Source organism: Imperialibacter sp., assembly GCF_048007035.1.
Classification (GTDB): Bacteria; Bacteroidota; Bacteroidia; order Cytophagales; family Cyclobacteriaceae; genus Imperialibacter.
In genome coordinates this window covers 2219730-2277400 of sequence record NZ_CP180355.1, presented here as the reverse complement: position 1 = coordinate 2277400, position 57671 = coordinate 2219730, and the positions used below count along the sequence as shown (strand labels likewise).

Here is a 57671-nt window from a genome sequence, read left to right as displayed (position 1 = left end):
CAGGAACCACACTCACTAGTACTTATATTCAAAGAAAAACAAAAAGATAGTCGGGGAAATATATTCTCAGAAGTGCTATTTACACAGCAAAGGCAGGCCCGAAAGGAGATGTACAACGGCGCCAGATTAGGTGTGGAGGGAGCTAAGAAGGAGCTTGGCTTTGAGGCGGCCTACGACGCCACCGAGTTCAAAAATTTCAACATGGACTTCTCCGTGTTTGATAAGATCATGTTCCTCAATTTGCCCTCCGATGTGAGGGATGCACCTGGCGACGAAGCCGATCTCTACAGCCTCCTGCTACAGTTCAAAAACAAGGTTGACTATCCCGTAGATTTCAATGCCGACAAGTACAAAATGTATGACTATGTCAAGTCGGAGGAGTTCCTGAAGAACCCACAAGCGGCTCAGATTTTGAGACAGTTGGTGAACAGTTTCCCTGATTTTGCCTCCAATGAGGAAATCAAGGCTGTTTTGGAGGCGAAGTCTCCCGAACAACGGAAGCTGATGATTGAAAAGTTGCCCGAGCCGGAAACGAAGTTGGACGGCTCCTCTCTGGAGAAATACCTGACGGATCTTAGGGAGGTAAAGTCAGCTGAAGAGATAGCACTTCTCCGCATGGCTGTCGACGTAAGTTGCGTGGCGCAGGCAGAAGTGTACAAAGCTATGCGGCCCGGCATGTCGGAATCGGAGGTGCAGGGCATTCACGAGTTCGTTTTCAAGAAATATGGCGCCGAAGACCTGGGTTATCCGTCGATTGTCGGGGCCGGCAACAATGGCTGCACACTTCACTATATTAGCAACAACAAGATGGACATCAAGAGCGATTTGGTGCTGATGGATCTTGGGGCGCAGTACCGGGGCTACACAGCCGACATTACCCGCACGATTCCGGCCAGTGGTAAATTTACCAAAGAGCAGAGGGCTATCTACGAATTGGTTTTGAAGGCCCAGGAAGCCGCTTTTGCAAGGTCGAAACCGGGTAATAGGATATCAGACAACACCCTTGTCTGCAGGCAAGTGGTCAACCAGGGACTTGTGGAGCTGGGCATTATTGAGTCGGTTGATGCACCACACAATTACTTTCCTCACGGGGTGTCGCATCACATTGGCCTGGATGTGCACGACAGAGGAAACTACCAGGAGTTCAAGGAGAATATGGTGCTGACTGTCGAGCCTGGCATCTACATTCCGGAGGGTAGTCCCTGCGACAAAAAATGGTGGGGGATTGCAGTGCGAATTGAAGACGATATTTTGATCACGAAAGACGGGTACGAGCTGCTCAGCACCCGTGCGCCACGCACTCCCGACGAGATAGAAAAGCTAATGGCGGAGGAGAGTATTTTCTCTAATTATAAACTTCCTGATTTAAAGAAATAAAATCTAAAATATTTTTTCTCTGAGCCATGAAATAATATGTATTGACTCAGAGAAAAATATTGAAAGTGACTGTTTACTCACCCATCATCCACTGTGAAAGCAGGTAGCCTGCTCCCTTGGTCACTACCTTGTCAAAGCCACTTGGGGTTTTACCTTTTGGAAGTAAAATCCACCCATCCATTTCCGCCGCTTCGGTAACGTCGATAGCCATAAATGCAGTGCCATCACCTGAGGCTTTTTCCAGGAACACGTACCTGTTGTTGTCAGCAAATACAGCTGCAATGGCGGGCACTGCATAGCCGGTGGCCTCACCAGTTATAATTTTCCCTTCCACATACATGCCCATGATGAAAGGGATATTCTCCTCTTCGAAATGGCCATGCACTTTTACCGCCCTGGTGTTGTCGTCGAAGGCCTTGTCGATCAGGTAGATGTCAGCTTCCAGCACCTTGCCAGGCATCGACGGAAGCATGATTTCCATTTTTTGTCCCTCTTTTACATTCATTGCCTCCGATTCATAAACGCTGAGCTCGGCATGTATGTGGGTGAGGTCCACTATTTCCATAAGGGATTGCCCGGGCGTTATGTAGCTCCCGATTTTTGCGGATACTTCCGTCAGGTAGCCATCCATCGGCGCCCGGATGGTGAAGGACCTGGCAATAGTCCCTTTGTCAAGCGTGGCCATGTTTAGATGCAGAAAGCCGAGCTTCTGTTGCAATGCTTCAACTGAGGAGGCCGTTTGCTCATACACCGCCTGGGCGAGTTGCAGATTCTTCTTTGAGGTAATAGAGTCAGCCGCCAGGTTGCTTTGTCTTTCAAACTCGGACTTTAGCACCGCCAGTTGGCTCCTGTGCTCAAGATACTGCTGTTGCAGGTCAACGAATGCTGGCCCCTCCATAACGGCCAGCACTTCTCCTTTCTTTACCTTTTCACCGATGTGTTTGTCGGCTGATTTTACATAGCTACCCAAAAACGTGGTAACAGAAGCCATGTGTTGCGTTGGAACATCCAGCAAGCCATTTGCGGACACAGAGGTTGTGATCGTTCGCTGCTCTATTGTTTTGGACTGGAGACCGATTTTTGCAATCTGCTGAGCCGACAGTGTCAGGCCATCAGCAGTTTTTTGGGCTTGCTGACTCTCAGCAAGCGGCTCTGCCTGGTTGGTGCAGCCCTGGAGAGCAGCCAGAAGTGCAAGACCTAAAATATATATTTGATAAGTTTTCATGTGTATATAATTTGTTTTTCAGCGGCCACATGGAATAGCTTTTACCACTGGAGATTGAATATTTAGCTTTTCGATCCACTTATTCATTTCCGTTGGGTATGGCTCTCCTTATGGCTATTTCATCTGTATAAAATTTAATTTTTAGCGGCCAGATGGAATAGCCTTTACCATTACGGAATAGATCTTAGTCTGTTGACAGATTATCCATTCCGTTGGGTGGGGTATTCCTTATGGCTATTTCATGTGTCTGGATTAATCAATTAAAAAGAATGCAATGTTGACCTCCGCCAGCTTAAGCTGATGCAGTTGGTCGATATAGCTTAGCCTGATTTGTCTGGCAGTTTCGAAATTCAACAACAATTGGTATAAGTCTATTTCTCCTGCGGTGTATGACCTGTTGGCCACTGATATGAGCTCTTCGGCCATTTTCAGCCCCTCAGTTTGGTAATAGGCAACCATTTCCTCAAACTTCAGCCTGTTAGCTTGCAAGCCCGCCCATTCGGCCTCTCTTCGCCGCTCGTAGTTGTCTAGCTGCTCACCTGCGGCTTCCGCATACAGCTTACTGGCCTGCACTCGCCTCACTTGTGACAGCCCCAGCAATGGAATGCCAATCCCAAACTGGTAGCCATCAAAATTGGCAGCGTTTTCCCCCTGCCCAAAGCCTTTGAAATACTGGGCCTGAAAGGTAGGCGCCAACCTTGATTCTTCTACTTTTTTGAGTGAAAGGCTGCTGGCTTCTTTTTTTACCAACTCCTGATATTTTGGATCGTCCTGGGAAGCCTCAATAGAGGTGTTTTTTGCCAAAACATCGGTGTGGCTAAGAGCCCTGGAGGGGAGCACGATAGAATCTTCACTTTGCAGGATGCCTCTGAGCCGTTCCCGGTAATGTGCCACTTCCAATTGCGATTGTGCCAGCGCTGCATGCACTTCGCTGGCTTTCGACTTAGACTGTATAAGCTCAAGTTTGGTGGCGTCACCCACCTCTGCCCGCCGTATCACCACCTGGTTCATGGCAGCGTACAAGCTATCCAGCACCTCCCAATGCTCCAGCTTCTCCTTCGACTGGGCCATACCAAGATAGAGAATAGCAACATCTTTGCTGAGCTGCCGTTTGGCGATATCAACCTGGGAGGCAGCAATGTCAGTTTGGTTAACCAGGGCCTTTTTGGAGGCCGTATAGAGACCAGGCCAGGCGATTTGCTGCTGCACGCCGAGCACCCTCAACGGAAATCCGTTTGGCGCTATATTGTTTTGGTCGTAGCCGTAGTAGATATGGGTGGGGCCAGGATCAAAAGCAGTCTTCTCCAGCTTTTTCACACCTTGTAAGGTTGTTTGGGCGGCGTTGATCCCCTTGTTGTTTTCCAGCGCCATCTCAATGGCTTTGTCCAGCGTCAACGTAGATGGAGCATTTTGAGCGTTGATCGCAAGGCTACTGCTCACCAACAGCAACAGCATCGTGGCTTTTTTAACCGGCCACTTAAAAAAGCCAGTTTCCAATAGCGTATAAAGTACCGGAAGCACCACCAGCGTAAGAAAGGTAGCTGATACAAGTCCGCCGATCACTACCGTAGCCAGCGGCCGCTGCACCTCTGCTCCGGCCGAACCGGAGAACGCCATGGGAAAGAAGCCAAGAGCCGCCGCAGAGGCGGTGAGTAAAACAGGTCGCAGCCTCATTTTCGTGCCCGTCATCACTCGCTCCCGGATATCATCGACTCCTTTGTGTTTCAGTTCATTGAAAAACTCAATGAGCACGATACCATTCAATACAGCGATGCCAAACAAGGCAATAAACCCAACCCCGGCGGAGATACTGAATGGCATGTCCCGAACGGCCAGGGCAATGACGCCCCCAATGGCTGCCAGTGGAATGGCTGAAAAGACAAGCAAAGCTTCGCTGACCGCCCCAAAGGTAAAATAGAGCATAATGAATATAAGGAGCAGGGCCACCGGAACAGCCACCATCAGCCTTTCCTTGGCATTTTGCAAGTTCTCAAACTGACCACCGTAGGTAATATGATACCCGGCAGGTAGGTCCACACCCTGGCTAATGATGAGCTGCATTTCTTCCACTAGTGATTCCATGTCTCTGTTTCTCACATTGATGCTGACGACAATCCTTCTGCGGGTATCATCCCTGGAAATCTGCGCTGGCCCTGCTTCGTAGGTGATGCTGGCCACTTCCCGCAAAGGAACCTGCCCACCACCAGGAAGGGCTACAAACAGATTACTCAAATCCTGCATGTCTTTTCTGTTCTTCACGCCCGTTCTCACCACCAGGTCGAAGCGCTTCTCGCCTTCGAAAACAACCCCGGCGGCCTCCCCGGCAAAGGCCATCCTGATCACCCTGTTCACGTCTTTTACCATGAGTCCATAAGAGGCCAGCTTGTTTCGGTCGTACCGCACCGACATTTGCGGCAGTCCGGCAATTTGCTCCACGCTTACGTCAGCAGCACCTTCCACATTTTGAACCAGGGTCTTTATTCTGTTTCCCAGGTTGAAGAGTGTGTCCAGGTTCTCGCCAAAGATTTTAATGGCCACATCAGCCCTTACACCTGTAATCAGCTCATTGAACCGCATTTCGATGGGCTGAGTGAATTCAAAACCGATACCCGGCAGCACCAGCATGGCAGCCTTCATTTTGTCTGCAAGCTCATCTTTCGATGCTGCGGAAACCCACTCTGACTTGGGCTTCAATCGGATAATTACATCCGTCATTTCCATCGACATAGGGTCTGTAGGGACTTCGGCGGCACCTATTCTGGTAATCACCTGGCTGACTTCCGGGAAGTTCTGCAGCAGGATTCTTTCGAGCTTAGTGCTGATGTCGACAGTTTCGGACAAAGAGGTGCCCGGCTTAAGGATGGGCTGCACCACGTAGTCGCCTTCATCCAGTGTCGGGATGAATTCGCCACCCAGCCTCATGAACAAAACGATGCTGACAATCAGCATGGCTGCGGCTATCCCGATAACCAAAGCCTTGAAGCGCAAAGCGAATGATATTGTTGGCGTGTACACACGCTGCACGGCGTTGATGATGCTATTGGAGACGCCTCCTTCTTTGACTTTCGCCTTTTTCGGCTTCAGAAAGAAGGCCGACATGGCAGGCACATAGGTCAAACAAAGGATCATGGCACCTATGAGAGCAAAGCTGAACGACAATGCCATAGGTTTGAACATTTTTCCTTCAATGCCTGACAGCGAAAGAATAGGGATGAAAACGATGAGAATAATAATTTGCCCGAAAATGGCGGACCTCATCATCGTTGAAGCACTGTTAGCAGTGATTTCATTTGTTTCGGCAGTTTTTTCTGCGTTGTCGAGCGCAACGAGGCTGGTTGAGCGGGAGGTTATTTGAAGCACAGTATATTCCACAATAATCACTGCGCCGTCGATAATAATACCGAAGTCGATGGCACCAAGGCTCATGAGGTTGGCCGATACCCCGAAGTAGTTCATCAGCGTAATGCCGAACAAAAGGCTCAGCGGAATAACGGACGCTACGATCATTCCGGAGCGGAAGTTACCCAGCAAAAGGACGAGCACAAAAATGACAATCAGCGCACCGAGAATAAGGTTTTCAGCAACGGTTGCAGTCGTTTTGTCAATGAGCTCAGTTCGCTCAAGAAATGGGTTAATATAAACGCCCTCCGGAAGCAAATCCTGGACTTCGTGCACCCTGTCTTTTACGGCGCTGATCACCTGGCTGCTGTTGGCACCCTTGAGCATCATCACCTGGCCCATGACCTTTTCTCCCTGGCCGTTGGCGGTAATGGCACCAAAGCGAACGGCGGTACCAAACCTGACTTCCCCTACCTGCCTGATCAGGATGGGAATGCCATCCCGGTTGCCAATCACCACATTGCCAAGCTCCTCCAGCGACTTGATCTGACCCTCACCCCTGATGAAGTAGCTCTGGGAGGCTTTTTCTATATAGGCACCTCCAGTCACGTCATTGCTGGCTTCGAGCGCATCAAACACTTCTGTGATCGTAACGCCTGTAGCATTCAACAACGTTGGATCCACGGCGACTTCGTATTGCTTGAGAAAGCCACCCCAGGTATTTACTTCCACCACGCCCGGTATCCCCGACAAATAGCGTTTGACGATCCAGTCCTGAATTGTGCGAAGTTCTGTGGTGGAATATTTGCCTTCATAACCCGGTTTCACATCCAGGATATACTGGTAAATTTCGCCAAGGCCGGTAGTAATAGGGCCCATTTCCGGCGTGCCGAACCCCGCCGGGATGGACTCCTGGGCTTTCTTGATTTTTTCCGCAATAAGCTGACGAGGTAAGTAGGTGCCAAGGTCTTCGTCGAACACAATGGTAACGACAGAAAGCCCAAACTTGGAAATCGAGCGGATTTCCAGCACACCCGGAAGATTGGCCATTTCCAGCTCTACCGGGTAGGTAATGAATTGTTCCACGTCCTGGGTGGCGAGGTTTCTCGAAACCGTAATTACCTGCACCTGATTGTTTGTGATGTCAGGCACGGCCCCGAGGGGAATTTGACTTAGCGAAAACAGGCCAACGCCTATAATGGCTAATGAAAACAGCACAACGATCAGCTTATTGCGTATGCTGAATCGAATGATTGAATCGACCATTTATAAATAGATTTAAAGCGCCCTGTAAGGGCATGAGAAATCAGATAACCAATAAGATTATCAGGCGCTTTGGGGAGGCTGGAACCAGTTCGAGGCGTACTGAAACTGGTAATTGATAGAAAAAGGCTTAAAGTGTTTTACCGCATATTCCTGCACCGAAGCTTGTAAATCGGGTGCCTGAGGTATAGTAAAGAAAAAAGATGCCACCACACCATTATGTAAAGGCAGCTCTGTTTCGTGTGAAGGCTCGTTGTGGTCAGAACTGAGGCTGAAATGGAGCACGAGGAATTCAGGAAAAGTAAGATCCTTATCAAACACCTTCTTGTGGTGCTCAAAGTGCGCAATCATAGAGGGCACCTTCTCCAATTCTTTGAAATTGGAACGGGGCAGGATGCTTCCGATGATGAAGTACCCGACAAAAGCCAATGAAAGCAGACTTTTCACAATGCAAATGTATAATTTGATAAACTCTTACAATGGCCGCTCATCAATTTGGAATGTATCTAAAGAGTTCGTTGCCATTATTTCTAAAACAAATCGTCTCTCTTTTTGATTTACTAAGCAGGCAGTTTTTTTCAATAAAAATGAAAATAAGAATCAGGACCCTGGTAAAAGCTGATTTGCAGACAGTAAGAGCGGGATTTACCGACAAGCTTTTTTTAAAGCTAAATCCGCCTTTCCCGCCTGTGAAGCTCCGCCGCTTTGATGGTTGCAAAAAAGGAGATAAGGTCGGGCTTGAGCTGAACTTTGTCTTTTTTAAACTAACCTGGGAAAGCCTCGTCACGCATGATCTCACAAATGAGACTGTGTTTTCTTTTGTCGACGAAGGTGTGCGGCTGCCCTTTTTTCTGAAAAGCTGGAAGCACCACCACCTCAATGAAGCCAACGAGGCAGGAGGGACAAGCATCACCGATGATATCGAATTTACCACGCCTGCGTTGCTTACCAATTGGCTACTTTACCCAATTCTCTACTTGCAATTCCTCTACCGCAAACCCATTTACCGAAAAGTATTCAGTAAGTAAGTCTTCTCTTATTTTTATTCTAATTTTGGCCCATCGTGGCCAAAGTAAAATCAGCTTTTTTTTGTCAGAATTGTGGTGCGCAATCACCGAAGTGGACTGGTAAATGCCCCTCTTGCGGGGAGTGGAACACCTACGTTGAAGAGGTAATAGAAAAGGAGCATGCTTCGTCTCCATCGTGGAAAAAAGCCAGCGGCCCTGCCCGTGCCTCTAAGCCTCAGGCGATTGATCAGGTGGAGTCCGTGGCCATGCAGCGGATCAAAACTGCTGATGAAGAGCTCAACAGGGTGCTGGGAGGAGGCATTGTTCCGGGAAGCCTGGTGCTGATTGGCGGAGAACCGGGCATCGGCAAGTCGACGCTGCTGCTGCAAATTGCGCTACAGCTACCCAACCTAAAGGTGCTGTACGTTTCGGGCGAGGAAAGTGAGCAGCAGATCAAAATGCGGGCGGAGCGAATTGGCATCAAAAACAACAATTGTTTTGTGCTGTCTGAGGTAGGCATTGCCAATGTGTTCAGACAAATAGAAGAGCTGGAACCCCAGCTTTTGGTCATCGATTCCATCCAAACGCTTTACTCCGATAAGGTAGAATCAGCGGCTGGCAGTATTTCTCAGATAAGGGAATGCACAGCAGAACTGATGAAGTTCGCCAAAGAAACCAACACCCCCGTGTTTCTCATTGGCCACATTAACAAAGAGGGCGCTATTGCCGGCCCAAAAGTGTTGGAGCACATGGTTGACACGGTGCTACAGTTCGAAGGGGACAGGCATCTGGTTTACCGCATTTTGCGCACAACGAAAAACCGCTTCGGCGCAGCCTCCGAGCTTGGCATTTACGAAATGCAGGGAGAAGGCCTCAGAGAGGTAAAAAACCCATCCGAAATCCTTATTTCGCAAAAAGATGGGGATGTGAGTGGCGTGGCAATTGCCGCTACACTGGAAGGTAACCGCCCTTTGCTTATTGAAATACAGAGTTTGGTAAGCCCGGCCACCTACGGCAATCCGCAAAGAACATCTACCGGTTTCGACAACAAGAGGTTAAGCATGCTGCTGGCGGTGCTCGAGAAGAGAGGAGGCTTCAGGCTTGGGACGCAAGACGTTTTCCTGAATGTTGCCGGAGGCTTGAAGCTGGATGATCCGGCAGCGGATTTGGCCATCTGCATGGCAATGATTTCTTCTCTGGAAGAAATCCCTGTGTCCTCAAAAGTATGCTTTGCTGCAGAAGTCGGTTTGGGTGGTGAGATCAGAGCAGTGAACAGAATTGATGGGAGGATCATGGAAGCCGAAAAGCTGGGCTTTGAAGCCATTTATGTTTCTAAGTTTGCGCAACGGGCAATAGAGGGAAAGAAGTTTAAAATAGCCGTCAGACAGTTTGGAAGAATCCACGAGGTGATTTCCGATTTGTTTGGCTAACTAAAACAGGCAATGAAAGAATTTTTCGAAGGTTTGGGTATCAGTGAGTCGGTGTTCACCTACGTGGTGATCCCTGCGCTGATATTTCTCGCCAGAGTGTGCGACGTGTCCATTAACACCGTGCGGATTATCTTTGTGATGCATGGTAAGAAGCTACTCGCACCACTTCTGGGTTTTTTTGAAGCCTTTATCTGGTTGCTGGCCATCCGTCAAATCATCACCAATATCGACGCCTTCTATTCATATTTTGCCTATGCAGGAGGTTTTGCCACGGGTACCTTCCTGGGCATGGTGATCGAAGAAAAGCTTGCGCTGGGCAGGGTGGTAGTGAGGGTAATCACCCAAAATCCGGCTGAGCAGCTCACAGCCTTCCTGAAAGAGAAGGGCTACCGCTACTCTAACCTCGATGCGGAAAGCAACGATGGCAAGGTCAATGTGCTTTTTACCGTTGTAAAGAGAGACGAGCTACCAACCTACATCAACATCATCAAAAAATACAATCCCCAGGCTTACTACACCGTGGAGAGTGTGAAAAAGGTAAGCGACGATGATGTGTTCGACCAGCCTGCTGCCTACCAGGGAGTGCTGGGCCGACTCAGAGGGATCAACAGGAGCTAGGCGTTAGTTATCCTCCTTCTTCTTGAACCAGTTCTTCCAGGATTTTGGCTGCTTCTTTTTGGTGATGATGGTATAAATATCCTTTTTGCGGATCACAGTAGGCTTTTTCAGTCTTGGGTCGGTGGGGTAGTCCACTCCTTCATCGTTGCTTGAAAACTTTGGCTTGGACCTGTGTGCCGGCGGTAAATCAGTTTCATTCTTCGCTTTGCCACTTCCGATAATAAGGTTAACCCCCATTTTAAAGTCCAGTGTGTTCATGTTACCTACATTGGCAAACCCGATCAGATTGTCTGAACCGATATAATACTGAACAGGGCCGCCAGCCATCGACAAAGCGAGCCCTGGCCGGGGCCATTGCTGCGGAAGCTTCACCACGCTGCCCGATGCCACAATACCTGGGGTTAGCTGTTTGACATAAGACACGGCGAAGGCCGATTTTATTTTGCCTACGAGAAGTTGATTCATCATCGTAACGGTAACTCTATCCACAGGGCCAAGCAGCAGCGATCCGCTTACTATTGATTTGGCGCTCAACATCGCCGAATATGGGTTGGCCGTTTCCTTTGGTGTAAAGGCATTCTTTAGTGAGTCAATAGTGCTTTCTATATCACCATCAGCCGTGAAATTGACACCCTGAAAAGCAAATGAGGTGTCGCTAAGAATGAAATTCTGGCTAAACTCCTTCCAGCGGACATAGCCGAGGTCGGTGATGGAGGCCGACAGGCTGAATAGGTTTTGATGAGTCCAGGTGGCACCGAGGTCGATAGCCGCCCCCTTGTTTGGGTTCGAAAGCAGGTAGGCAACGGAGGGATCTTCACTTACTCCAGCGGCATTTAAGCCAGCCCTTTTGAATAGAAAACCATAGCTGTAGGTTTCCGGCTCAATATCCACTCTGGCGTCCATCCCCCATAGTGTTTTCACATTGTATATCCCCTGGATCAGCTTTACTCTGGCACCAATTTTCAGGTCATCATTCATCAGGGAAGTATTCACGCCAACACCATACTCTCTGAAGTAGGAAGCGCTGAACGCCGACTTGCCTATATCGAGCGGCTGGCCTACAAGCGAGTTGGTGCCTTCCCAGGCTGCCTTTATCAGATTTTTGGTATACTGGCCCCGCACATTAATTCGTTCGTTGACAAAGAAGCTGTAGCCAAAAGAAGACTTTTCCGGCTTGATGCCCACATAGAGCAGGGGGATACTAGTTTCAAATAGCAGAGCATTCCTCTTTTTTAGGTGAGAGACCACCTTGTCAACGTCCAGTTTCACAGAGTCATTTTCCAGTTTGGTGAACGCCTGGTTGTAACCGAATCTGTTGTTAACATGCAGTCCCATTTCGGAAATGACCGGCAAGCCCAACACCAGCTTGCCTTTTATTTCATTGGCAGGGTTCAACCGGCTGTTTTGGGGTACAGCATCACCCAGCGTGTATAGTCCCAGCCCATTTTGCCCCTTCACAGTTGCGAAGCAGCAAATAATAATCGATAGGGTTGTCAGCCAGCGCCTCATTGGGTTTTTATTTTCAAGCGGCCCAAAACAGAAATATTGATGTCAAGTTTGTAGTCGGCATACAGCTTAACGTACTCTTCGTCGGCGGCATTAAACGTATTGATTATAATGGCCACATTGAGGTGGTCAGCGCTCTTTAAGGCTTCGGTGCCCTCTGTTCCCAACTCAATTTCTGATAGCAGCTTTTTTGATTCGAGTGTGCGCCCCGATGCGTCAACTTGCGGGGCTGTTAGCACCAGCTCTTCTGGCACGGTGAAAAGGATGGTGTCATTTTCGTCAGCAAAGTTGACAGCGAGTCGCCCTTCAAAGGGCATTTCGTTTTCGGTGTAAAACCTCAAAGCTGCTTCCTGAAGATTTTTCAGGTCGATTTCGTCTGTTCCAAACTTAAGGTTGGTGGTGAACTCCTGCATCCTGACTTCGAAGGGTAATTCCACCACAGTGATGGTCCTGAACCTGCTGCTGTCTGTCATGAAATTGAGGTAGTCTTTTTCAAAAACATCGGGATTGGAGATGACCGTCAAAGGCAAGTTGAATTTGACGGGGGTGATGCCAAAAAGCTCCCTGATGTTTGAGTTTTGTGCGTTGATGACAAACTCTGAGTGGCTGGTTTTTCCGATGGAATCGAGCTTTGGGTAGTTCACAAATTGCAGCGACTCGGTTATTGTTCCGGTAAGCGCAACTGAAGTGCTGTCATTATTACTTGCGGAAAGGTTGTTCATCAAGAGGCCCGATGGAAACCCAAATGAGTTATCAACTTTGAGAATGATTTTGGGATCTTTGAAGTCGAGCCCGTAGTCCCCAAATGTTTCGAAAAACTTTAGCTCTATCGTTCTGTCCTGCAGGAGGCCCTCTTTCCGGTCGAAATAGCCATGTACATGAGAATAAGTTGCTTCCTGAAAGTCAATTGAAAAACGAAAGAAATCTGAAAAATCGACGGACTGACCAGGCTTCACAACCACTTTTCCTTTGATGATAACATCAAAATCGTTGGCCTCTTCCCGCCTTCGGAAAAGAAACTTTTTGCCTCCCAGCGGCATTCTTTTGATCGATGTGACCGGCACTGTTGTGCCAAAGCTTAAAGTATCCGAAATGCTAACCGATGAATTGTCGGCTGTCTCAAACATAGAAGGAAAGCCAAACTCCAGAATGACGTCACTCCGGAAGCGGGAGTTAATTTCCAGTGCCAGATTTCCGCTGTTAAAAAAAATAGAATCAACCTGCTCACCAAAAAAGGCATCGAAAGAGAAGGTGATCACCTTTTCAAATTCGATCACCTCGGTCTCTCCGGCAGGGGACGAAGACACGAAGGGAAAGACGATATCACTTTTATTAATAGGGGGGAAATAGAGAAAAGCTTCCCGTTCGTCATTGTAGGAGGTGTCCATATACACGATGGTCATGAACAAATCCTCACCTTCTTCAATGGTCAACGCATTGTCCTGAAGGTCGCCTACCAGCTCCCGCATGGTGTACCTCGACACGCCCAACGGAACAGCGAGCGTTGGCTCGTAGTCGGGGATATCCAGGTTGCCAAATTCCAGGTCATTTATCCCGCAGCCAGAAATCAGAATGGCCAAAGCCCCTTTCGTTAGCCAGGGGAACGGACTTTTCTCCAAAAAAGTCATTAAGGTCGATAGTATAAAAAAAATAATAACATGAAGAAGTCGTCACGCAGAAACGCATGTTGTTCCTTTACGCAAGTATTCTCCTAAAACCGGCCCTGCCTTGTAGCCCGCCGGTATGAATTGTATAAATGACAGAGCCATTACGAAAGTAAGCATTTTTAATCATCTCAAGCAGGCCAAACATCATTTTCCCAGTGTAGACGGGCTCTAAAGGGATGGCATATTGGTCTTCGAAGACCTTCATAAACACAATCAAATCATCTTTGACCTTTCCATATCCACCAAAATGGTAATGGTTTATCATGTTCCAATTGCCAAAAGCGCTCAGGCTGTATTGCTGTTGCAGCGCTACTATTTCTTCCGTAAGAAAGTTGCCTTTTAGCGCTGAAAAGCCAAGTATTTGCCCCCGTCCCCTGAGGCAGTCTATGCATCCGGCCATCGTGCCACCCGTTCCCACCGGTAAAGCCAGATAGTCAAAGGGAGTATCTATTCGGCTGACCATCTCTGAGGCGCCTTGAATGGCCAGGTTGTTGGTGCCACCCTCGGGAATGAGAAAGAAATCACCGAATAGCGTACTCATTTCATCGGCAAATGACGGCAATTCCTTCTCTTTGTATTTGGCTCTTGATATCCGGTGTATGACCATTCCATTTTTGACCGCTTGTGCCAGGGTAGGATTGTTCAGGTCGGCATCCTCGCCTCTGATGACACCAATCGACTTCAGCCCAACTGCCTTGCAAGCAGCGGCAGTAGCGGCAATGTGGTTAGAGAACCCCCCGCCAAAGGTCAGCACTGTGTGGTGGCCGAGCTTGCCGGCTTCCAGGAGGTTATATTTTAGTTTCCAGTACTTATTTCCCGAAATGTGAGGATGGTTTAAGTCTTCTCTTCGTACAATAAGTCTCACGCCAGCCTTTTCAATAAAAGGAGCCTTAATTTCAATCTCGGGAACAGGCTGCGCTGCTGGATAAATCATTGATTCAAAATTGGCAGAACTTCTGTGTATTTTTGCACCATGAGCGAAGAAATTGATTTGGGAGAAGATTTTTTGGACGAAGAAGAAGGCGAGCTTTTTGAACACCACCGGATTGTGGTGGATAAAAAGCAGAGCCCTGTGCGAATAGATAAGTTCTTGACTGACAGGCTTCCCAATACTACCCGCAACAGGGTACAAGATGCCATTCGGGATGAGTTTGTTCAGGTAAATGAAAAGGCTGTAAAGCCAAACTATAAGATTCACCCGGACGACGTGATCACGGTTTCATTGCCTGAACCGCCCAGAGACACTGAGGTGGTGCCCGAAAACATTCCGCTTAATATTGTTTATGAAGATGAGCACCTGCTTGTGGTTAATAAGCCCGCTGGCATGGTGGTTCATCCGGCTTTTAATAACTGGTCGGGCACGCTTGTAAATGCCCTTACCTACCATTTTCAGCAGTTGCCTGAAATGAAAGGCAATGAAGGCCGACCTGGGTTAGTACATAGGATCGATAAAGACACCAGCGGGCTGCTGGTAATTGCCAAAACAGAGCTTGCCATGAACTCGCTGGCCAAACAGTTTTTCGACCACTCCATCGAACGCACATACTATGCCCTGGTGTGGGGTGTGCCTGAGCAGGAAAAAGGTACTGTTGATGTCTTTCTCGGAAGAAGCCTGAAGGACCGCCGGGTTACTACAGCCTTCCCCGATGGTGACTTCGGCAGAAATGCTGTCACGCATTATGAGATGCTGAAGGATTTGAGGTATGTAGCGTTGATCAAGTGCAACCTGGAAACGGGACGCACTCACCAGATCAGGGCGCACATGAAGTACATCGGGCACCCGATATTCAACGATGCTACCTATGGAGGTGACAGGGTAGTGAAAGGCACCATTTTCACCAAGTACAAACAATTTGTGGACAATTGCTTCAAGCTGATACCCAGGCAGGCCCTTCATGCCAAGTCGCTGGGGTTCATACACCCTGCCACCAAAGAGTTTGTGCAATTTGAGTCCGAACTGCCGGAGGACTTCACTTCTGTAATCGACAAATGGGAGCACTACCTGCAGTATAATTAGACCCCAATTAAAACTTTTTCTGCTTCTATTGTGACTTTTCTGCCGATCTCCTGATTTTAATAGGAAAGTTGGTTCTTTTGAAAGAGGAGACTCACATAGAAAACGCACGATCGGACTACAACGAAGAAGAGCTCCTCCTTCTTTCGAAGAAAAATATTGACCATTTCGGCAAGATTTACAACCAACAATACGACTCGATTTTCCGGTTTGTGTTGCGCAAAACGGACGACGATGAATTGGCAGCCGACCTTGTTTCCGAAGTGTTTCTCAAGGCCATGCTGGCGATAAAAAGGTTTCAGTACAATGGTGTGCCCTATCAGGCCTACCTGATGAAAATAGCAAGAAACGAGGTGCTGGCCCACTATCAGCGAACAAAGAAGCGGATGGTGATCAGCATTGATGAGACGAACCTGAGAGAGATTCTGCAGAACGAGGTAGAAGTGAAAATGGAGGCTGAAAAAGTGATCAGCCTTATCGACCTGCTCGATGAGGACGAAGTGGCCATTCTGGAACTCAAGTTTTTTGAAGGGAAGGCATTTTATGAGATCGCTTTCATCCTTGAAAAGAATGAGAGCACAGTGAAGATGAGGTATTACAGGGCGTTGCAAAAGTTAAAAGAAAAGGTGTCGGGGCAATGAAGAAGTACGATATACGGATACGGAGGGGAGCTTTTCACGAAAAGCGGACGTCGAGGTACAAAAACTTTGACCAGCTGAGCCGTCGGTACAAGAAGGAACGGCTCAAACAGGTGATGACCAGATTATTCTACTTGCTATTTCTGGTGGCAGTAAGCGTAGCACTCTTTTTTCTATTTCGATAACCGTAAACTTTAAACACTACAAAAATGGAAGCAAAGAAAAACCCCCGGGCAGATGTACAGCGCCGTTACGGCCTCCACTTGTCCATCGGATTTATGGTAGCCCTGGCGCTGGTAGTCACGGCTTTTGAGTGGCGCACGGCGTATGAGCCGCCGATTACCTATGAAGATGTTGATAACCCGATACCCTTGCTTGATGAGGTAATTGCTACGGATATACCTGAACCTCCGAAGCCAAAAGTCCAACCTATTGTTACACCCGTTCCTGATGAAGTTGTAGTGGAGGAGGTCGCCAAAGTTATAGACATTGAGCTAGTGGAAGACTTGCCTGACCTGAGTTCGTTTATGGAGCCTGTGGTTGAAGAGGTTGCCCCGGAGTTTGTAGACTATGCCGAGGTAATGCCCGATCCGGTAGGAGGCATGGCTGACTTCATGGCATTCCTTGGTAAGAACATCAGGTACCCAAAAAGCGGCATTCGAAACGATATTCAGGGCAAGGTCTATGTGCAGTTCATTGTAGATGAGCAGGGCAATCTGACGGACTTAAAGGTGATTAAGGGCATCAGCGAAGACTTCGACAGCGAGTCGCTGAGGGTGCTTTCCAAAGCACCTGCGTGGAAGCCTGGCAGGCAGGGCGGGCGGCCCGTCAAAGTAAGGATGGTGCTGCCAATTATTTACAAGCTTCACTAGAGAACATAAGAAAGGCTGGCGATCCCAGCCTTTTTTATTATCGTCAGGTGCCGCTCCATTTAATTGTACAGCCAATGGCTTTGGTAAGCGTTACCGGAACCTTCTTGGCGGCAATCAGCGCATCTACGGCATCTTCCACATACTTTTTGTCGGCCTTATTCGAGTCCTGGTGGTTGTTGTCAATGGCGCCGATATAAGCGACCCTGAGCTTGCCACTTTCCTTGTTCAGCAAAAAAACATGAGGCGTTCGGGCAGCACCGTAAGCACGGGCTATTTCCTGGGTTTCATCGAGCAGGTAAGGGAAGCTAAACCCTTTCTTTTTGCTATTGGCCTGCATCGCTTCAAACGAATCGCCGGGCGACAGCGAGCCGTCGTTGGGTTGAATGGCAATGACCGGATACCCATCACCCTTGTATTTTTTGTCGAGTGCAATGATCCTTTGCTCATACAGCTTGGCATAGGGGCAGGTGTTACAAGTAAAAACCACAATAAAACCTTTGGCCTCTTTGTAGTCCGACAGGCTTATTGAGGCGCCATCTACATTTTTAAGCTGAAAGTCCCTGGCTATATCTCCTACCTCGTATCCCCCATCAAAAGGTGCGGCACTGACCTGAACGATGGCCAGCAACACTAGCAAACTGATTGTCTTTTTCATAGTAAGTAGGGTTTAGTTTATAAAAGCTTCAATAACCTCAGACAGTTCCCCTTCTTTAAAGGTCTTTTCATAGAACTGTTTTTTGCCGGTTTTTGAGTTCACAATGAGGGTCGCCGGAATGGCCCCCGACCACGAAGGAGAGACTTTATCTATGAACGAATTATAGTCGGTTTCGTCTAGCAACAGCACTCTTGAGTGAAGGTCATTTTTATCAACGAACTTTTGCACTTTCTTTTCAACATCCTTGCCGAAGTCGAAGCTGACCAGAATAACAGAAACCCCTTTGTCTCTGAATTGGCTGTTAGCAGCTTCAAAATAGCCGATTTCTTCTACGCAAGGTTTACACCAGGTAGCCCAAAAGTTAATGACTTTGATACCATCCTCTTTGGTATTGATAATAGCCCCCAACTGTGGATACTTTATTACCTCTACATCTTGCGCCATGGTAGCACCGGCACCGAAAAGAAAAAATATCAAAAGTACTGAGCGTAGCATACTACAATTTACGAATTATACGTCAGTAATGTTTTTGTCAACGAGGCGATGTGGATCTTAACACCACAGATATCCACAATTAACGGGAGTTATCCACAATAGATTATCAGGATCAATGCAAAATGTTGGTTTTCAATAGAATAGAAAATAGCTCCGAATGGAAACCCCGTGGATAAGTCTGCCCGTTTTCCACAAATGTGGTTACTCTTCCTGGTTTTGACGGATGAGTTTGCTGCGGTAAGCGCTGAAAATGCTGGATTTAGAGACGAAGCCGATGTACTTCCCGTTGTCGATAACCGGAAGGTTCCAGGCCTGCGAAATTTCGAACTTGTTCATCACGCTTTGCATTTTTTCGTTGGAAGAGACAAATGCCGGAGGCGCTGTCATCCAGGTTCTCACAATAATGCTTTTTCGGGCCTCTTCGTTGAACATGATCTCTCGCACATCGTCCAAAGTGATGATTCCTTCCAGCTCACCCAGGTCATTCACAACGGGGAAAATATTGCGCCTCGACTTCCTGACCAACTTCACCAGGTCATCCAGTGTGGCATTTGGGTGAATGGTTAAAAGGTCAGTTTCCACTATTTTCTCAAGCAGTATCTGGCTAAGCACCAGCCTGTCCTTGTCGTTGGGTATCAGGTCTCCCTTCTCCACAAGGTGCTTGGTGTAAATAGAATACTTTTCGAAGTAGGAGATAGTGCTATACGATATAGCGGAGACCAGCATCAATGGAACGAACAATGTGTAGCCGCTTGTGATTTCGGCGATAAGGAAGATGGCCGTAAGCGGAGCATGCAACACGCCGCTCATAACGCCACACATGCCCACCAGCGTAAAATTGCTCAGACTGAGGTTGGTAAATGGAAATACCTGCGTAATGGTGCGGGCGTAAAAGTAGCCGGTAACGCCACCCAGGAAGAGGGAAGGAGCGAAGATACCGCCGCTGCCGCCAGCTCCAATGGTGGTGGCTGATGCGATTGGCTTAAGGAGCATGACGGCAAACAAGAAGAAGATAATGATAAGCCCGTTCTCTCTGAGGCCATAAAATAAGCTCCTTTGCAGCACTTCATCTTCGTTGCCATTGAGAAGCGACTTGATAGTTTCATAGCCCTCACCATAAATTGGCGGAAGAATCAGAATGATAAGCGCAAGGGCGGCACCACCCATCAGGGCCCTGTTAAAGTCATTGTTGATGCTGGACAACTTTCCCTCAACAAAATAGGTGAGCCGGGTAAAGTATAAGGAGACTAAACCGCATGCGACACCAAGCAAAATGTAGTAGGGGGTATCGGCCGCCGTAAAGGAGTCTTTTAGCTGGAATGAGAAAAGAATGTCGTTTCCCAACAACGTTTTTGATACAAGAGAGCCAGTTACTGAGGCAATCAAAATTGGAATGAACAGCGAAATGGTAACATCGGCCAGGATTACCTCGATGGCGAATATAACACCAGCAACAGGCGAGTTGAATATAGCCGAGATGGCACCAGCTGTTCCGCAGCCTATTAAAAGCGTCCTCTTTTTGTAGTTGAGATGGACAAGCTGGGCAATATTGGAGCCGATAGCTGACCCTGTGACCACTATAGGGGCCTCCAGCCCCACAGAACCACCAAAGCCAACAGTAATGGCGCTGGTGATCATGCGGGAGTACATTTTCGACCTCTTGATGATACTCGAATTTTTGGATATCGAGTAGAGGACGTGGGTGATACCGTGGCCGAGCTTCTCTTTAAGGACGTATTTGGAAATGATCAGCGTGATCACAATTCCAATCAACGGATACACCAGATAGGAGAAATTGATATCATACAGATAAAAATTTCTCTCCAGCATTCGTTGAATGAAGTGGACGCTGCTCTTCAACACCACAGCAGCAATCCCTGCAATGGCCCCGACAATCCCCGCCAGGATCAGAATGAAGTTCTTATCGCTGATGTTTCTGAGCCTCCAAATGAGAAATTTCAGAAGCACATCATTTCCTCTCATATCGTCAAATGTACTACAAAATATAAGAGATGTCGACCTTCAATATCACTTACTTCGCCTGTTCGGCCATCTGCTTAAAGTGGATGTCGTAGAAACGATAGTGAACATAAAACTTATTGCTCGACAAAATCTTTAGGATATAACTCCAAAGGATTTCATAAGGAATCACCTCCAGGTCTACCTTGATCTCACAAGGGATTTTTGTTCTCTTCAGTTTCGAGAAGTATACCTTGCCCCGGTCTTTGATGGCGTCGTGACTAAACTCATTTTCAGTTACCATAGAGATCAGCCTGATGAAGATGCTGTTCCGGTAGTTTGTTCTCTTGTCCAAATGCTCGGAATTGTATTTCTCAAGCTCCTGTAGCACTGCTTTGAGCTTGATCACTTCCGCATCTCTCAACAGATATAGGAATTGAATAACCAATGTGCCCACGGCGTAGTTATTCATGTCCTTAGAGTAGTCAGGCACCTTGGTCAGGAACTCCTCAAGGTCAAAGCCCCATTTGAGTAGCTTTTCGTCGTTTACGAAAACAAGGAAGGCTCTGTAGATCAACCAGCGATCTTTGTCCACCTCGTCAAGATGCACGTAGTTCTTGTTGGTTCTGATGGCTCTGAAAGCTTTTCCGGCGTCTTTGTACATCTCCCCTTTCATTAGAAGCAGGAAGTAGTACTCCATGAAGTCAAACCACTCAGGGCTGCCGTTTTTGAAGAGGCTAAGCGCCTTGGTGGCATACGCCTTTCCGTTCTCGACATCGCCTGTATTGTAGTAGCAATAGATTTTGATCAGAGAAATTTGATTTTTGCTCAAATCGACCTCCACCTCATGGTTGTGCTTGTTGAGGTACTTTTTCTCTATCTCGGTACAAATGGTGAGGTTCTCTTTGAACTTCCAGGTAAGCTGGTTGTAAAGTAACTTTAGCTTGTACGACAGCACGTCCAATCGATTGCTTTTGAGCTGCTTGGCGGCCTCATCTATTTGCTTGATAGTTTTCGGAATAGCATCAATAACCCGCTGCTGAGCACTTACCGACTTATTAATGTTAACCAGGGTGCTAAAGTAGAGCTCCTCGCACTGCCGGGTTATTTTGAGGGCGTTCGTAACCACATCAATTTCGGCCTGAGTTTCAAGGTAGGGAGTCAGTTTTCCCATGTGCGCATATTCGTTCCTCAGAATAATGAGCGCCTCGATTTTTATCTCGTGGAATTCAAATTCGGTTGTAGCCCTTATTAATTGGGGGATAAGCCGAATGCCAATTTCTGAGGATCCTTCCATGAAAAGAATCTTCGTTTGATGCAGCGTATGAAGACATTCGTAGGACATCTTGTTGTGCAACGTGTAGATGTCCTTGTCGTAATCCAGAAAGTAAAGATGATTGAGAAGCCGCTGTTTTAACTTTGTCTTGGCGTTTCTGTAATTTCGGTTGCCAGGATCAGTGTCAAACATTTTTGTGGCTGCATCATCATCGTTGAGAAACTCTCCTGTTATAATCCCCTCATAAAGTTGATTGTCTTTTGAGATTTCCTTCTTTCGAAAATTCTGGTTAACGAGCTGTATGCTTCGCTGACCTTTCTTTTTTGCAATTTCAATGAGCTTAACTAGTTCTTCCATTATAATGTGCTAATACGTAAAGAGTACAATTTGTGAAAACAATAGAGTATACTGATTCAAGTGTCGAATTTTACCCCAAAGCAGCAAAATAGCCCTGGGATAAACCCTTCTAGAGATTAAATTAAATAAATTATAACGGATTCAAGGGTTTTATGCTAAGAATTAATTTACAGAGGGTTTGGTAAACGGGAGAACGGATATCCCAACACGGTTTTCTGCCAACTATCGGATGACCTGAACACATGGAATAGAGAAACAGCATATTGGAAAAGTACAAAAAATAAATGTTAACAATTATTGTAAGAAATGTAACAGCAAAACTGGAGATAAGCCTATATTTGCCCCCCAAATAAATAGCACGGTGTTGACTGATAAATTTAAAATTAGATTTGAGTGCGTTAAGGCGCCAAAACCATTTGTTGGTTTAAACGGATATGAACAGGGCTCGGTTTACCAGGGAAGAAAGTATAATGGAATGTACGAAATTTCCGTGAAATGGGGAAACGGCGAACAGACTAAACTTATTGAACGTAAACTCTTTAGCGAGTTTTTTCAAGAGATAGATGTAAATGAAGATAACAAGGATAAAAGAAACATGTCTTTATGTGTCTGACCTTGAGGCTACCCGGAAGTTCTACCACGAATGCCTGAGCCTGCCGGTCATTGCAATGGTGCCCGGTCGTCATGTTTTTTTTGAGGTCGGTGACACAGTGTTGCTATGTTTCGATGCATCGGCCACACGCAATGAAAAGGTGCTGCCGCCACATTATGCGGAGGGCAAGCAACACATAGCATTTGAAGTGCCAGCGCCGACGTATGACAGGTGGAAGGCTGCACTGCTAAAAAAGGGTGTCGAAATAACGCACGAGCAGAAGTGGAAAGAAGGAATTTACTCTTTCTACTTTGAAGACCCCGACGGGCATGTGATTGAGATTGTGCCCCCGGGGCTTTGGTAGTAGATACTAGTTGCTCTGGAGTACGCCGAGCGCTTCTTCCACGAAATCGAAGGTGGTAAGGACATCTGGTTTGCCGTCAACAATGGCTACATCATGTTCGTAATGGGCCGAAGGCCTGTTGTCGGCAGTGATAATCGTCCAGCCGTCCCGGAGCTGCTTCACCCTTCTTGTGCCCATGTTGATCATGGGTTCGATGGCTATTACGAGACCTTCTTTGATTTTTGGACCACTCCCTCTTCTTCCGTAATTGGGTACTTCGGGAGACTCATGCATTTTCTTGCCCAGGCCATGCCCTACAAGCTCTCTCACCACGCCATAACCATTGGCTTCGGCATGCGCTTGAATAGCAAAACTAATGTCACCAATCCTGTTGGAGGAGGTGGCCTGCTCAATGCCCAATGTGAGACATTCTTTGGTCACCCTAAGAAGCTTTTTAATCTCGTCTGACACCTCTCCCACCATAAAAGTATAGGCCTGGTCTCCGTAGTAGCCATTTTTTAGTACCCCGCAGTCAATTGAGATGATATCGCCCTCTGCAAGCGGCTTGCCCGAAGGAATGCCGTGCACAACCTGCTCGTTGAGCGACATACACAAGGAGTTGGGAAAATCGTATAGTCCAAGAAATCCCGGAATAGCGCCATGATCTCTTATAAATTCTTCAGCAAGTTTGTCGAGATGCAGAGGCGTGACACCCGGTTGTACTTCTTTTGCCAGCATACCCAGTGTGCGTGAAACCAGCTGGGCACTTATTCTCATTAGCTCAATTTCCTCTGCGGTCTTGTATTGAATCATATAAATCAGAATCTCTCAGTAATCAGTATCGGCCCGGCAATAGGGCCTGCCTTTCAAAAAGACCACAAAGATAAGCTAAATAATCCTCAAAAGGTAGCTCAACTCCTTGCGCCAGGCCAAAACAAAAAAGGCGACCTTGTAGCCGCCTTTTTAGTTAAGTAGAATTTTTTATATAATGCCTTCCAGCACATCTTTGATAGGCACTCTTTGTCCATCTTTGAAAGAGACAATCCAGGCATCCTTCACGCCCATTTCCCTGAGATACTTTTTGAAAGCATCAGCTTCATAGTAGTCTTTGAAAACGCCCAGTGTGTACTTGTTCACGTCGCCATCTGTTTCCGCACTGAAGTTCTCATTGTCTTTGGCAAACTTGGTGAGATCCTTGTTTTTGAAGGCACCCACCTGCACTTTGAAGACAACACCAACATTGGCGTTAATACCAGCTGGCTTTGCAGGTGCAGCATTAGCATCCTGAAGTTGCTTTCTGGTTGCTGACAAGTCGGAGCGAAGAGAGCTGATCGTTTCCTGATACTCGCTAATCTGCGAATCTTTGTCGGCCAGTTTGCTGTCAAAGTCAGCTGTTTGATTCTTTAATGTACTTACCTGGCTCTTCAGCGACTGGTTTTCCTCTAATAGGGTTTTATATTGTTCTGGCTCCAGGGACTTAGTCCTTTTCTTCCATTCCTTTTTTTCTTTCTTCGACATCTGTGCCTGAGTAGGCAGGGCTACAGCAAGACCAAAGATAATTGGTAAAAATTTGAAGAGTTTTTTCATCTTAAATTGAAATTTTAATATAACTCGTTAGCAATGTACAAAAATATGTTTGATAATGTCAAATTTCAATTTGCACTATTTCAAGCTGCCAACCATATTTTTAGGCACTACCCACTCATCGAATTGTTCATTGGTAAGAAGTCCTAGCTCAATAGCGGCTTGCCGGAGGGTGGTTCCTTCCTTGTGCGCCTTCTTGGCGATTTTAGCTGCATTTTCATATCCAATATGCGTATTCAGCGCTGTTACGAGCATTAATGACTTTTCCAGCTTGTCTTTTATTTCAGGATGATTAGGCTCGATGCCAATGGCGCAATGGTCGTTGAAAGACTCGCAGGCGTCGCCTAAAAGGCGGGCTGATTGAAGAAAGTTCGCAATCATAACCGGCTTGAATACATTCAGTTCAAAATGGCCGTTCATGCCTCCCACGGTGATGGCTGCGTCATTACCAATGGCTTGAGCACATACCATCGTCAGTGCTTCACACTGAGTAGGATTCACTTTGCCAGGCATGATGGACGAACCAGGTTCGTTTTCAGGTATGAGGATTTCCCCGATACCACTGCGGGGGCCTGAGGAAAGCATCCGGATGTCGTTGGCAATTTTCATCAGGCTCACGGCCAGCTGCTTGAGTGCGCCCGACGATTCAACGATAGCATCGTGAGCAGCCAGTGACTCAAACTTATTTTCGGCTGTAACAAAAGGATGGCCTGATATAGCAGCGATTTTTTTCGCCACCAGCACGTCATATCCTTTTGGTGTGTTGAGGCCCGTACCTACAGCGGTGCCCCCTAGTGCCAGCTCCGACAAATGAGGAAGGGTGTTTTTCAGTGCCTTGAGTGCGTGGTCCAGCTGCGATACATAACCCGAAAACTCCTGACCCAGCGTAAGCGGGGTAGCATCCATAAAATGCGTCCGGCCAATTTTTACCACATCTTTAAAGGTGGCAGCCTTGGCAGCGAGAGTATCACGAAGCTTCTGAACTTTGGGAATCGTGACCTCAACCACCATTTTGTAGCCGGCAATGTGCATGGCGGTGGGGAAGGTGTCGTTGGACGACTGCGACTTGTTAACGTCATCGTTGGGGTGGATGATTTTCTTTTCGTCGAGCAGCTTGCCGCCGTTTATAACGTGGGCCCTGTTGGCCACCACTTCATTCACATTCATGTTCGACTGGGTGCCTGAGCCGGTTTGCCAGATCACCAGCGGAAACTGATCATCTAATTTTCCTTCCAGCACCTCGTCGCAAGCCTTGGAAATGAGGTCGAGCTTGTCTTTTGGCAATACGCCAAGTTCATTGTTGGCCTGGGCAGCAGCTTTTTTGAGCACCGCAAACGCCCTGATTATTTCAATAGGCATACGGGCGCTGTCTCCACCGATTTTGAAATTGTCTCTTGATCGTTGTGTCTGAGCGCCCCAATATTTTTCAGCGGGCACCTCCACCGGGCCCATTGTATCCTTCTCTATTCTTATACTCATTGTACTGTTAGTTAATTCTCACGGCTAAATTAGTAAAAACCAAGCCGAATTGACACCTATTTTCTTACGGCTACTCTATTATATGTGGCAGGAGATGCAAAGAGAATCGCTTTCAGGTTTTTGCGCTTTGCGAATAGATTTTTGGCAAGAGTAAAATAACTTGCAACGTTCTCTCCCGGAATGGAGTCAACAGAATATAATGAGCAGTCAATGAAGAGTAAAATAAGGGTCTATTTTTTGGGAGCGGTTTTTTTGATCTCCTGTGTTTCGTGCTTTGAAAAGGGGCCTGATCCATCACTGGTGAGATTTTTTGATCAGAAGGGCTTTGTGGAAAATATTGGGAAGAATTTGATCATTCCGTCTTACAAAGACCTGACTGAAAAGAGCATGGCCCTCGACACGGCCCTGGCTCGCTTAATCGAACAGCCCAGCAAGAACAACTTGCTTGTGGCAAGGCAAAGCCTGAAAGATGCCTGGTTGTCATGGCAGTATTGCCTGCCGTTTGAATTCGGCCCCTCAGAACTCCGTGGCCTGAATGCTGACGTGAATTCGTTTCCGGCCGACACGGCACAAATCGAAGCGAACCTGAAAAGCACCAGCATTGACCTGGACCTACCCGAAAACAGCCATGCCAAAGGCTTTGCTGCTTTGGACTATCTTCTCAACAACAAATTGATCACTGATGAAAAGCTGCTTGCTACCATCCAAAAGAGGACTGTTTTGAATGGCTATCTGCTGGGAGTTGCCGGCCAGGTTTCGCTGTCGTCAAATTTAGTTTATCGCTCCTGGGACCCGGCCATAGGGGGTGTTTATTACGTCTTTTTTACTGATGACGACGCCCTGGGAGTGAAAGAAGGAAGTTCTGTTTCAGACCTGGTCAATGGCCTTGCCAAAAGCCTTGAACTGGTAGTAACCAAGGCCAAAGTTGGTATTCCAATAGGCGACTATAGCGGTGGGCTGGTTGCCCCTGAAGCAACAGAAGCCCACTATGGTGGCTATTCTCTTGAGCTGCTCCAAGCAAGCATCCAAGCATATCAATTGATTTTTACCGGCACTTCAAGAAGTGGAGTAGATGGGTTGGGCTTTGATGAATACCTTAACATCAAAGGCGCCAGACTTTCTGGCACAGACCAGCAGTTGTCGGAGGCGCTGGCTACAAGCCTCGACTCGGTTTTATCCACTGTAAAGTTAATGGCCGATCCCCTCTCAGATCAAATAGAGAACAACTTGCCAGCCGTGCAAAAGCTCAACAATCAATTGAAGGTTTTGTCGTATCTGCTCAAGGAAGAAATGGCTCCGGCGTTAAGAGTAGAGATTACATATTAACGGCCCTTCCTGCCCAACAATTATCCCTCATTTTTTCCAGCGCCTTTATTTGTATTAAATCTAAATAAAGATAATTTTGCCATTGTTTATAATTAATCTAAATAATTTGAAACAATGAGATTGCACGAAAGATTTAGGGTGTTGTTGCCGCTGACATTAATTGTATTGTTTTCTGCCTGCGGCAACGACGACGATGCCGGGGCGCCATCTGCTGAGGTGCCTGCATCGTATGCATTTGAGAGGAATGGGCTGAGTACGGTAGACTTTAGCGGGCAGACTGATAGGTTAAACATGTTAGCTGAGATAAAGACGTACATCGCTTCAGCAAATAACGGCGACAAGATCAGCGGTGAACGCATCATGGATATGTTTCAAAATCTGAACGCTCCTTTTGACGATGAGGCACTCAATAGTTCGACAAGGAAATTGGAGGATAAAACATTGATTTCAGAGGTTGGTGTTTTGAAAGACATGTTCGCAAAGGTGGCGGAAGTAAGTACTGACGTAGCCGATAATGGTACGCTGGCGGCACAGGGAATACCCGGAAAACTGCCAAGAGGATCAGGGTATATATTAGTAAATGAAAAAGGCTGGGAGTTTTCTCAGTTTGTCGAAAAGGGATTGATGGGTTCCTGTTTTTATCATCAGATATACAATGTGTACCTCACCGACGGACGGGTGGGAGACGGCGTTGATAACACCAATGTGGTTGAAGGGACAAACTATACTGCCATGGAGCACCATTGGGACGAGGCCTTCGGATACTTTGGTGTTCCACTCGATTTTCCTCAGGGAGACGTGGTGCTTGAAGACGACGAAGACCGATTTTGGGCTGAGTATACCCACAAGGCGAATCCTTTCCTGGGCACCAACAAGTTGCTCATGGATGCTTACCTGACCGGACGAACAGCGATAGTTAACAAAGACTACCAGGTGCGTGACGCACAGAGGGCTGTTTTGTATGCTGGCCATGAATTGGTGGCTGCCGCCAGCGCATTGCATTATATCAACGAGGCGATCAGCGACTTCAATAATGGCGATACTGGCAATGCGTTTCACCACCTTTCCGAAGGCTATCCATTTGTAAAGGCATTGCAGTACAGTCCCTATAAAAGGATATCCCAGGCGCAGGTCGAAAAAATCCTATCCGAAGACCTTGGAACTGATGGTGATTTTTGGACCGTGACTATTGCAGGACTCAATCAAGCAAAAAATACACTCGTACTCGTTTACGAGGAATTGGAGCCAGTGAAAGATCAATTATAAAAATGCAGAAATTAGTTACATGGAGTCTGCTAACAGCGCTGGGCCTGTTTATCTGGTCGTGTGGAGAGGATGACGATCCAAGGGTTGATGATAACTTCGATCAGAAAAGCTTTTTAGTAAATATTGGGACGAACTTGATTGTCCCGGCTTATGCTGAATTGAAAGATAGGTCTGACGAACTTTATGCCAGCTTGCAGGCATTTGTGGCAACTCCTAACCCATCAAACCTGGAAGCTGCCAGGGATGCATTGTTGGAGGCAAGAATGGCGTTCCAATACTGTGCTCCCTACCAGTTTGGTCCCGCAGAGCAGCTGGGCCTGGTAGCGGACCTAAACATATTTCCATCGGACAAAAACAGGATTGAATCGAATATCCTTAGCGGTAGTTATGACCTCAGGCTGTTGAGTAACAGTGCAGCGAAAGGCTTTCCGGCATTGGGGTATTTGCTTTATGGAAGCGAAAAGTCGGATGAGGAGATTGGCAACGATTTCCTAAACGACGATCAGAGGGCTGCCTATCTTTTGGATGTCGCCGAAACCATTAGCACATCGGCGGCGGCAGTCTTTACGGCCTGGGATCCATCCGGCGGGAATTATCTGGCGGAATTTACCAGCGACGGAGCCCTTGGGGCCGATGCCGGAAGCTCGTTGGGAATACTCGTGAATGCACTGAACCTAAGTTTGGAGCGAAATACTCGTGATGCAAAAATTGGAATTCCCGCAGGAATCAGGTCACTGGGCATTATTATTCCGGAAGCCACCGAAGCTTATTATGGAGGATATTCGAAACAATTGGCGGTGGCCAATTTAATGGCCTTTAAGAGGTTGTTTCTCGGGGAGAATCTTAATGGTGAGCCGGGAACGGGATTTAGTGACTATTTGCAAGCTCGCTCCAGCGTTAGCAGTAATAACAATGAATTATCGCTTGAAGCAGCAATTCTTGTAGAATTTGACGCATCTATCGCTTTGCTACAGGCGCTGGAGGATCCTCTTTCCACTTCCATCTCTATCGATCCGGCACCAGCCCAGCAAGTTTTTGCGCAGCTTCAAAAACTTTCGGTTTTACTAAAAACTGATATGGCATCCATTTTAGGCGTTGTAATTTCTTATCAGGATAACGACGGCGACTAGACGATGATATTCAGGGCTAATTCAGTTCTTTCCCGGCATGAGTCGATTGCGCCTCTGGTGATATTCAGAATGCTATTCGGCATCTTAATGGCCCTGAGTACCATCAGATTTGCAGCCAAAGGGTGGATCAGCGAACTGTATATTGAGCCCAGGTATTTTTTTACTTTTTATGGGTTTGAATGGGTCAAACCTCTGCCGGGAATGGGAATGTACTTCGTCTTTGCCCTGATCTTCGTCTCGGCAGTAACGATTGCATTGGGCTGGCGTTATCGATTGTCGGCTATCGTCTTTTTTTTATCCTTTACTTATGTCGAACTCATCGATAAAACAAATTATCTCAACCACTACTATGCGATTTCCCTGGTCAGCTTTTTGCTGATTTTTATGCCTGCGCATCGGCGATTTTCAATTGACAGCCAACGCAACCCAAAGCTTTTCTCAAGGCAAACGCCCTCTTGGGCGCCATTTCTTCTCAAGTTTCAATTGGGAGTGGTATATTTTTTTGCCGGAGTGGCCAAGCTCAATTCCGATTGGCTTTTTGAGGCTCAGCCTCTCAAAATCTGGCTACCAGCCAAGTCAAATCTTCCAGTTATAGGAAGCATCTTGGAGGAACCATGGGCGGCCTATTTGCTAAGCTGGGGGGGCGCTCTGTACGATCTGCTTATCGTGTTCTTTCTCCTGTGGGCAAAGTCCCGCCCAATTGCTTATGGCTTTGTAGTGGTTTTTCATGTGCTGACCTACCTTTTATTTCCAGGGATCGGCATGTTCCCATTTATCATGGTTGGCCTGACGCTCATTTATTTTTCGGGTGATTTTCATGAAAAGGTGCTGGGAAAGCTGGAGAACCTCTTTTCGATACAACCGCCCGTCCAGCAGCCAGACAGGTCTTCGCAGGAGTTGACAGGCGTTTGGCGGATGGCCCTGGTATTGTTTGTTAGCTGGCAGCTTCTCATGCCCATGCGATATGTTCTTTACCCCGGGCCATTGTTTTGGCGGGAGGAAGGCTACAGATTTAGCTGGCGGGTAATGCTGATGGAAAAGGCCGGCACCGTCACCTTCCACGTGCACGATCAGGCTTCTGGCCGCAAGGGCCAGGTGGCTGCGTACGAGTATTTGACGCCTCAGCAAGAAAAGATGATGGCGACACAGCCTGACATGATCCTACAGTTTACACATTTCCTGGCTGAAGAACTTAAAAGGAAGGGATTGATTGACCCAGAGATAAGGGCGGAGAGTGCTGTGAGTCTCAATGGAAGACGCAGCCGACCTTTGATAGACCCAACGGTTAACCTGGTGCGCCAACAAGAATCATTTTCCCCAAAGACCTGGATACTCCCTGCCGAATGAAAAAATGCCTTCTGATTGTGTTAATAGCATTACTCCCTACAGCTGTTGTTGTGGCACAGGAGACAGTGCAAGGCCGAATAGAAGACATGGCCGGGTCGTCGCTTCCTGGTGTGAGAATTTTTGTTGAGGGCACGTCGCTGTTTGTCGTCTCAGATGCTGATGGTTATTTTACGTTGTCAGGGTTACCGACGGGAACCCGGGAGCTGACAGCCTACCTTTATGGTTACGAAACACTGAGATATAAATTAGATGATCGGGGGCTATCGCCCATTGTGCTTCGCCTGAAAGAGCTCGAGAAAGAACTGCATGAATTGGTGATCGATGGATCATCAGATGAAATGTTCAGCATGAAAACGCTGAGGGGTGTGGAAGGGACCAGCATCTACGAAGCCAAGAAAACAGAGGTGATCCAGCTGGAGGAGATAGTGGCAAATAAGTCCGCCAATAATGCAAGGCAGGTTTTTAGCCGAATTCCCGGCGCCAATGTGTGGGAAAGTGACTGCGCCGGGTTGCAAATAGGGGTTGCCACGAGGGGTCTCAGTCCGAACAGGAACTCGAATTTTAATACACGCCAGAATGGATATGATATAGCAGCAGACGCTCTCGGCTACCCGGAAAGTTACTATTCGCCAGCTATTCAGGCCGTAGACCGCATAGAGATTGTGAGAGGAGCAGCTTCGCTTCAATATGGCACACAATTCGGTGGACTGGTGAATTTTGTCATGAAAAAGGGGCCTGTTGATCGAAAACTGGCCGTAAGCACCGAACAAACGTATAATAGTCTCAGGTTTTACAACAGCTTTTTGTCGGCTGGCGGGCAGGTTGGCAAGGTGAATTACTACGCCTATAACCGAACAGCTTCAGGCCAATGCTGGCGCTGCAATTCAGATTTCAATTCAACCACCACCTACGGAAGGATGGCTTACCAACTGTCGGCCAGCACCTCACTGGAAGCAGATTATACCCATTTATACTATCTGGCCCAACAACCCGGTGGCCGTACTGATAATGAATTTTATGCCGACCCGAGGCAGTCGAAAAGGGAGCGAAATTGGTTCAAGGTAAACTGGAACCTGATGTCTGCACAGCTTAATCATTCGTTTACGTCGACGTTGAGGTTGAATTCCAGATTTTTCGGGCTCGTGGCAGGCCGGGAGGCGCTGGGCAACCTTGGCCGGATCGACAGACCAGACGATGAGACGCAAAACAGGGACTTTTTAAGCGATTCTTTTCGAAATTTCGGTAACGAAACCCGCTTGATCTGGAATTATAAAGTAGGCAGGCAGTATTCAGCGCTACTCGTAGGTGGAAGAATTTACAATGGATTTACAGTGCGTAAGCAGGGTGCAGGACCCGCCGGAAAAGAAGCAGATTTCAGGTACCTGAACCCAGAACGACTGGAGGGCTCAGATTTTGACTTGCCCAGCTTCAATACAGCCGCATTTGCAGAAAACATTTTCACCATCTCGGAAAAATTCAGTGTGACGCCGGGCTTGCGCCTTGAGCACATCCGAACAGGCGCAGATGGCTATTACAGGGATACGAGAACAGACCTTGCAGGAAATGTGATTTATGATTCTACCGTATATGAGAATAAGACCAACGAAAGAACGTTCCTCTTTGGCGGGATTGGTCTAAGCATAAAGCCTACTGGCCAAATAGAAATCTATGGCAACTTCTCTCAGAATTACCGGGCAATTAACTTCAATGATATCAGGGTTAATAACCCCTCGCTCTCAGTTGACGAAAACCTGACGGATGAAACGGGGTATAACCTGGATGTGGGAGCCAGAGGTGTGTGGGGCGACCTGATAAGCTACGATGTAAGTGGATTCTACCTTGGCTACAATAATAGAATAGGCACGGTACTGCGCACTGAACCCGACCCACGATTCAATAACCTGATTGACAGAACTTTTCGTTACCGCACCAACATTGCAGATGCTGGTATTGTCGGACTTGAATCACTTGTCGAACTGAATATCGACAGGCTGATAGCCCCCGATCAGGACAGATGGCAGTTTGCCTTCTTCAATAACCTGGCGATCATCCACTCGGAGTACCTGAGAAGTGGCGAGCCTGGGATCGAAGGTAACCAGGTGGAGCTGGTGCCCAAAGTGAGCTACCGTACAGGGCTAACCTACCGGGGAGGGCCCCTACAGTTGTCGGTACAATATACCTATCTGTCCCGGCAGTTTTCCGACGCTTCCAATGCCGACAGTAACCCCCCTGTTCCCACTGCGGTGGAAGGCGTTATTCCTGCCTATTTTGTCGTCGATTTTTCGGCACGATATGCGCCGAATAGGTTCTATTTTGAATCGGGAGTAAACAACCTGACTGACAATATGTACTTTACCCGCCGAGCAGCTGGTTACCCGGGACCTGGTATTATCCCCTCCGATGGTCGCAGTATTTACTTTTCAATTGGGGTTAAGCTTTGAGCATTTTGCTCACCACATCCCAAACAACTACGCCAAGGCTAACAGTGATATTGAGCGAGTGCTTGGTGCCGAACTGAGGAATTTCTATGGCTGCATCGGCTAATGCTACTGCCTCATCTGACACGCCGAACACCTCATGCCCGAAGACAAAGGCGTATTTTTCGTCAGGGGCCGGCTGAAAGTCTTGAAGAAAGATTTTTTCGTCCGTTTGCTCAATCACAAAGACCTTGTAGCCATCTTTTTTGAGTGCCAGAATGGCCTCGACAGTGGTTGGAAAATACTTCCACTCAACAGTGTCAGTCGACCCCAGGGCCGTCTTGTGAATCTCTCTGTGAGGGGGCGTGCCGGTAATGCCACAAAGCAGTATTTTCTCGACTGCGAAGGCGTCGCCAGTTCGGAAAGCTGCGCCGACATTGTGCATGCTTCTAACGTTGTCAAGCACCACGGCTATCGGAAATTTTTTAGTAGTTTTGAAGTCATCTACTGACAGCCGATTGAGTTCGTCGTTACTGATTTTTCTCATGAAGAAGTATTTTTTCAGGGAAAAGATGTCCCCGGCGTATCGGCAAAAGTAAACTTTTTCAGGAAAGAGCACATGGCTAAAAAAGCAAGTACAAATGAGGTGGCGGAAACCCCGCTGATGAAGCAGTATAATGCTATCAAATCGAAATACCCAGGTGCGCTTTTGCTTTTCAGAGTGGGCGATTTCTACGAGACCTTTCGTGAAGATGCCGTTACTGCCAGCCAGATACTTGACATTGTGCTTACGAAAAGGGCGAACGGGTCGGCCTCTCATATTGAATTGGCGGGCTTTCCGCACCACTCGCTGGATAACTACCTTCCCAAGCTGGTAAGGGCAGGGCATAGGGTGGCCATTTGCGATCAGCTGGAAGACCCGAAAATGGTGAAGGGCATTGTGAAGCGGGGAGTAACTGAGTTGGTAACGCCCGGGCTTTCTTTCAACGACAATGTGCTTGACCGCCGGAGCAACAACTTTTTGGCTTCACTATATTTTGACAAAGAGAAAGCAGGGGTAGCGTTTCTTGACCTCTCTACCGGTGAGTTTATGGCCTCAGAGGGCACACACTTGCAGGTCGAGAAATTGATGCAGGGATTCGATCCTTCTGAGGTGATTTACCCCAAAAACCAAAAAGCGGTTTTCAAGGAAAAGTACAGAGACTACAACACCACCTTTGCGCTCGACGAATGGGTGTATGGGCCTGACTATTCCTTCGAGAAACTCACCAAACATTTCAAAACCAAAAATCTGAAGGGCTTCGGTATCGATGGTCTGGCACTGGCCGTTTCGGCTGCCGGCGCTGTGCTGCAATACCTGGAGGACACCGAGCACAGAGAGGTCAGCCATATTTCTTCCATCAGCCGGATTGAAGATGAGAAGTTTGTATGGCTCGACAAGTTCACCATCCGCAACCTGGAGCTGATCAACCCGCAGCAACCCGACGGCGTGGCTTTGTTTCATGTGATGGATCAGACGCTTACGCCCATGGGAGCCCGGCTTTTGCGAAAGTGGCTGGTGCTGCCTTTGAAAGACAAGAGCGAAATAGAGGCGAGGCTGCAGGTGGTGGAGGAGTTGTATGAAAACGAGGACTTACAACAGAAGACAAGAGACATACTAAAGAACATCGGCGACCTGGAAAGGCTTATTTCCAAGGTGGCTGTTGGCCGGGTGAATCCCAGGGAGTTCATGCAATTAAAGAAAGCCCTGAAGCACATAGGACCGCTGAAGGAGCTGTTGCTGGAATCGGAATCGCCTTCACTCAAAAGATTGGGGGATGTGCTCAACCCTTGTGAGTTGCTGCTTGAGAAGATTGAAAAGGAGCTGAAAGACGAGCCTCCGCTTTCCATCACCCAGGGGCAAGTGATAAAAGAAGGCGTGCATGAGGAACTGGACGAGCTGCGGAATATCGCTTTCCATGGAAAGGATGTGCTCCTGCAAATTCAGCAAAGAGAAGTGGAAGCGACAGGGATCAGCTCCTTAAAGATCGCTTTTAATAAGGTGTTTGGCTATTACCTGGAGGTGACGCATGCGCACAAAGACAAGGTGCCTGTGGAGTGGATTCGCAAGCAAACGCTGGTGAATGCAGAGCGCTATATTACTCCGGAGCTGAAGGAGTACGAAGACAAAATTTTGACGGCCGAAGAAAAAATGTCGGTGATAGAACAGCGGCTGTACCTTGAGCTGGTGCAGTTTGCCTGCGACTACGTGGAGGCCATTCAGCAGAATGCACGGGTGCTGGCCCGCATCGACTGCCTGGCGTCGTTCGCCACTATTTCAAAAAAGAACCGCTACGCCAAACCCGTCATTAGCGACGACAGGATTATTGACATCAAAGAGGGCCGCCACCCGGTGATTGAGAGCCAGCTACCGGTGGGGGAAATCTACGTGCCCAACGATGTGTACTTGGACGACCAGTCGCAGCAGGTGATGGTAATTACCGGGCCAAACATGGCTGGTAAGTCGGCCCTGCTGAGGCAAACGGCGCTGGTGGTGCTCATGGCGCAAATGGGCTGCTTTGTGCCAGCTACTTATGCCCACGTGGGCTTGGTCGACAAAGTCTTTACAAGGGTGGGTGCTTCTGACAACCTGAGCCGTGGGGAGTCTACCTTCATGGTGGAAATGACCGAAACAGCCAGCATCCTCAACAACCTGAGTGGCGACAGCCTGATACTGATGGACGAAATTGGCCGGGGCACCAGCACCTACGATGGTATTTCCATTGCCTGGTCGATTGTGGAGTATTTGCACAACCACCCCAAGTTCAAGGCAAAAACGCTGTTTGCCACGCACTACCACGAGCTAAACCAGCTGGCCAACGACTTGCCCAGGGTGAAGAACTTCAATGTGTCCGTAAAAGAGCTCGACAACAGGGTGATCTTCCTGAGGAAGCTGCAGGAGGGAGGCAGCCACCACAGCTTCGGTATCCACGTGGCGCAAATGGCAGGCATGCCCAACACTGTAGTGATCCGCTCCAACGAGATCATGCACAACCTGGAGAAAGACAAGATCAGGGATGAAACGGCCGACATCCTGGAATCCATGCCGAAGTCCAACTTTCAGCTGGCCCTGTTCGAAGCCGACCCCAAGTTTGAGAAAGTACGGGAGCTGCTAGGCAAGATCGACATCAACACCATTTCGCCGGTAGAGGCTTTGCTCAAGCTGAACGAGGTGATTATGACGCTGAAGGGGAAGTGAGGCCCACGAATCAGCCAATATGGTCTGCTTTTATTACTCATAAGAACGGCGACCTATCTTGAAAGAGCTTTATTCACCCTCTCCTCATTGATCAGCACATCCCTAAGTAGAAGATTATAGGGAAACTCTTTCTTCTTGAGTTCTTTAAAGCACCTGTATATGCTGTGGAGTGAAGAGGCTTTTATCAATGAAAGGTTGAGCTTGAAATCTAGTTCACATTCGTTGATGAAGTCATCTGTAAACTCATTGGCAACCAAAAGTGATTTGACGACCCTTAAATTCTTTTCTTCAAGCAAATCTTGATAAGCTTTGATTTGACGTGACACGGAGCTGAATTTAGAAAACTCCTTGTCCTTGCTTGTTTTGCATTCTACTAGTATAACCTCTCTATCAGAAAGTTGAATTAGTATGTCAATTTTATTCTTAGCGTTACTAATTTTTTTATTTAGATCGTCGTTTACGTTGAAACTCAGTCTGCTAAATATTTTTTTTGTGATCTCCTCGAATTTTACCCCTAAATCGGCGTCTTTTATGACGATTCCATTTTCTTTAAGCGCATTGTAATCACGATTGGCAATCAGCTCATAATTTTCAATGAGGATGTTTTCAACGTCCTTGTACCCGTCGAGAATGTTTTGCACCATGTCGCCTCTCGTTTTGATATTCAGTCTGGAACATAGTTCCTTCAATGCTGAGTCGGGAATCAACTCCAGTATATCGTTTGGTTTAATGTTATAGTCCATCAAAAACGCACTATTCATTATCTCACCACCTTGAAGCTCAAACTCAGACTTTACGATATCCTTTATTTTGGGTAATTCTCGAACTAGATCGCTTAGCAACGAGTCGTATCCTTCAAGAGAAATGCTAACTCTATTGTCCATATCTAGTGAGTCGAAATATAGTATTAGGTTCGCCACCTTATCCTCCATTGTACTCCCTTTAATAGGGGTTTCGAGGCCCAAATTCTTCTCTATAAAATCATTCAGGAACTTCTTCCTTTCAGTTTTTGTGGAGTCCTCCTTATAAATCCCGTCGGTTAGAATACCTTTAAAGTCTATTCCTTGGTTGATGATTTCTTTAATCTTTTCTTCGTTGGAGAGCTTTCGAGAGATATTATATCTTCTAGCAACTTGATTCAGTTGTGGATCTTTTAGCTTTCGGAGCACCCGCCTATAGTGCTTGTCGGCGATAACCTTTCCTCGAACATGACCTACTAGTTTTACTATCTCGTCGGGCATATACACTTCAAGGCTTTTTTTCGCATAGAAGACAATGCCTAAATCCTTCAAATTCTTTAAAACCTCTTCAATGTCATAGTCTGCATATGGGATAATCTGACACTGAATTAATCTGGTCTCTTCGTGTGAAAGGTTTAACGATTTAGAAAGACTGATTAAAATACTTCTTTCGTCATCAGTAATTTGAGGGGCTCTGTTATTTAGTTCATCATTGTAGTAAGCTGTGTGCACGCAATCTCTATAAATCCGATAATCTCTCGCCCTTAAGGGGTTTTCTTCGGACTCAAACAGCACATTAAACTCTTTAATATTTCGCCTAAGATCGGCATGCTCCTTTTCAAAAAGCTTCACAAACCAGTCTCTTGACATGATGCAATTTCCGTCTCTGATAAGAATGTCAATAGCTAGGTCTGTGCTCACATCTGCATATTTAAGGTCATAGCTAAGCTTGGCCTTGAAAGACTCCTCCACCAAACTAAACACTTGAGCAATGTTTTCATTGTCGGCATTTTTAAGCTGACCACTTTTGCCACTCAGGATTTTATTTGCCTCTTTACTGAGAGTAGATTTATCAGCAATTATTCCATCAATGATTTTAATGAAGGAATTCTTCTCCAGGCTATTGAGCTGATCCAATACTTTTATGAGCTTCATTTCTTGGGAAAATAGAGTTAGCTCGGAATATACTTAGTTTAAAATTGTAAGCAAAGAACTAGGTAGCAATCAAATGAGCGAGGGCCGAGGTTAAGGACTGCTTTTCAGTCAAGACGAAAACCTGTAGAATAAAGGCTGAGAAGGATAATTATTGACTAATTGACCGAGCTAATAAATGATTGTATCAAAGATGATTAGTTATCAAAAAGCAAAAGATCCAAGCATGTCCCGGTCGGCCGAGGCGCATTGAACCAGTTTTGGTCTTTTACTCAACCACACACCAAACATTCAAACTCAGGAGGACTGCGCTATTACTTTCTCAAACCATAATGCCAGCGCTTCTTCTGTCAGGCTGCCGTCGGCCAGTTGCATAATCACCAGCACCACATCGGCCTCAGAGGCATTGATATAAAACCCGTTCAACAGCAGAAAAGTGACGGCTGTGATAAAGCCTGTCCGTTTGTTGCCATCGTTGAAAGGATGATTGCGTACAATGCCGAACGCATTGGCTGCGGCGCATTGGCCGGGGCTGGGGTGCTCGTAGGCTGGCAGGTTTTGAGGGCGTGCCAAAGCAGAGGCTAAAAGGGCTTCGTCCCGCAAACCGCTCAGGCCACCATGTTGAGCGAGTTGCTCGCTGTGAATAGCCAGCACGGCCTTTCGGTTCACCCACCGGAAAGTCATTCGGCAAGCTTTTTCAGGGCATTGCGGTAGTCGCCCATCACTTTTCTGGCGTGTGTCATTTCTTCGTCAAACTCAGGATTGTATGCTGTGATCTCGATCCCGGTGGGCGTTTCGATAAACGTGACGGTATCGCCTTTTTCAACATGCAGTCGAGCCATAATTTCTTTTGGCAGGATGATCCCGGCAGAAGAGCCAACGGTGGTGACCTTTGATTTGACCATCATATAGTCTTCTCGATTGTTATAACATTCATTATAACATAAGATAGGAAATATCGACTTTTGTAAAAAGTTTCGAAACAAAAAACGCCGAGCTATAAAACTCGGCGTAATTGCTTGATGATCAAGTACCAGGAGCGGGGATCGAACCCGCACGACCTTTAAGGGTCACAGGATTTTAAGTCCTGCGTGTCTACCAGTTCCACCATCCCGGCAGGGCATTGAAAGATTTTAGTATTTATTGATTTTGTGATTTGTCCTGCCTCATCTTGCTTCTGGAAGCTGAAAAAATCTTTACCAGCTCGAGGCTTTCAGAAATATAAGGTGACAACAACTCTTTTTCCAGAATGCCACCCTCCCGGGCGTATTCCAGCCAAAAAAGACTTTCATGTGAATCAATTTACTTTCCAGCGGCCACATGGAATAGCCAAAATCATATCGAAAATGAAAGTCGCTTCTTTGATGAAGTATTTCGTTTTCGTTAAGGTTCAGCAACCATAGTGGCTATTTCATCAGCCTCTTCTAAAACAATATTAAGCTTGGCGTAAAATTCAGGTTTTGATCTTGCTCTACAGGCTGCCCGGTAGTTAGCAGCAACAGAGCTTGAAGAACGAAGAAGTTGTCTGCCAATGATCCTCCCTTCATCTGTGGATTTTAGCTGTCGGAAAACAGCCAAAATGGATAGAGAGAACTTAAATGTTCGATCCTTTAACTCTTCCGAGGTCATCGTGAAGGGAAATCAACAAATAACAAAATCAATAAATCAAAGAATGATTTGGAGCGAAAGACGGGATTCGAACCCGCGACCCCGACCTTGGCAAGGTCGTGCTCTACCAACTGAGCTACTTTCGCTTTTGACCCGGCTCCTTGCGGAAACGGATTGCAAAAATAATGAGCGGGAATGATTCTGCAATATTCTGAGTGAAATTTTTCACACATTTTATTCAACTGCTACCAGGCAACTTTTAAAATATTGCCTGCTGAGCTTGTAACCGCTTGACTTCCATGGCTATTAGCACACTGCCAATTAACAGCATGGCGGCTGCCACCACCAGTGTTTCAAAATAGGGAAATTGAGCAGAAAGCCCCACCAGCGAAAAAGACGGTAGCGCAACAAGTGCCAGCTCGGTGATGGCAAAACCTCCAAAGAAGACCAGCATTCCAGTTTTTGACACAGCAGTGAGGTGCAACCAGCCCCCTAAAATGTAGAATCCCAGCAGCATAAAGCTAACCACGCCAATAAAAATCAAATGGATGAAGGCAATGATGATCCCATTATTTGCCATCACCCAGCTATCGATACCGGGAATGCTGCCCGCCAGTTGCAAAAAGTATTTTACAGTCAGTAGCACAATTCCTAACTGAAGGCACCGCCTGGCCCACTGCACCCGCAATTTTACTTTAACGCTTTTCCAGACACACCTAAGCAAAAGCAAGGCGCCGGCTACTTGTAAAGTGCCCGTGACTATCGCCAGCACATATTTCCACTGGCCCATGTCAGTCCACAAGGCGCTCATGACATAAGCTGGCCCAACGGTGTACAACAGGGTGTATTTGAGCCATTTCCTCTCAGTGTCAGCAAGGCTCCATCCGCTTCTTTCCAGCAGCCTGAAGAGAATGGCCAGGCAGGCAAGCACAAACCAGCCATTGAACTGGAAGTGCATAAAAAAGTAGATGGATAACGAATACAATGGGCTGTCTTTTAAGCCCATGGCCGAAAGCGGGCCCAGCATCAGTGGCCCGACACCTGAAATGAGCTGATAAATGAGGGCCCAACGTAAGAAGGTAGCCGCTAAAGTGCTGTCGTCTCTCATGAGTTTGAATACTGACACGGCAATGGCGATGGTCACTGCCATGTGGAGCGTGCTGAAGGCAATTGCCACGGGGCCATAACCCTGAAAGGGAAAGCTGGCCAGCATGCCTACCACCCCTATTTGCAGGGCGATAAAGTAGCCCCGGAAAAGTTTGCCTTTGTTTTCTTTGGCTACAAAATGTTGGAGAATGAGAAGAAACAGCGCATTGTATACCCACCCCATGAAGGCAGTGTGGGAGTGGGCATGCACAAAGTACCTGTAGTTGATGGGCAGCGGGCTTACCATTTGCCAGCGCAGTAGTACCCCAAGGGCGGATAAGGCGACGAGATATAGTAAAGGGAAACGGGCAAACTTGGCAGGATCAAATCGGCTCATGAGCAGAACGATATTTTCTGATCAATGTAAGACTAATAAGGGTCAACAGAAAACCCAGTATGCTAATGGCATTGAGCAGACCACTCCATTTTTTTACGGTCGTGAGAAGCAGAATATCGGTGGCGAAGACCCTTAGCAACAGAGAGCCCGACAGGAGGATAAGCCATACAAAAAGCACTGGGTGAAAAGGAGGGGTGCCCAGGCCTGCAAGGTAGGAAGCCTTGGCCAGGGCATGAATAAATACCATAGAGAAAAGGAAGCCGACAAAGAACGAATGCGTAGTGGCATCGTAGCCGTAAATGTGCTCTTTCCACAGCATAACACCAAGGCCGGATGTAAGCAGCCAAAACCAGCCTAGCATGATGGCAATGAAAGAATACTTTTTGTAGCTCCAGGCCATCCCCTGATCTGTTTGGATCTCGATGTAAAACATGCCAGATGCTATTAAAATCAGACCTGCTCCCGTGAGATAGTAGCCTCCAAGGTGGAATGGAATCATCAGGCTCACAATAAACAGGATTAGTCCCAACTTGATCACGCTTCCCATGAACATGTTTTTTGCTGAGTTTTCCGAGAGCCGGGTGGCCAAGATGAAGCAAAGGACAAAGCCCATCCAGAAAGGGATGATGGCAGGCATAAGCGGATTGAACAACAGGCGAATATTGCCAGCAGCAAAGCACAGGGCACCGCAAAGCTGGACAATACTGACCCACGTGAGCCGGGACGACAGCAGGTGAATAGCCTGCAGCAAAACCAGCAGCGCTGAAGCAGCCACCAGGCAATAGGGAGCCACCTGTTGAAAGCCGAGGAGCCACGCAATGACAGCCGCACCCGAGAGTGCAGGAATGAGCCACCATTTACCATTGCCGGCCAGGAGACTTCTCTCTACCCCAATCAGGGTGCCCACAAAGCCACCCACCATGAGTGGCCCGTGTAGTGTCGCCAGGTCAACAGCAGGCAGATTGAAACCGATTCTTATCAAGCCGGCCCAAATTCCCGATAGCAGCCCGACAAGCGCCAACGCAAAGAAGGGAAGCTTTGATTTCATACTAAAAGTCTTTGCGGGCAGCCACTCTCAGAAAACCAAGCAAAGGGCCTGCTACCCACAGAACCAGTGCTGAGATGGATACCAGCATACCCATGGACGTGCCGAAAAACTTATTGAATACTGCTCCGGTATACCCCATCAGCGCTGCCATATCCAATTTCAGCAGCAGCGATGTTCGTGACAGGTCGATTGGATTGAGCACGGTAGCGATCAGGGAGAACTTTTCCAGCGGATAGTCTTCAAAAAAGAGCAGAAAGATAATAAACAGACCGTCGTACAGCACGGCCAGGAACAACCAGGTGAGGATGGCTATGGCAAATCCCTTCATGCGGTTGGTTTGCCTAAGGGCAATGAGAAAGGCGATGGCCGTAAATATGGCTGTGAGCAGCGTGCCGATGCCAAGCAGGTAGAACAAATCAAGCCAGAGCCTGACCTCAAAGTGGCCCAGCAATATGGCTGGAATCAAAATACCAAGCAGGAAGCTGGCGGCGAGCGACGTGAAGAGACCCAGGTATTGTCCCAGGAAAATCGAGCGTCGCCTTACAGGTTGGGCCAGCAGCAGCTCGGTAAATTCTGAGGAGTTATAAAAGTAGACGATACCGTACAACGTACTGATGAGTGGAATAAGCACCACCACAATATTGAGCAGGCTCGTAATGGCTGCTGCCACCTGCCCGCTTAAATGCAGGAGACCAGCGGTAACAATCATAAAAAACAGGAAATAGAAGTAGGTCCACCGGCTGCGCAGGAGGTCAAAAAAGCTGTATTTGAATATTTTCCACATGGCGGTTCTTGTTAAGCGTTGACGGACGTTCTATCCTTCCGTTGAATGAGAAAATGAGCGATGGCTTCCTCTAGTGTATTCTTTTCAGTAAGTGAAAACAGCTCGCTCAGGCTTCCCTGGAAGTACACCTTGCCATCTAGCAGGAACACGATTTCGTCAGCCAGCTCTTCCACGAGTGGCATGATATGCGTGGTGACCACGATGCACTTTCCTGCCTTGCGCATGTCCTGGATCAGTCTTTTCAGTTCCAGCAACGCTACGGGGTCAAGTCCCGCAGTGGGCTCGTCCATCAGCACGATGGGCGCATCGAACATGAGTGCCAGCACCAGGTTCACTTTTTGCCGGGTGCCACCACTGAGCGTCCCGAGCTTTTTGTCGAGAAACGGCTGAAGAGAAAGCCGGTCGACCAGGGGATCCTCGTTGGCGGGCTCCTGCCGCACTTCTTTGATCATTTGTAGCAGCTCCTGCACAGTGAGGTTGGAGGGAAACTGTGCTATTTGTGGCACATAGCTCAGGTGTTTCCTGTAGTTCCATGCATGGCGGGTAGGTTCACCTCTTACCTCGATAGTTCCCTGATCGGGTAGGGTCATACCCAGAATGCTTTTCATGAGGGTGGTTTTTCCAGAGCCATTGGGCCCTAAAACAGCCGTTACTTTTCCGGGAATAATTTCCAGTTGGATGTCCCTCAGCACTTCCAGTTTGCCAAAGGACTTATGAAGGTGTTGAATATTGATCATGGGGATGAGGTTTCATTAGTGGCTGATCGTCGAACAGGTCTTGCGGTGTGAACACCGGTGTCACTTTTTCAGTGAAGTTCATCAGATCAACAAAAAGACTTCGAAGGAGTACAATGGCTTGGGGCACTTTTTCTACTACAAAAGAGAAAAGCTTCACCGGCCGGTAGGGCACGTCGCCCAGGCCATTCTTGTCAAGGTCGTACCCAGTATACTCCGACCAGTAGTTTTTTGTGTACTGGTTGTACTGTTTCGTAGCATTGGTGCCTACGTCGAAGGTGTTGTCAATAAAATTGTTTTCGGTAATAATGTTGTCTCTGCAGCTCCCGAGTATTCGCAGCGCATATCCGTTCTCGGTAAAATCGTTTTGGCTGATGGTCATTCTGTCAGAGCTTTCTCCATAGATACCGATGGTGTTGCCCTGAAAAAGGTTGTTGCTGATCAGCCCGTCTTTAATTTCCTTGAGTAGTATGCCATAAGAAGCACTACCCCAATTGTCGATAAACCTGTTTCGCTTCATCACTATGTGAGCGGAAAACATAACCGCTACTCCGGCGCCGTTGGACTGAAAGGTGTTCTCGAAGTAATCATTGTAGTTTGAGAACATAAAGTGGAGGCCATATCGCAGATTGTCCTGGCTCACACTGCGCACTATGCGGATGCTGTCGGAAAACTCCAGATAGATACCATCCCTGTGGTGGCGGGCTTCGTTGTTACTTACCTCCACGTTTTTGCAATACCAAAGGTGGATGGCATTGCCGGAGCTGGCTTCAACCACTGCCTGCCCGATGATGGAGTTTCCGTCGACTTTTCCGTCCCGACTCTTTTGCAGGTAAATGCCAAAGAAGGTGTTTTCAAGTTTGTTGTCCTGAATGTTGAAGTGCCGGGCTTCTTCCACGTGAATGGCCGCCAGGTCTCTCACATAGTTGGTGGCCACGTTTCGGATATGCAAGCCAATGATGCTGACAGAATCCGCCCTGATAATGATCGCATCGTTTTTAAGACCGGCATCAAGAATGGGGTAGCCCACACCCAACAGGGTGCATGGCTTGTCTATGATCACCTCGTTTTCAAAGTATACACCAGGAAACACCTTTATTACGTCTCCTGATGCTGCTGTGGCCAGCGCCTGCTTGATTGAAGCGTATTTTTTTCCCACCTCCAGGGTGTCGGGTACTGCACCCAGGGCCTGAAAGGTGGCTGCAACAAAAAATGGGATGATGAAGCGAATACGAATCCTCATGGGAGCTGAGCGGTAAGGCCAGGCAGGTTGTCAATGCCTGATTGAAGTTTCTCCCAAGTATATATTTCTCCATCGTATCCGTCAATAATGGGCTCAATTTTGGACTCGGAGCTCAGGGCTGTGATGTACATGCCCATAGGGCTTGGTAGCTTGGCACTTCTGATAAATACACATTTGGCCGCATCCATAAGTGTGCCTGGCTGGTCGTAGGGCACCACCATTTCAAACGCTATTTTATCTGCGCTTATATTATTTTCATCTTTGTACTGCACGAAGCACTCCACAGCGTCGAAGGTATAAATCTTGCCGGTACTGGAGACCAGCTCAGCTCCATATTGCGGCTGCACGATCTTCATTTTGCAGTGGTGACAGTGGTCGCTGCCCAAAGCAAGCGGCCGGGGCGTTACCGAGCAAGAGGAGAGGCCAAAAACTGTGATCAAAGCGACCATTGCCATAGCCTTTTCCAGCACTGCTGTTTTGCGAGTTTTCTTCTTTTCCAGCCAAAATGCCAGCAGCGCAAGTGCTATGCCTGCTCCAAGGAAGTAGCCACCGGTTGATGGCCAGGAGTCAGCCTTAAAATTCAGCAGCATTTTTGAGCCAATTACTGGTGGCTGATAAGCCATGCCGGGTACTTTGATGGGTGCTTTGGGGTCGAGGTTGTGGCCGTAGTCGTATTCCCAGAGGTAGAAGTCGTAAACACCGAGGCCTCCAAGGACAATCATAATCATGGCCCAGGTGAGGTAGAGTGATTTCTTTTTTACCAGGAAGAACAGCAGCCCCAAAAGCGACATGCCACCTACAATCCAGGGGAAATATTTCAGCTCAGGAATTGAGTCAGGCACGATGAATTGCATGCCAACGTAGTGGTTGAGGATGTTAATATTTTGCAATGTGCTGGGTGAGTCCCCTGTTATCTGATTGATCCAGATATACATAGAAATACCATCAGGGTATTGCGGCGCTTCCAGCGTGATTTTCCATAATGGGAAAACAAACAGTGCAAGCGGCAAAAGAATAGCCAGCAAAAAAAGGTAATTGAATTTAGCTTTCATAGTTGAAAGGGGTTAACCCTCGCAGCCGCTCTTCCCGATTCAGGGGAAGAGCGGTCGAAAAGGTATGAGTTTATTCGTCTAAGCTCCATTTGAGCTCGGTGGTGGCGCCTTTAGCCGACACCCGGGCATAGCCCTGCATCTCCTGGTGAAGTGCGGAACAGAAGTCGGTGCAGTAGAAAGGATAAACCCCTTCCCGTTTTGGTTCCCAAAGCAGGGTTTCAGTTTGACCTGGCATAATTAGTAGCTCAGCATTATTCGCTCCCATCATGCTGAACCCGTGAGGGACGTCCCAGTCTTGCTCCAGGTTGGTGATGTGAAAGTACACCTTATCACCTACTTTGATACCTTCCAGGTTGTCGACAGTGAAGTGGCTTCTGATGGCTCCCATATAAACCCTGACAATATTACCATCTCTCTCGATCCTCGAGTCGTTGGGTGACTTGATAGCTTGCGGGTGGTTATTGTCTTCCAGCTTATAGTACTTAAGCGAATTGGGTGCAATGAGCTCGGCGGCGATGCCCTGCGCATAGTGCGGCTCGCCAATCGTTGGGAAATCAAGAATCAGTTTCATCTTTTCGCCCGAGATATCGTAAAGTTGAGCTGATTGTGTCAATTCAGGGCCCGTTGGCAGAAACCGGTCTTTCGTGATCTTGTTGAGTGCCACCACATACTTACCCCAGGGTTTTTTGGAGTCACCACCAGGGATCATCAGGTGACCGATAGAGTAGTAGGCAGGCACTCTGTCAAGCACTTCCTTTGTTTCCAGGTTCCACTTTACAATCTCCGATGAGATGAAAAACGATGTATAGGCGTTGCCTTTACCGTCGAACTCGGTGTGCAGTGGGCCGAGACCTGGTTGTGCCACGATGCCGCTCAACACTTCTTCGTATTGAAGGACGGGAATGCCTTCGATAGTAGTTTCGAATTTCTCACCTTCAATCGCCTTGATCATTTTATCAAAGGAGTGAATACTCATGTCGCTGGAAAGCTTGCCATTGCCTACGATGAATTCTCCGGTTGGGTCAACGTCTACACCGTGTGGTGATTTTGGCGTGGGGAGAAAATACACCAGGCCAGGGCACTCTGAAGGAATCAGCACTTTTACAGTGTTCCTCGTTTCTGAGAAGGCCATTTGCTTGCTTTCGTCATAGTGGTTATCCACATAGCTGGCAGGCATTTCTTTAAATTTGCCCTGAGCCATATACTCTTCAGCTTTTTTCCAGTTGATGGCGGCTATATAGTCCTTGTCTCTTTGTGAAGCGTTGACTTCCAAAAGTGTATGCTCCTCTTCCGTGTTATAGGAAGTGAAGAACATCCAGCCATGTGACTTGCCTTTGCCCGCATGGGCAAGGTCGTAGTCATAGCCTGGCAGCAGCACTTGAAAGGCCACGTCCATGTCACCATCTTCGGCAACGCTGATAAAGCTGAGGGTGCCTTTGAAGTTTTCTTTGTAGGTGTTAATGGCTACGTCTTTCTGGGGAAAAGGCACACTGAATCGGGTGCCAGCCACAATATACTCTGAGTTCTCCGTTGTGAATGGAGAACTGTGGTTACCACCGCTGTTCGGTATTTCTATGATCTCGGCAGTTTCGAACGTTTTAAGATCAATTCGTGCGATACGTGGTGTGTTGTTGCCGTTGATAAAGATCCACCGGCCGTCGGGAACACCGTTAGTTTGAGATAGCTCGGGGTGGTGGGCATCGTCCCAGGGCACAAAGCCAAACGAAGTTTCGAGCATAGGCTTGGTTTCCTCGTTGTAGCCATATCCTTTTTCAGGATCCTGCGAAAACACAGGGATCACCCTGAACAAACGGCCCGAAGGCAAGCCGTAAACAGATATTTGTCCACTGAACCCGCCTGACATAAAGGCGTAAAAGTCATCGTGTTCGCCTGGCGTGACATATGCCTGAGAGGCAACGTCGCTGCCCAGCGCTCCTTTGGAGTTCTCGCTGCTGCCACACGATGTAACAACCCCGGCCAAAACGACCAGAGCAAACAGCTTATTTATAAAATGTTGCTTTTTCATAGTTTTTACATTCATAGGTTATTTTGGCAGGATCACCTGATCCACCACATTGATTATTCCGTTTGACGTATTTATTGTTCCAATGATTTTACACCCGTTGATCAGCACGTCGTCTCCATCCATGGTTACTTCCAGATAATCTCCGGTGGCCATGTACAGCGTGCGGCCTTTCGCTACCATTTTTTTCAGCGCTTCCACATCGTAGGAACCTGGTGCTGCATGCCTCGTTAGAATCGTAGCCAACTGTGCTTTGTTCTCTGGTTTTAGCAGATTTTCGACTGTGCCGGATGGCAATTTTTCAAAGGCAGCATTATTGGGGGCAAAAACGGTAAGTGGACCTGCGTTAACCAGCACATGCTCTATTTGAGCAGCGGTGACAGCCGCCACAAGTGTGGTATGGTCGGGCGATGAAGCGGCTACTTGCAGGATGTTCTTGGCAGATTCATCGTCGACCACTGAAGCTTGTCCTTTTGGCGTTGCGTCCACCACTGCACCGGCCTCTTCGGTCTTATTGGTTGGCGTCGAGCAGCTCGCCACGGCGAGCGTGATCAGGCCAAAGGCTAGAAATTTCAAGGGTGTTTTCATATAGTGATTATTTAAGGGTTCGGAAGTACTCAAGTACCTGCCTGGCTTGTTCCTCTGTGAGGTTTTGGTTGGCCATCGGTGCTCCGTTGGCTTCTGCCAGCAATTGCTTAGCAATCGGATCCTCCTGAATCATCACCTCAGGGTTGAGAATCATGTTCATTACCCATTCGGGGGATCTTCGGCTAAGGATGTCTTTTGGGGATGGGCCAATGAATTTTTTGTCGACCTTGTGGCAGGCAGTACAGTTGGCGTCGAAAATGGCTTTGCCTGCATCAGCAAGTGCCTGGTCAACTTCTCCCAGGGTGATGCTTTTTACCGGCCCTATTCCTTTATTCTCCATAGGGTCTGAGGCTTTAGCGGTTTCCTGTTCTGTTGGCTTAGCCTGGAAATCTGAGATGTCTTTCTTTTTGGTTTCTCCGCAGCTAACGAGGATGATCGATAGGGGCAATGCGAATATGAACGCCTTCAAAAAATACTTTTTCATGATACACTATTTTGTTTGATAGTGTAAAGGTAGACTGAGCCTGCCCACCGGTTTTATGATCTAAATCATATAGTAGTATGATTTTCGATAAAATTTTAACTACCTGAAAAATTGATAGTTAGATGGGATTTCATTGAGGGATAAGGCCGGAAAAACGAGAGGTATTGGCCCTTGAGAAAGGCAAATGCAGTCCGCTGAACCTACTGCGGCAGTGGTTTTCAGTGCAAATGGTATTAGACAACAATTTTGTGGCTTTTGAGCTTAATTTTGCCCTCCTGCTCCATTTTTTTGATAGTGCGGATCACCGTTTCTACCCGCAGCCCTGTCATGTCGGCCAGCTGCTGCCTTGTGTACGGCACAGTGAAAAGGTTCTGGTTGGGCATCATCGCCTTCAAATAGTTGACGAGCGTAAGAATGCGATGCTCCGGCGGGTAGGAAGATACCTCTGATAAAATCATTCCCTTGTAGCGCAGCCTGTTGGAAAGCTCGTAGTTGAATTTGCGATGGATATCAAAATTGGCTTCCAAAAGCCTGAAGAAGTTGTCCTTGGGCAGCTTGCATATTTCACAATCTTCCACAGCCACAGCATTGGCCGGGTAGGGAAAGTGACCGAAAAGGGGAGGTTCGCCAAAGCTTTGCCCAGCCTTAAACATGCCTAGAATAAACTCCTGGCCATCGTAGTTGTAGTTAACCATTTTGACTGTGCCCATCGAAACCTGATAATAAAAATGTGCCTCGGTGTCTTTTGCAAACAGAAACTCGTCTTTGTTGAGCTTAATTTTTCTCGCACCAAACGTCGTAAGCAACTCTTCAGGAATCATTGACATGGCACCAATTTAGTAAGATTTGTGCTTTGTATTTTAAACACAACCTTACCAGCTGTGAATTATTGTCATGCTACAGCTTTGGCGACGAGCAGCGTATTTTCCAAATGAATATGCTGGAGAATATCCTGTTTGAACTCTCCCAGCTTTGAGTAGAGCAGCCGAAATGAGCTACATGCTTGCTGGGGAGGCTGGAAATTGTTGGTCAGCAGGGTGAGGTCCGTGAGTATGGCACCCACTTCGGCGTGCTCAACCTTCATCTTCTCGATTTCTTTGAGCAACTCAACACTTTTTGAGCCCTCTAGAATCATTGGAAAGAGCTCATTCTCTTCTTCAAAGAAGTGATCAATGATGGCGTATTTAAGGTGGCCGACTAACTCTTTTACCTTTTTTAGATTCGGAAAGTCCGCTCTATGGTGATCCGCCACTTTGATAGTGAGGTCTTCGATGTCGGAAAGTGTATGCCTTTCCCAGCTATGGTGATTTTCAAGAATGTACTGAATGAGTAAAGACACCGACCATTCCTCAAAATGTGGCTGCCAAAAAGCACCAGGGCCGCTCTTTTTTTTCATGGCCACCAGCACCTCATTGATATCCAATTTTTGGCGACGACAGGCCTCTTCGAGAGAAATATCGCCGTGGCAGCAAAAATCTATGCCATAGGCGTCGAAGACTTTACCCAGGCTGAGGTCTTCCATGACCAGGTCAGCCACTATTCTGTCGGTGATCGACTGCTGGCGGGTAATCAGTACCCGCCATTTTTCAGGCCCTTTATCAAGATAGTCCCAGCCAAAGCTTTTAGGATACTTGTGGCTGAATTCGTAAAAAAGTGGCTGAGGATCGTGGTCGACGGCAAGCACCAGCGACTGCCCTTCGTCAAGGCTTTCATAGGCTTTGAAAATGGTATCGTGGCGGGTTGCAGGGGGCAAAAGGGAAACATCGATGCGTATGGGAGATTCCATAAGTTTTTGGATTTTGACTATTGATGGTCAAATGTGGTGACATCAAAGGCTACTATTTTATGACCTGAGTCATACGGGAGCAAGATTGTCACTTTTTTTTGCAGTGATTTGCGAGGTGCATCATAATTTCTGACTGCGTGATCTAAGTCACTGACGGCGACCTTTGTTATTCAGACTTTTGTGTTCAGACAATGTCACAGTAAGAGTCACACAGTATGCCGGTTATCGAAATTTTGGGGTTTGCAGCGTCAATACTTATAGGGGTTAGCCTGGGGCTAATTGGCGGAGGAGGTTCTATTCTAACCGTGCCGGTGCTGGTTTACATGATTCACATCGACCCAGTGCTGGCGACAGCCTACTCTTTGTTTGTGGTCGGCAGCACTGCCCTGGTAGGATCCGTCAACTTTCTTAGAAAAGGGTTAGTAAGTCTTAAAACGGCTATCATATTCGCCATTCCTTCATTCATTTCTGTCTTTGTCACCAGAAAATTCGTCATTCCTGCCATCCCGGATCCGGTTTTCTCTTTGGGGGGATTTCCGGTAACAAAGGACTTGGCAATAATGGTGCTGTTTGCCGTCATTATGCTGGTGGCTGCCTGGTCGATGATCAGAGACAAGAAGGAAAACAAGATGATAGAGGAGGAGCTATCCTATAATTACCCGATGATTGCTTTGGAAGGCCTGGTGGTGGGGGCGTTAACGGGCCTGGTAGGGGCAGGCGGCGGCTTTCTTATCATTCCTGCACTTGTGCTGCTGGCCCATATCCCAATGAAGTTGGCAGTCGGCACTTCGTTGCTGATCATTGCTGCCAAATCGCTGATCGGATTCACTGGGGACCTGGGAACCCAGCCCATCGACTGGTCATTTATACTCATATTTACGAGCCTGTCTATCGGGGGGCTTTTTCTGGGAGAGTACCTTTCCCGCTTCATATCAGGGGCAGCGCTAAAAAAGGGTTTTGGCTATTTCGTGCTTGTTATGGCTGTTTTTATCCTTACCAAAGAACTTATATTCTGATGATACACCCTGGCGACACTGGAGAAGCTACTTCTGCTAATCTCGAGAGAAGCCTCTTCGAAAATCTCAACTTTGTTACATTTACATGTGTTACCAATAAACAGATCAATTTTAAAAAAGAGATATGAAAACCAGTACAAACATCGTCGCATCGCTAGCTTTTCTTTTTATTTCAGCCATAGGCACAGCATGCAGCTCGTCTTCCACTGAGAAGGAGGCTGCCTCGGAAGTGGTTGCCAAGCCAGCAGTTCAGACATCCGCAAAGATTGTTCAGCTTAATGCGCCAGACTTTGCCGAGAAAGTGAAGGAAGCCGAAGTTCAGCTTGTAGATGTGAGAACAGCGGGAGAGGTAGCTACCGGCAAAATACCCAATGCAATAAATATCGACTACAACACCACCAATTTTGAGGAGATGGCCGCTAAGCTTGACCCGAATAAGCCGGTTGCAGTTTACTGTAAGGTGGGCGGCAGAAGTGCCAGGGCAGCCAAAGTATTTCAAGAGTTGGGCTTCAAGCAAATTTTCGAGTTGGAAGGTGGAATAATTTCATGGAACGCCAGTGGACTTGCCACCGAAAAGCAGTAGTAGTTAGTTAAATCAGCTAAGAGAAAGTGGAAAAGTATTGGAACATCATTGTTGGCTCGTATACCGGTTATTGGAACTATCTGGTCAATGAGATTTTACACCCCAGCTGGCACAATTATTTTTACTGGCTGCTGTTGGTGTCGGTTTTTTTCCTGATGCTGGAGTGGGTGAAGCCCTGGAGGAAAGATCAGCCCAGGTTCCGAAAGGACTTCTGGCTCGACTTCTTTTACATGTTCTTTAACTTCTTTCTCTTTTCGCTCATTATTTACAATGCTGTCTCCAACTCGGTTGTCAATCTTTTTAACGACGCCCTGGCAGCTATCGGTATCAATAACCTTTTGGCCTTTGAGGTAATGAAGTGGCCCATGTGGTCGCACCTGCTGATCGGGTTTGTGGTGCGGGACTTTGTGCAATGGTGGGTGCATCGATTGCTGCACCGGTCGCCCTGGCTCTGGGAGTTTCACAAAGTTCATCATTCGGTGGAGCAAATGGGCTTTGCTGCTCATCTCCGCTACCATTGGATGGAAAATGTGGTGTACCGCACGATTGAGTACATTCCGTTGGCACTGATCGGCATTGGGTTGAGAGACTTCTTTATCATCCATATTTTCACCCTGGCTGTCGGCCATTTCAACCACTCCAATATCAAAGTGCCGTTGGGGCCTTTCAAGTACTTTTTCAACAATCCTCAGATGCACATCTGGCATCATGCCTACGACCTTCCGAGGGAGAGGGGCTATGGGGTAAATTTTGGGATCACGCTGAGCATTTGGGACTATCTGTTCAAAACAGATTATATTCCCTACGACGGTCGGGACATTAAGCTAGGTTTCCCCGGCGTGGAGCAGTTTCCACACGATTTTGTGGGGCAGAACCTTCATGGAATAGTGCCGGAGCACAAGAGGGATAAAGCGAGTGTTGATAAAGAGCCCACGAAGTAACTGCGCTCCTTTTTCTCACAAATTCTTTTCTTTGCAGGATGACTCCAAGTGTGTACGACGTCATTGTGATTGGCGGAGGGCAAAGTGGCCTTGCTGTAGCTTATTATCTGAATAGGGCCGGTTTAAATTATGTTGTTCTTGACGCCAGCGACAACGCCGGCGGAAGCTGGCAGCATTATTGGCACTCGCTCCGTTTGTTTTCGCCTGCCCAATGGAGCTCACTACCCGGTGTGCTCATGACGGGCGGCCCCGACTATTATCCCACCTGCAACGAAACGATCGACTACCTGAAAAAGTACGAGGAGAAATATAAGTTCGCCATACAAAGAGGAGTGACGGTAATAGATGTAAAAAAGGCAGGCGGGCTTTTTGATATTGTCACCAGCAAAGGCACCTACCAGTCGAAGGCGGTGGTGTCTGCCACTGGCTCATTTGCCAATCCCTGGATGCCGGAGTTACCCGGAAGAGACAGATTCAAAGGGAAGGTTTTCCATTCCTCTGTCTACAAAAGGCCGGATCCATTCAAGAGCCAACAGGTAGCCATTGTCGGCGAAGGGAATTCTGGCGCCCAGATACTTGCTGAAGTGAGCAAGGTGGCGCAAACTTTTTGGGTCACGTCAAAGCCGCCGAAGTTCCTTCCTGATGAGGTAGACGGACGTTATCTTTTCGATGCAGCCACTCAAATGTATGAGGCCAAAAAGGCAGGGAGGGAATTCACTCCGCCGTCGCTGGGGGATGTGGTGATGGTTCCGCCGGTAAAAGAAGCCAGGAAAAGAGGAGTATTGGAGCGGGCTTACCCGCCAATCGATCATTTCACGGATCTGGGAATTATGTTGGTGAATGGCCAGGAGCTGCTCGTCGACAGTGTGATTTTCTGCACTGGGTTTCGGTCAGCGTTAGACCACCTCAAGGGCCTGGCCCTCAATGTTAGTGCGGGGAAAGTGGCAACGGTTGCCACCCGGTCGGCCGAGGTGCCAGGCCTTTGGTTGGTGGGTTACGGCCAATGGACAGGCTTCGCCTCGGCTACGCTTATCGGCGTGGGGAGGTCTGCAAAATCCACCGTAGAAGAGATCAAAAAATACGTATAAATACTGTTTTGTTGCAAATACTGGCTGCCTACCTTTGCCGGATGAAACGGTCTTTGTCTTATGTTTTTTTCTTTGGAGTCTTGTTTTTCGCCGCTGAACTTTCCGCACAGTCTGTGCTTAAAGTCAGGGTGCTCGACGCCGACACACAAGAGCCTCTCGTTGGCGCTACAATTCAAATAGCCGGAACCACACAGGGAACGATAACAGACTTGAATGGAGAAGGCGAAATTACCCTTTCTGGTACGGAGCCAATAAGTTTAGTGGCATCCTTCGTTGGCTATTCTTCTGGAAAGAAAAAGGTAGTGACAGGTACAACTGAGCTGGTTTTTAATTTGGAGCCCGAGGAAGCGCTTGAGGAGGTAATCGTTACTGCTACCCGTAGCAGCAGAACCATCGAGGATATCCCCATCAGGATGGAGGTAATCTCCGGAGAAGAGCTGGATGAAAAGGCCGCTATGAACTCCACGAACATTGCCATGCTGCTGAGAGAAAGCTCAGGTATTCAAATGCAGCAGACTTCTACCAACTCGGCCAACCAAACCCTTCGAATACAGGGACTGGATGGCCGCTATACCCAGCTGCTTCGGGACGGACTTCCTTTGTACGGTGGTTTTTCCAGCGGGTTGAGCATCATGCAAATACCCCCGCTGGATCTTCGGCAGGTGGAGGTAATCAAAGGAAGCGCCTCTACTCTTTATGGCGGAGGTGCTATTGCCGGCCTGGTAAATCTGGTTTCGAAAACGCCTGGTAGCGAGCCGGATCGGAGCATTATGCTCAACCAAACTACTGCAGGCGGCACCACACTCAACGCTTTTTTGTCGGGCCGGAATGAAAAAAAGGGCTTCACACTCTATGCTTCCGCTAATCGCCAGCAGCCATACGATCCAAACGACGACGGTTTTTCGGATATTCCCAGAGTAAGGAGCATTGCCCTCAACCCAAAAATATTTTTCTACCCATCAGAACGCACAACGCTGAGCATAGGCTTGAACAGCTCATACGAAGCCAGAGAAGGAGGAGACAAAGCAGCCATTGAAAATGAAGGCGTAAGCGGCCGCAGTTTTAGTGAAGAGAATTACACAGGAAGACTCGGGTCGTTGATCAACTTTGTACATACGACTTCGAACGGTTCACAGTGGTCTTTCAAAAACAGTGTCAACCTGTTTGCCAGGAATATCGACTCTCCAATTTATAGTTTTTATGGTGAGCAGGTCGCTTCATTCTCTGAGTTGGCTTATAACTTTAAGGTAGCGAAGCACGAACTGGTTACGGGTATGAACCTGGTGTCCGACCATTTTTCGGATCCGGGCGACAACTTTATGCCTGGCTTGGGAGATGTGGACAGATCATACAACTTTTTGACAGCTGGGGTATTTGCACAAGACACCTGGGAAGTTTCTGAGCAAAACACCCTGGAGTTGGGTCTTCGTACGGATTTTAACAATGAGTATGGCGCTGTTTTGCTTCCCCGGCTTTCCTGGATGGTCAAACCATCAAAGCAGTTGACCATGCGCCTGGGAGGCGGAAGAGGTTACAAGCTTCCAACCATTTTCCTTGAGGAGGCCGAGCAAAGGGCCTTCACCAGGGTGCTGCCTTACAACGCCCTCAATCAGCAGCCCGAAATGGAACGGTCGTGGGGCTCAAATTTTGATGTCAATTTCAGAACCGCCCTCGGAGACGACTGGACGCTGTCGGCCAACCAGCTCTTCTTCGTCACTCAGCTTGACAAGCCAGTATTTCTGGATGAGGTAGAGATGGACGGCTTTACTAATTATTACCTTTCCAACAGGCAAGAGCCTGTCGTTAGTACAGGCTTTGAAAGTAACCTCAAGCTCGGATACGATCATTGGAAGCTATTCTTGCAGTACTCTCTCACTCAGGTAAATGTCGATGACGGGTTTGGCTACCGCCAGAAGGCAATAACACCAAAGCATGCGGCAGGCTTTGTGGTAATGTACGAAAAACATGAATCGTTTCGTATCGGCTACGAGCTTTACTATACGGGAAGCCAGTATCGATACGACAGGTCGTCTACTCCGGACTTCTGGATCATGGGCATAATGGCTATGAAGGAATGGGAGAAGTTTAGTGTGTTCCTCAACTTTGAAAATTTTACTGACACCCGGCAATCGAGGTATCAGTCCATGGTAACTCCCCCTTACAATAACCCTGCTTTTGCTGAGGTTTGGGCCCCTACCGACGGATTTGTTTCAAATGGAGGTTTTATCTTTCACTTTTGAAAACCCAGCGACATTTATTACATCGATAAGTGATATTACTTCTTTGAATAAGGAATTTTTTTTCAATTATAGTATTTCGATGGCAATATGATATCTTTAGGACTAACTACCTCAAATTCAACTATAACTACCGTAAATCGGCCATTTGAGGTTTTTTGATATAGTTCACAACAATTTTTTGTAAACTGACAAGGAGGTTACTTTTATTACGCACGCAAGTATTTAGTACTATTAGAGGAATTAGTTTAATTATTCTTTTGTGGGGAATATGCTGCAGGGGAGCCATCAACTGGACTACTTATGTTAACGTACTTACTTTTTGTGCTGGGTTTTCCAGCGCTGATTAAAGGGGCTGATTTGCTGGTTGAAGGAGCCTCTTCACTTGCGAAGCGATTCAATATTTCGGATTTTATTATTGGGCTGACGATTGTGTCCTTTGGCACGTCCATGCCGGAGTTGATAGTCAATATTTTTGCCAGCCTCGACGGTAATGCAGACATTGCTGTTGGTAATATCATAGGAAGTAACATCTCCAACATTCTGCTCATACTGGGCATATCATCCATTATCTGCCCCCTGCCCATCCAGCGAAATACAGTACTTTCCGAGATTCCATTTTCTTTAACAGCCACTCTTTTGGTGGCGTATTTAGCCAATG

50 protein-coding genes and 2 tRNA genes (2 of these 52 cut by a window edge) are annotated in these 57671 nt (G+C 47.5%); 21 read left to right on the top strand and 31 right to left on the bottom strand.

All coding sequences use genetic code 11. The annotated features are described in order from the left end of the window. Window positions 1-1377, top strand: partial view of an aminopeptidase P N-terminal domain-containing protein gene (locus tag ACMVP2_RS10030; RefSeq protein WP_416867597.1) — the 3' portion only. 240 nt of this gene lie to the left of the window's left edge; only the last 1377 of its 1617 coding nucleotides appear in the window; its start codon lies off the left edge, out of view; the stop codon is at window positions 1375-1377. A gap of 73 nt (window positions 1378-1450) precedes the next feature. Here ACMVP2_RS10030 and ACMVP2_RS10025 read toward each other — a convergent pair whose 3' ends face one another. The 3 genes from ACMVP2_RS10025 to ACMVP2_RS10015 all read right to left on the bottom strand — a co-directional run bounded on the left by ACMVP2_RS10025 (window position 1451) and on the right by ACMVP2_RS10015 (window position 7651). Then, entirely contained in the window at window positions 1451-2602 is a 1152-nt protein-coding gene (locus tag ACMVP2_RS10025; RefSeq protein ID WP_416867596.1) for an efflux RND transporter periplasmic adaptor subunit, read from the bottom strand. Between the two features lie 252 nt (window positions 2603-2854). Beyond that, window positions 2855-7207: a CusA/CzcA family heavy metal efflux RND transporter gene (locus ACMVP2_RS10020; RefSeq protein WP_416867595.1), complete on the bottom strand. Its 4353-nt coding sequence runs from the start codon at window positions 7205-7207 to the stop codon at window positions 2855-2857. Between the two features lie 60 nt (window positions 7208-7267). Then, window positions 7268-7651: a hypothetical protein gene (locus tag ACMVP2_RS10015; RefSeq protein ID WP_339785586.1), complete on the bottom strand. Its 384-nt coding sequence runs from the start codon at window positions 7649-7651 to the stop codon at window positions 7268-7270. 140 nt (window positions 7652-7791) lie between these two features. Here ACMVP2_RS10015 and ACMVP2_RS10010 point away from each other — a divergent pair, with 140 nt between their 5' ends. Genes ACMVP2_RS10010 through ACMVP2_RS10000 form a run of 3 tightly spaced genes read left to right on the top strand, consistent with a single transcriptional unit; the run spans window position 7792 to window position 10259 of the window. Further along, window positions 7792-8232 (top strand): SRPBCC family protein, encoded by a 441-nt coding sequence (locus ACMVP2_RS10010; protein ID WP_416867594.1) that lies wholly within the window; start codon window positions 7792-7794, stop codon window positions 8230-8232. A gap of 35 nt (window positions 8233-8267) precedes the next feature. Further along, window positions 8268-9641, top strand: a complete 1374-nt coding sequence (gene radA, locus ACMVP2_RS10005) for a DNA repair protein RadA (RefSeq protein WP_339785581.1) — start codon at window positions 8268-8270, stop codon at window positions 9639-9641. Between the two features lie 12 nt (window positions 9642-9653). Then, window positions 9654-10259, top strand: a complete 606-nt coding sequence (locus tag ACMVP2_RS10000; protein WP_152001585.1) for a DUF2179 domain-containing protein — start codon at window positions 9654-9656, stop codon at window positions 10257-10259. Between the two features lie 3 nt (window positions 10260-10262). On the opposite strand, the gene ACMVP2_RS09995 is transcribed toward ACMVP2_RS10000, so the two are convergent. The 3 genes from ACMVP2_RS09995 to ACMVP2_RS09985 all read right to left on the bottom strand — a co-directional run bounded on the left by ACMVP2_RS09995 (window position 10263) and on the right by ACMVP2_RS09985 (window position 14366). Then, on the bottom strand, window positions 10263-11768 hold the full coding sequence (locus ACMVP2_RS09995) for a DUF5723 family protein (protein ID WP_416867593.1): 1506 nt from the start codon (window positions 11766-11768) through the stop codon (window positions 10263-10265). Further along, a complete protein-coding gene (locus ACMVP2_RS09990) occupies window positions 11765-13393 on the bottom strand; it encodes a hypothetical protein (protein WP_339785575.1) in 1629 nt (542 codons plus the stop codon). The genes ACMVP2_RS09995 and ACMVP2_RS09990 overlap by 4 nt, the downstream gene beginning before the upstream one ends. A 67-nt stretch (window positions 13394-13460) precedes the next feature. Continuing rightward, window positions 13461-14366 carry a 1-aminocyclopropane-1-carboxylate deaminase/D-cysteine desulfhydrase gene (locus ACMVP2_RS09985; RefSeq protein WP_416867592.1) on the bottom strand — a complete coding sequence of 302 codons (906 nt, stop codon included), beginning with the start codon at window positions 14364-14366 and terminating at the stop codon, window positions 13461-13463. A gap of 39 nt (window positions 14367-14405) precedes the next feature. Between ACMVP2_RS09985 and ACMVP2_RS09980 the strand changes: the two genes are divergently transcribed. From ACMVP2_RS09980 to ACMVP2_RS09965, 4 genes are all read left to right on the top strand, one after another. Continuing rightward, complete coding sequence (locus tag ACMVP2_RS09980) at window positions 14406-15449, top strand: RluA family pseudouridine synthase (protein ID WP_416867591.1); 1044 nt, start codon at window positions 14406-14408, stop codon at window positions 15447-15449. A gap of 77 nt (window positions 15450-15526) precedes the next feature. Continuing rightward, entirely contained in the window at window positions 15527-16087 is a 561-nt protein-coding gene (locus tag ACMVP2_RS09975; protein ID WP_339785569.1) for a sigma-70 family RNA polymerase sigma factor, read from the top strand. Further along, window positions 16084-16269, top strand: a complete 186-nt coding sequence (locus ACMVP2_RS09970) for a hypothetical protein (protein WP_416867590.1) — start codon at window positions 16084-16086, stop codon at window positions 16267-16269. The genes ACMVP2_RS09975 and ACMVP2_RS09970 overlap by 4 nt, the downstream gene beginning before the upstream one ends. A gap of 24 nt (window positions 16270-16293) precedes the next feature. Beyond that, window positions 16294-16956 carry an energy transducer TonB gene (locus ACMVP2_RS09965; RefSeq protein ID WP_416867589.1) on the top strand — a complete coding sequence of 221 codons (663 nt, stop codon included), beginning with the start codon at window positions 16294-16296 and terminating at the stop codon, window positions 16954-16956. 43 nt (window positions 16957-16999) lie between these two features. On the opposite strand, the gene ACMVP2_RS09960 is transcribed toward ACMVP2_RS09965, so the two are convergent. From ACMVP2_RS09960 to ACMVP2_RS09945, 4 genes are all read right to left on the bottom strand, one after another. Then, window positions 17000-17611: a thioredoxin family protein gene (locus ACMVP2_RS09960; RefSeq protein ID WP_339785558.1), complete on the bottom strand. Its 612-nt coding sequence runs from the start codon at window positions 17609-17611 to the stop codon at window positions 17000-17002. A 12-nt stretch (window positions 17612-17623) separates the two neighbouring features. Continuing rightward, window positions 17624-18106, bottom strand: a complete 483-nt coding sequence (locus ACMVP2_RS09955) for a TlpA disulfide reductase family protein (RefSeq protein ID WP_416867588.1) — start codon at window positions 18104-18106, stop codon at window positions 17624-17626. Window positions 18107-18307: 201 nt separating this feature from the next. Then, window positions 18308-20089 (bottom strand): chloride channel protein, encoded by a 1782-nt coding sequence (locus tag ACMVP2_RS09950; RefSeq protein ID WP_339785553.1) that lies wholly within the window; start codon window positions 20087-20089, stop codon window positions 18308-18310. Between the two features lie 49 nt (window positions 20090-20138). Beyond that, window positions 20139-21698 (bottom strand): hypothetical protein, encoded by a 1560-nt coding sequence (locus tag ACMVP2_RS09945; RefSeq protein WP_339785550.1) that lies wholly within the window; start codon window positions 21696-21698, stop codon window positions 20139-20141. A gap of 569 nt (window positions 21699-22267) precedes the next feature. Between ACMVP2_RS09945 and ACMVP2_RS09940 the strand changes: the two genes are divergently transcribed. After that, on the top strand, window positions 22268-22654 hold the full coding sequence (locus tag ACMVP2_RS09940) for a VOC family protein (protein ID WP_416867587.1): 387 nt from the start codon (window positions 22268-22270) through the stop codon (window positions 22652-22654). A 6-nt stretch (window positions 22655-22660) separates the two neighbouring features. Here ACMVP2_RS09940 and map read toward each other — a convergent pair whose 3' ends face one another. The 3 genes from map to fumC all read right to left on the bottom strand — a co-directional run bounded on the left by map (window position 22661) and on the right by fumC (window position 25696). After that, on the bottom strand, window positions 22661-23446 hold the full coding sequence (gene map / locus ACMVP2_RS09935) for a type I methionyl aminopeptidase (RefSeq protein ID WP_339785544.1): 786 nt from the start codon (window positions 23444-23446) through the stop codon (window positions 22661-22663). Window positions 23447-23614: 168 nt separating this feature from the next. Next, window positions 23615-24220, bottom strand: coding sequence for an Ezrin/radixin/moesin family protein (locus tag ACMVP2_RS09930; protein WP_317488756.1), 606 nt, complete (start codon window positions 24218-24220; stop codon window positions 23615-23617). A 75-nt stretch (window positions 24221-24295) separates the two neighbouring features. Continuing rightward, window positions 24296-25696, bottom strand: a complete 1401-nt coding sequence (gene fumC / locus ACMVP2_RS09925) for a class II fumarate hydratase (protein ID WP_339785541.1) — start codon at window positions 25694-25696, stop codon at window positions 24296-24298. 210 nt (window positions 25697-25906) lie between these two features. On the opposite strand from fumC, the gene ACMVP2_RS09920 reads away from it, so the two are divergent. From ACMVP2_RS09920 to ACMVP2_RS09900, 5 genes are all read left to right on the top strand, one after another. Continuing rightward, window positions 25907-27022, top strand: a complete 1116-nt coding sequence (locus ACMVP2_RS09920; protein ID WP_416867586.1) for an imelysin family protein — start codon at window positions 25907-25909, stop codon at window positions 27020-27022. A 114-nt stretch (window positions 27023-27136) separates the two neighbouring features. Next, window positions 27137-28288 (top strand): DUF4856 domain-containing protein, encoded by a 1152-nt coding sequence (locus tag ACMVP2_RS09915; protein ID WP_416867585.1) that lies wholly within the window; start codon window positions 27137-27139, stop codon window positions 28286-28288. 2 nt (window positions 28289-28290) lie between these two features. After that, window positions 28291-29418 carry an imelysin family protein gene (locus ACMVP2_RS09910; RefSeq protein ID WP_416867584.1) on the top strand — a complete coding sequence of 376 codons (1128 nt, stop codon included), beginning with the start codon at window positions 28291-28293 and terminating at the stop codon, window positions 29416-29418. A 3-nt stretch (window positions 29419-29421) separates the two neighbouring features. Further along, window positions 29422-30765 (top strand): HTTM domain-containing protein, encoded by a 1344-nt coding sequence (locus ACMVP2_RS09905; RefSeq protein ID WP_416867583.1) that lies wholly within the window; start codon window positions 29422-29424, stop codon window positions 30763-30765. Further along, window positions 30762-33206: a TonB-dependent receptor domain-containing protein gene (locus tag ACMVP2_RS09900; protein WP_416867582.1), complete on the top strand. Its 2445-nt coding sequence runs from the start codon at window positions 30762-30764 to the stop codon at window positions 33204-33206. The genes ACMVP2_RS09905 and ACMVP2_RS09900 overlap by 4 nt, the downstream gene beginning before the upstream one ends. On the opposite strand, the gene ACMVP2_RS09895 is transcribed toward ACMVP2_RS09900, so the two are convergent. Next, window positions 33196-33729, bottom strand: a complete 534-nt coding sequence (locus ACMVP2_RS09895; RefSeq protein WP_416867581.1) for an RNA methyltransferase — start codon at window positions 33727-33729, stop codon at window positions 33196-33198. The genes ACMVP2_RS09900 and ACMVP2_RS09895 overlap by 11 nt on opposite strands. Before the next feature lie 72 nt (window positions 33730-33801). On the opposite strand from ACMVP2_RS09895, the gene mutS reads away from it, so the two are divergent. Further along, entirely contained in the window at window positions 33802-36420 is a 2619-nt protein-coding gene (gene mutS, locus ACMVP2_RS09890) for a DNA mismatch repair protein MutS (protein ID WP_416867580.1), read from the top strand. Between the two features lie 53 nt (window positions 36421-36473). Here mutS and ACMVP2_RS09885 read toward each other — a convergent pair whose 3' ends face one another. The 17 genes from ACMVP2_RS09885 to ACMVP2_RS09805 form a co-directional block, all read right to left on the bottom strand. Further along, on the bottom strand, window positions 36474-38315 hold the full coding sequence (locus ACMVP2_RS09885) for a hypothetical protein (protein ID WP_416867579.1): 1842 nt from the start codon (window positions 38313-38315) through the stop codon (window positions 36474-36476). A 294-nt stretch (window positions 38316-38609) separates the two neighbouring features. After that, window positions 38610-38996 carry a type II toxin-antitoxin system death-on-curing family toxin gene (locus ACMVP2_RS09880; RefSeq protein ID WP_416867578.1) on the bottom strand — a complete coding sequence of 129 codons (387 nt, stop codon included), beginning with the start codon at window positions 38994-38996 and terminating at the stop codon, window positions 38610-38612. Further along, window positions 38993-39220 carry an AbrB/MazE/SpoVT family DNA-binding domain-containing protein gene (locus tag ACMVP2_RS09875; RefSeq protein WP_201568600.1) on the bottom strand — a complete coding sequence of 76 codons (228 nt, stop codon included), beginning with the start codon at window positions 39218-39220 and terminating at the stop codon, window positions 38993-38995. The genes ACMVP2_RS09880 and ACMVP2_RS09875 overlap by 4 nt, the downstream gene beginning before the upstream one ends. 123 nt (window positions 39221-39343) lie before the next feature. Beyond that, window positions 39344-39429: transfer RNA gene (locus ACMVP2_RS09870), tRNA-Leu, on the bottom strand. Window positions 39430-39695: 266 nt separating this feature from the next. Beyond that, window positions 39696-39941 (bottom strand): four helix bundle protein, encoded by a 246-nt coding sequence (locus ACMVP2_RS09865; RefSeq protein ID WP_339785513.1) that lies wholly within the window; start codon window positions 39939-39941, stop codon window positions 39696-39698. A 49-nt stretch (window positions 39942-39990) separates the two neighbouring features. Beyond that, window positions 39991-40066 (bottom strand) — tRNA-Gly (locus ACMVP2_RS09860). A 113-nt stretch (window positions 40067-40179) separates the two neighbouring features. Further along, complete coding sequence (locus tag ACMVP2_RS09855; protein WP_416867577.1) at window positions 40180-41403, bottom strand: hypothetical protein; 1224 nt, start codon at window positions 41401-41403, stop codon at window positions 40180-40182. Beyond that, window positions 41390-42451 (bottom strand): hypothetical protein, encoded by a 1062-nt coding sequence (locus ACMVP2_RS09850; protein ID WP_416867576.1) that lies wholly within the window; start codon window positions 42449-42451, stop codon window positions 41390-41392. The genes ACMVP2_RS09855 and ACMVP2_RS09850 overlap by 14 nt, the downstream gene beginning before the upstream one ends. 1 nt (window position 42452) lies before the next feature. Then, a complete protein-coding gene (locus ACMVP2_RS09845) occupies window positions 42453-43235 on the bottom strand; it encodes an ABC transporter permease (RefSeq protein ID WP_416867575.1) in 783 nt (260 codons plus the stop codon). Between the two features lie 11 nt (window positions 43236-43246). After that, the gene (locus ACMVP2_RS09840) at window positions 43247-43972 is read right to left on the bottom strand and encodes an ABC transporter ATP-binding protein (protein ID WP_416867574.1); all 726 of its coding nucleotides are present in this window, start codon (window positions 43970-43972) and stop codon (window positions 43247-43249) included. After that, window positions 43947-45212 carry a nitrous oxide reductase family maturation protein NosD gene (locus ACMVP2_RS09835; RefSeq protein ID WP_416867573.1) on the bottom strand — a complete coding sequence of 422 codons (1266 nt, stop codon included), beginning with the start codon at window positions 45210-45212 and terminating at the stop codon, window positions 43947-43949. The genes ACMVP2_RS09840 and ACMVP2_RS09835 overlap by 26 nt, the downstream gene beginning before the upstream one ends. Further along, window positions 45209-46264, bottom strand: coding sequence for a nitrous oxide reductase accessory protein NosL (locus ACMVP2_RS09830; protein ID WP_416867572.1), 1056 nt, complete (start codon window positions 46262-46264; stop codon window positions 45209-45211). The genes ACMVP2_RS09835 and ACMVP2_RS09830 overlap by 4 nt, the downstream gene beginning before the upstream one ends. Window positions 46265-46334: 70 nt before the next feature. Then, window positions 46335-48290 carry a Sec-dependent nitrous-oxide reductase gene (gene nosZ, locus ACMVP2_RS09825; protein WP_416867571.1) on the bottom strand — a complete coding sequence of 652 codons (1956 nt, stop codon included), beginning with the start codon at window positions 48288-48290 and terminating at the stop codon, window positions 46335-46337. Window positions 48291-48308: 18 nt separating this feature from the next. Further along, window positions 48309-48875: a fasciclin domain-containing protein gene (locus ACMVP2_RS09820; RefSeq protein ID WP_416867570.1), complete on the bottom strand. Its 567-nt coding sequence runs from the start codon at window positions 48873-48875 to the stop codon at window positions 48309-48311. Between the two features lie 7 nt (window positions 48876-48882). Next, complete coding sequence (locus tag ACMVP2_RS09815) at window positions 48883-49359, bottom strand: c-type cytochrome (RefSeq protein ID WP_339785491.1); 477 nt, start codon at window positions 49357-49359, stop codon at window positions 48883-48885. Between the two features lie 233 nt (window positions 49360-49592). Further along, window positions 49593-50186 carry a Crp/Fnr family transcriptional regulator gene (locus ACMVP2_RS09810; RefSeq protein ID WP_416867569.1) on the bottom strand — a complete coding sequence of 198 codons (594 nt, stop codon included), beginning with the start codon at window positions 50184-50186 and terminating at the stop codon, window positions 49593-49595. 65 nt (window positions 50187-50251) lie between these two features. Then, entirely contained in the window at window positions 50252-51145 is an 894-nt protein-coding gene (locus ACMVP2_RS09805) for a DUF542 domain-containing protein (RefSeq protein ID WP_416867568.1), read from the bottom strand. A 215-nt stretch (window positions 51146-51360) separates the two neighbouring features. On the opposite strand from ACMVP2_RS09805, the gene ACMVP2_RS09800 reads away from it, so the two are divergent. From ACMVP2_RS09800 to ACMVP2_RS09775, 6 genes are all read left to right on the top strand, one after another. Continuing rightward, window positions 51361-52161 (top strand): sulfite exporter TauE/SafE family protein, encoded by an 801-nt coding sequence (locus ACMVP2_RS09800; protein ID WP_339785483.1) that lies wholly within the window; start codon window positions 51361-51363, stop codon window positions 52159-52161. 124 nt (window positions 52162-52285) lie between these two features. Next, window positions 52286-52744 carry a rhodanese-like domain-containing protein gene (locus ACMVP2_RS09795; protein ID WP_416867567.1) on the top strand — a complete coding sequence of 153 codons (459 nt, stop codon included), beginning with the start codon at window positions 52286-52288 and terminating at the stop codon, window positions 52742-52744. Between the two features lie 26 nt (window positions 52745-52770). Further along, entirely contained in the window at window positions 52771-53685 is a 915-nt protein-coding gene (locus tag ACMVP2_RS09790; protein WP_339785478.1) for a sterol desaturase family protein, read from the top strand. A gap of 38 nt (window positions 53686-53723) precedes the next feature. Further along, window positions 53724-54773, top strand: a complete 1050-nt coding sequence (locus ACMVP2_RS09785; RefSeq protein ID WP_416867566.1) for an ArsO family NAD(P)H-dependent flavin-containing monooxygenase — start codon at window positions 53724-53726, stop codon at window positions 54771-54773. 41 nt (window positions 54774-54814) lie between these two features. Next, window positions 54815-57013, top strand: a complete 2199-nt coding sequence (locus tag ACMVP2_RS09780) for a TonB-dependent receptor (RefSeq protein WP_416867565.1) — start codon at window positions 54815-54817, stop codon at window positions 57011-57013. A 300-nt stretch (window positions 57014-57313) separates the two neighbouring features. Next, window positions 57314-57671, top strand: the 5' portion of a protein-coding gene (locus ACMVP2_RS09775; RefSeq protein ID WP_339785471.1) for a calcium/sodium antiporter. It continues 608 nt past the right edge of the window; the window shows 358 of its 966 coding nt (coding positions 1-358); the start codon lies at window positions 57314-57316; its stop codon lies beyond the right edge, outside the window.

What these genes read in the sequence shown, in the direction of transcription:
- ACMVP2_RS09990 (WP_339785575.1), bottom strand. Translation starts at nt 13,393, where the DNA reads ATGACTTTTTTGGAGAAAAGTCCGTTCCCCTGGCTAACGAAAGGGGCT.
- ACMVP2_RS09810 (WP_416867569.1), bottom strand. Translation starts at nt 50,186, where the DNA reads ATGTCAATGATTCCTGAAGAGTTGCTTACGACGTTTGGTGCGAGAAAA.
- fumC (WP_339785541.1), bottom strand. Translation starts at nt 25,696, where the DNA reads ATGAGTATAAGAATAGAGAAGGATACAATGGGCCCGGTGGAGGTGCCC.
- ACMVP2_RS09915 (WP_416867585.1), top strand. Translation starts at nt 27,137, where the DNA reads ATGAGATTGCACGAAAGATTTAGGGTGTTGTTGCCGCTGACATTAATT.
- ACMVP2_RS09785 (WP_416867566.1), top strand. Translation starts at nt 53,724, where the DNA reads ATGACTCCAAGTGTGTACGACGTCATTGTGATTGGCGGAGGGCAAAGT.
- ACMVP2_RS09800 (WP_339785483.1), top strand. Translation starts at nt 51,361, where the DNA reads ATGCCGGTTATCGAAATTTTGGGGTTTGCAGCGTCAATACTTATAGGG.
- ACMVP2_RS09840 (WP_416867574.1), bottom strand. Translation starts at nt 43,972, where the DNA reads ATGATCAATATTCAACACCTTCATAAGTCCTTTGGCAAACTGGAAGTG.
- ACMVP2_RS09780 (WP_416867565.1), top strand. Translation starts at nt 54,815, where the DNA reads ATGAAACGGTCTTTGTCTTATGTTTTTTTCTTTGGAGTCTTGTTTTTC.
- ACMVP2_RS09865 (WP_339785513.1), bottom strand. Translation starts at nt 39,941, where the DNA reads ATGACCTCGGAAGAGTTAAAGGATCGAACATTTAAGTTCTCTCTATCC.
- ACMVP2_RS09900 (WP_416867582.1), top strand. Translation starts at nt 30,762, where the DNA reads ATGAAAAAATGCCTTCTGATTGTGTTAATAGCATTACTCCCTACAGCT.
- ACMVP2_RS09985 (WP_416867592.1), bottom strand. Translation starts at nt 14,366, where the DNA reads ATGATTTATCCAGCAGCGCAGCCTGTTCCCGAGATTGAAATTAAGGCT.
- ACMVP2_RS09950 (WP_339785553.1), bottom strand. Translation starts at nt 20,089, where the DNA reads ATGAGAGGAAATGATGTGCTTCTGAAATTTCTCATTTGGAGGCTCAGA.
- ACMVP2_RS09960 (WP_339785558.1), bottom strand. Translation starts at nt 17,611, where the DNA reads ATGAAAAAGACAATCAGTTTGCTAGTGTTGCTGGCCATCGTTCAGGTC.
- map (WP_339785544.1), bottom strand. Translation starts at nt 23,446, where the DNA reads ATGATTCAATACAAGACCGCAGAGGAAATTGAGCTAATGAGAATAAGT.
- ACMVP2_RS09920 (WP_416867586.1), top strand. Translation starts at nt 25,907, where the DNA reads ATGAAGAGTAAAATAAGGGTCTATTTTTTGGGAGCGGTTTTTTTGATC.
- ACMVP2_RS09995 (WP_416867593.1), bottom strand. Translation starts at nt 11,768, where the DNA reads ATGAGGCGCTGGCTGACAACCCTATCGATTATTATTTGCTGCTTCGCA.
- ACMVP2_RS09855 (WP_416867577.1), bottom strand. Translation starts at nt 41,403, where the DNA reads ATGAGCCGATTTGATCCTGCCAAGTTTGCCCGTTTCCCTTTACTATAT.
- ACMVP2_RS09830 (WP_416867572.1), bottom strand. Translation starts at nt 46,264, where the DNA reads ATGAAAGCTAAATTCAATTACCTTTTTTTGCTGGCTATTCTTTTGCCG.
- ACMVP2_RS10000 (WP_152001585.1), top strand. Translation starts at nt 9,654, where the DNA reads ATGAAAGAATTTTTCGAAGGTTTGGGTATCAGTGAGTCGGTGTTCACC.
- ACMVP2_RS09905 (WP_416867583.1), top strand. Translation starts at nt 29,422, where the DNA reads ATGATATTCAGGGCTAATTCAGTTCTTTCCCGGCATGAGTCGATTGCG.
- ACMVP2_RS09970 (WP_416867590.1), top strand. Translation starts at nt 16,084, where the DNA reads ATGAAGAAGTACGATATACGGATACGGAGGGGAGCTTTTCACGAAAAG.
- ACMVP2_RS09910 (WP_416867584.1), top strand. Translation starts at nt 28,291, where the DNA reads ATGCAGAAATTAGTTACATGGAGTCTGCTAACAGCGCTGGGCCTGTTT.
- ACMVP2_RS09835 (WP_416867573.1), bottom strand. Translation starts at nt 45,212, where the DNA reads ATGAGGATTCGTATTCGCTTCATCATCCCATTTTTTGTTGCAGCCACC.
- ACMVP2_RS09845 (WP_416867575.1), bottom strand. Translation starts at nt 43,235, where the DNA reads ATGTGGAAAATATTCAAATACAGCTTTTTTGACCTCCTGCGCAGCCGG.
- ACMVP2_RS10020 (WP_416867595.1), bottom strand. Translation starts at nt 7,207, where the DNA reads ATGGTCGATTCAATCATTCGATTCAGCATACGCAATAAGCTGATCGTT.
- ACMVP2_RS10010 (WP_416867594.1), top strand. Translation starts at nt 7,792, where the DNA reads ATGAAAATAAGAATCAGGACCCTGGTAAAAGCTGATTTGCAGACAGTA.
- ACMVP2_RS09795 (WP_416867567.1), top strand. Translation starts at nt 52,286, where the DNA reads ATGAAAACCAGTACAAACATCGTCGCATCGCTAGCTTTTCTTTTTATT.
- ACMVP2_RS09930 (WP_317488756.1), bottom strand. Translation starts at nt 24,220, where the DNA reads ATGAAAAAACTCTTCAAATTTTTACCAATTATCTTTGGTCTTGCTGTA.
- ACMVP2_RS09940 (WP_416867587.1), top strand. Translation starts at nt 22,268, where the DNA reads ATGAAGATAACAAGGATAAAAGAAACATGTCTTTATGTGTCTGACCTT.
- ACMVP2_RS09965 (WP_416867589.1), top strand. Translation starts at nt 16,294, where the DNA reads ATGGAAGCAAAGAAAAACCCCCGGGCAGATGTACAGCGCCGTTACGGC.
- ACMVP2_RS09850 (WP_416867576.1), bottom strand. Translation starts at nt 42,451, where the DNA reads ATGAAATCAAAGCTTCCCTTCTTTGCGTTGGCGCTTGTCGGGCTGCTA.
- ACMVP2_RS09980 (WP_416867591.1), top strand. Translation starts at nt 14,406, where the DNA reads ATGAGCGAAGAAATTGATTTGGGAGAAGATTTTTTGGACGAAGAAGAA.
- ACMVP2_RS09820 (WP_416867570.1), bottom strand. Translation starts at nt 48,875, where the DNA reads ATGAAAACACCCTTGAAATTTCTAGCCTTTGGCCTGATCACGCTCGCC.
- ACMVP2_RS09945 (WP_339785550.1), bottom strand. Translation starts at nt 21,698, where the DNA reads ATGGAAGAACTAGTTAAGCTCATTGAAATTGCAAAAAAGAAAGGTCAG.
- ACMVP2_RS09885 (WP_416867579.1), bottom strand. Translation starts at nt 38,315, where the DNA reads ATGAAGCTCATAAAAGTATTGGATCAGCTCAATAGCCTGGAGAAGAAT.
- ACMVP2_RS09815 (WP_339785491.1), bottom strand. Translation starts at nt 49,359, where the DNA reads ATGAAAAAGTATTTTTTGAAGGCGTTCATATTCGCATTGCCCCTATCG.
- ACMVP2_RS09805 (WP_416867568.1), bottom strand. Translation starts at nt 51,145, where the DNA reads ATGGAATCTCCCATACGCATCGATGTTTCCCTTTTGCCCCCTGCAACC.
- mutS (WP_416867580.1), top strand. Translation starts at nt 33,802, where the DNA reads ATGGCTAAAAAAGCAAGTACAAATGAGGTGGCGGAAACCCCGCTGATG.
- ACMVP2_RS09875 (WP_201568600.1), bottom strand. Translation starts at nt 39,220, where the DNA reads ATGATGGTCAAATCAAAGGTCACCACCGTTGGCTCTTCTGCCGGGATC.
- ACMVP2_RS09955 (WP_416867588.1), bottom strand. Translation starts at nt 18,106, where the DNA reads ATGCTACGCTCAGTACTTTTGATATTTTTTCTTTTCGGTGCCGGTGCT.
- ACMVP2_RS09895 (WP_416867581.1), bottom strand. Translation starts at nt 33,729, where the DNA reads ATGAGAAAAATCAGTAACGACGAACTCAATCGGCTGTCAGTAGATGAC.
- ACMVP2_RS10025 (WP_416867596.1), bottom strand. Translation starts at nt 2,602, where the DNA reads ATGAAAACTTATCAAATATATATTTTAGGTCTTGCACTTCTGGCTGCT.
- ACMVP2_RS09880 (WP_416867578.1), bottom strand. Translation starts at nt 38,996, where the DNA reads ATGACTTTCCGGTGGGTGAACCGAAAGGCCGTGCTGGCTATTCACAGC.
- nosZ (WP_416867571.1), bottom strand. Translation starts at nt 48,290, where the DNA reads ATGAAAAAGCAACATTTTATAAATAAGCTGTTTGCTCTGGTCGTTTTG.